Origin of the sequence: Pedobacter sp. ISL-64 (genome assembly GCF_018613605.1) — a bacterium.
GTDB lineage: Bacteria > Bacteroidota > Bacteroidia > Sphingobacteriales > Sphingobacteriaceae > Pedobacter.
This window is the reverse complement of sequence record NZ_JAGGPU010000004.1, coordinates 230,686-288,356: the sequence shown is the minus strand read 5'-3', so window position 1 is coordinate 288,356 and position 57,671 is coordinate 230,686. Positions and strand designations below refer to the sequence as shown.

At 41.2% G+C, this 57,671-nt stretch carries 40 protein-coding genes and 1 pseudogene (1 of these 41 running past the window's edge); 18 read left to right on the top strand and 23 right to left on the bottom strand.

Translation table 11 applies throughout. The annotated features are described in order from the left end of the window. Positions 1 to 42: 42 nt before the first annotated feature. Together J7E57_RS05880 and J7E57_RS05875 are read left to right on the top strand one after the other, a co-directional pair. Positions 43 to 903: a sensor histidine kinase gene (locus J7E57_RS05880; protein ID WP_215126019.1), complete on the top strand. Its 861-nt coding sequence runs from the start codon at positions 43 to 45 to the stop codon at positions 901 to 903. After that, a complete protein-coding gene (locus J7E57_RS05875) occupies positions 900 to 1,637 on the top strand; it encodes a LytR/AlgR family response regulator transcription factor (protein WP_215126018.1) in 738 nt (245 codons plus the stop codon). The genes J7E57_RS05880 and J7E57_RS05875 overlap by 4 nt, the downstream gene beginning before the upstream one ends. Here J7E57_RS05875 and J7E57_RS05870 read toward each other — a convergent pair. Then, the gene (locus J7E57_RS05870) at positions 1,634 to 4,651 is read right to left on the bottom strand and encodes a lantibiotic dehydratase (protein WP_215126017.1); all 3,018 of its coding nucleotides are present in this window, start codon (positions 4,649 to 4,651) and stop codon (positions 1,634 to 1,636) included. The two genes, J7E57_RS05875 and J7E57_RS05870, sit on opposite strands and share 4 nt — an antisense overlap. A gap of 88 nt (positions 4,652 to 4,739) precedes the next feature. On the opposite strand from J7E57_RS05870, the gene J7E57_RS05865 reads away from it, so the two are divergent. After that, on the top strand, positions 4,740 to 5,165 hold the full coding sequence (locus J7E57_RS05865; protein WP_215126016.1) for a MauE/DoxX family redox-associated membrane protein: 426 nt from the start codon (positions 4,740 to 4,742) through the stop codon (positions 5,163 to 5,165). 119 nt (positions 5,166 to 5,284) lie between these two features. After that, positions 5,285 to 5,584, top strand: a complete 300-nt coding sequence (locus J7E57_RS05860) for a hypothetical protein (RefSeq protein WP_215126015.1) — start codon at positions 5,285 to 5,287, stop codon at positions 5,582 to 5,584. A gap of 40 nt (positions 5,585 to 5,624) precedes the next feature. Here the strand turns inward: J7E57_RS05860 and J7E57_RS05855 are convergent, their stop codons facing one another. From J7E57_RS05855 to J7E57_RS05835, 5 genes are all read right to left on the bottom strand, one after another. Continuing rightward, on the bottom strand, positions 5,625 to 6,965 hold the full coding sequence (locus J7E57_RS05855; RefSeq protein ID WP_215126014.1) for a RagB/SusD family nutrient uptake outer membrane protein: 1,341 nt from the start codon (positions 6,963 to 6,965) through the stop codon (positions 5,625 to 5,627). A gap of 12 nt (positions 6,966 to 6,977) precedes the next feature. After that, a complete protein-coding gene (locus J7E57_RS05850; RefSeq protein ID WP_215126013.1) occupies positions 6,978 to 10,163 on the bottom strand; it encodes a SusC/RagA family TonB-linked outer membrane protein in 3,186 nt (1,061 codons plus the stop codon). A gap of 2 nt (positions 10,164 to 10,165) precedes the next feature. Beyond that, a complete protein-coding gene (locus J7E57_RS05845) occupies positions 10,166 to 10,762 on the bottom strand; it encodes a TlpA family protein disulfide reductase (protein ID WP_215126012.1) in 597 nt (198 codons plus the stop codon). Positions 10,763 to 10,891: 129 nt separating this feature from the next. After that, a complete protein-coding gene (locus tag J7E57_RS05840) occupies positions 10,892 to 11,638 on the bottom strand; it encodes a TlpA family protein disulfide reductase (RefSeq protein ID WP_215126011.1) in 747 nt (248 codons plus the stop codon). Positions 11,639 to 11,688: 50 nt separating this feature from the next. Continuing rightward, entirely contained in the window at positions 11,689 to 11,922 is a 234-nt protein-coding gene (locus J7E57_RS05835) for a hypothetical protein (RefSeq protein ID WP_215126010.1), read from the bottom strand. 1,266 nt (positions 11,923 to 13,188) lie between these two features. Here J7E57_RS05835 and J7E57_RS05830 point away from each other — a divergent pair. Then, positions 13,189 to 13,446: a helix-turn-helix domain-containing protein gene (locus J7E57_RS05830; protein ID WP_215126009.1), complete on the top strand. Its 258-nt coding sequence runs from the start codon at positions 13,189 to 13,191 to the stop codon at positions 13,444 to 13,446. A gap of 692 nt (positions 13,447 to 14,138) precedes the next feature. Here J7E57_RS05830 and J7E57_RS27440 read toward each other — a convergent pair. The 5 genes and pseudogenes from J7E57_RS27440 to J7E57_RS05800 all read right to left on the bottom strand — a co-directional run. After that, positions 14,139 to 14,449 (bottom strand): annotated as a pseudogene (locus J7E57_RS27440) (DUF4372 domain-containing protein); the annotation flags it as partial. A 449-nt stretch (positions 14,450 to 14,898) separates the two neighbouring features. Then, complete coding sequence (locus J7E57_RS05815; RefSeq protein WP_215126007.1) at positions 14,899 to 15,390, bottom strand: hypothetical protein; 492 nt, start codon at positions 15,388 to 15,390, stop codon at positions 14,899 to 14,901. 37 nt (positions 15,391 to 15,427) lie between these two features. Beyond that, positions 15,428 to 16,321, bottom strand: coding sequence for an alpha/beta hydrolase (locus J7E57_RS05810; RefSeq protein ID WP_215126006.1), 894 nt, complete (start codon positions 16,319 to 16,321; stop codon positions 15,428 to 15,430). Positions 16,322 to 16,440: 119 nt separating this feature from the next. Further along, a complete protein-coding gene (locus tag J7E57_RS05805; protein ID WP_215126005.1) occupies positions 16,441 to 17,307 on the bottom strand; it encodes a helix-turn-helix domain-containing protein in 867 nt (288 codons plus the stop codon). A gap of 168 nt (positions 17,308 to 17,475) precedes the next feature. Beyond that, positions 17,476 to 17,838: a winged helix-turn-helix transcriptional regulator gene (locus J7E57_RS05800; RefSeq protein WP_215126004.1), complete on the bottom strand. Its 363-nt coding sequence runs from the start codon at positions 17,836 to 17,838 to the stop codon at positions 17,476 to 17,478. Between the two features lie 153 nt (positions 17,839 to 17,991). Between J7E57_RS05800 and J7E57_RS05795 the strand changes: the two genes are divergently transcribed. From J7E57_RS05795 to J7E57_RS05780, 4 genes are all read left to right on the top strand, one after another. Further along, positions 17,992 to 18,714, top strand: coding sequence for an SDR family NAD(P)-dependent oxidoreductase (locus J7E57_RS05795; protein ID WP_215126003.1), 723 nt, complete (start codon positions 17,992 to 17,994; stop codon positions 18,712 to 18,714). A gap of 346 nt (positions 18,715 to 19,060) precedes the next feature. Next, positions 19,061 to 19,993 (top strand): oxidoreductase, encoded by a 933-nt coding sequence (locus J7E57_RS05790; RefSeq protein ID WP_215126002.1) that lies wholly within the window; start codon positions 19,061 to 19,063, stop codon positions 19,991 to 19,993. Next, complete coding sequence (locus tag J7E57_RS05785; RefSeq protein WP_215126001.1) at positions 19,994 to 20,908, top strand: helix-turn-helix domain-containing protein; 915 nt, start codon at positions 19,994 to 19,996, stop codon at positions 20,906 to 20,908. A gap of 209 nt (positions 20,909 to 21,117) precedes the next feature. After that, complete coding sequence (locus tag J7E57_RS05780) at positions 21,118 to 21,477, top strand: DoxX family protein (RefSeq protein ID WP_215126000.1); 360 nt, start codon at positions 21,118 to 21,120, stop codon at positions 21,475 to 21,477. Positions 21,478 to 22,427: 950 nt separating this feature from the next. On the opposite strand, the gene J7E57_RS05775 is transcribed toward J7E57_RS05780, so the two are convergent. From J7E57_RS05775 to J7E57_RS05740, 8 genes are all read right to left on the bottom strand, one after another. After that, a complete protein-coding gene (locus J7E57_RS05775) occupies positions 22,428 to 23,906 on the bottom strand; it encodes a glycoside hydrolase family 30 protein (RefSeq protein WP_215125999.1) in 1,479 nt (492 codons plus the stop codon). A gap of 133 nt (positions 23,907 to 24,039) precedes the next feature. Then, complete coding sequence (locus J7E57_RS05770) at positions 24,040 to 25,179, bottom strand: glycoside hydrolase family 88 protein (protein WP_215126232.1); 1,140 nt, start codon at positions 25,177 to 25,179, stop codon at positions 24,040 to 24,042. 35 nt (positions 25,180 to 25,214) lie between these two features. Beyond that, entirely contained in the window at positions 25,215 to 26,408 is a 1,194-nt protein-coding gene (locus J7E57_RS05765) for an alginate lyase family protein (RefSeq protein WP_251029813.1), read from the bottom strand. Positions 26,409 to 26,411: 3 nt separating this feature from the next. Next, on the bottom strand, positions 26,412 to 28,874 hold the full coding sequence (locus tag J7E57_RS05760; protein WP_215125998.1) for a glycoside hydrolase family 2 TIM barrel-domain containing protein: 2,463 nt from the start codon (positions 28,872 to 28,874) through the stop codon (positions 26,412 to 26,414). 87 nt (positions 28,875 to 28,961) lie between these two features. After that, the gene (locus tag J7E57_RS05755) at positions 28,962 to 29,846 is read right to left on the bottom strand and encodes a polysaccharide lyase (RefSeq protein WP_215125997.1); all 885 of its coding nucleotides are present in this window, start codon (positions 29,844 to 29,846) and stop codon (positions 28,962 to 28,964) included. 222 nt (positions 29,847 to 30,068) lie between these two features. Then, entirely contained in the window at positions 30,069 to 31,943 is a 1,875-nt protein-coding gene (locus J7E57_RS05750; protein WP_215125996.1) for a RagB/SusD family nutrient uptake outer membrane protein, read from the bottom strand. 11 nt (positions 31,944 to 31,954) lie between these two features. After that, positions 31,955 to 35,041, bottom strand: coding sequence for a SusC/RagA family TonB-linked outer membrane protein (locus J7E57_RS05745; protein ID WP_215125995.1), 3,087 nt, complete (start codon positions 35,039 to 35,041; stop codon positions 31,955 to 31,957). A gap of 622 nt (positions 35,042 to 35,663) precedes the next feature. Next, the gene (locus tag J7E57_RS05740) at positions 35,664 to 37,409 is read right to left on the bottom strand and encodes a 7TM diverse intracellular signaling domain-containing protein (protein WP_215125994.1); all 1,746 of its coding nucleotides are present in this window, start codon (positions 37,407 to 37,409) and stop codon (positions 35,664 to 35,666) included. A 524-nt stretch (positions 37,410 to 37,933) separates the two neighbouring features. Here J7E57_RS05740 and J7E57_RS05735 point away from each other — a divergent pair. The 7 genes from J7E57_RS05735 (at position 37,934) to J7E57_RS05705 (ending at position 48,521) form a co-directional block, all read left to right on the top strand. Next, positions 37,934 to 38,497, top strand: a complete 564-nt coding sequence (locus tag J7E57_RS05735) for an RNA polymerase sigma factor (protein ID WP_215125993.1) — start codon at positions 37,934 to 37,936, stop codon at positions 38,495 to 38,497. Positions 38,498 to 38,587: 90 nt separating this feature from the next. Next, complete coding sequence (locus J7E57_RS05730; protein WP_215125992.1) at positions 38,588 to 39,718, top strand: FecR family protein; 1,131 nt, start codon at positions 38,588 to 38,590, stop codon at positions 39,716 to 39,718. 146 nt (positions 39,719 to 39,864) lie between these two features. Further along, the gene (locus tag J7E57_RS05725) at positions 39,865 to 43,299 is read left to right on the top strand and encodes a TonB-dependent receptor (RefSeq protein ID WP_215125991.1); all 3,435 of its coding nucleotides are present in this window, start codon (positions 39,865 to 39,867) and stop codon (positions 43,297 to 43,299) included. Between the two features lie 41 nt (positions 43,300 to 43,340). Then, positions 43,341 to 45,170, top strand: coding sequence for a RagB/SusD family nutrient uptake outer membrane protein (locus J7E57_RS05720; protein WP_215125990.1), 1,830 nt, complete (start codon positions 43,341 to 43,343; stop codon positions 45,168 to 45,170). 32 nt (positions 45,171 to 45,202) lie between these two features. Further along, positions 45,203 to 46,531 carry an IPT/TIG domain-containing protein gene (locus tag J7E57_RS05715; protein ID WP_215125989.1) on the top strand — a complete coding sequence of 443 codons (1,329 nt, stop codon included), beginning with the start codon at positions 45,203 to 45,205 and terminating at the stop codon, positions 46,529 to 46,531. Positions 46,532 to 46,563: 32 nt separating this feature from the next. Beyond that, positions 46,564 to 48,009, top strand: a complete 1,446-nt coding sequence (locus tag J7E57_RS05710; protein WP_215125988.1) for a right-handed parallel beta-helix repeat-containing protein — start codon at positions 46,564 to 46,566, stop codon at positions 48,007 to 48,009. Beyond that, complete coding sequence (locus tag J7E57_RS05705) at positions 47,979 to 48,521, top strand: LacI family DNA-binding transcriptional regulator (protein WP_215125987.1); 543 nt, start codon at positions 47,979 to 47,981, stop codon at positions 48,519 to 48,521. The genes J7E57_RS05710 and J7E57_RS05705 overlap by 31 nt, the downstream gene beginning before the upstream one ends. Here the strand turns inward: J7E57_RS05705 and J7E57_RS05700 are convergent. Next, positions 48,463 to 50,610 carry an alpha-N-acetylglucosaminidase gene (locus J7E57_RS05700; protein ID WP_215125986.1) on the bottom strand — a complete coding sequence of 716 codons (2,148 nt, stop codon included), beginning with the start codon at positions 50,608 to 50,610 and terminating at the stop codon, positions 48,463 to 48,465. The genes J7E57_RS05705 and J7E57_RS05700 overlap by 59 nt on opposite strands. 206 nt (positions 50,611 to 50,816) lie before the next feature. Between J7E57_RS05700 and J7E57_RS05695 the strand changes: the two genes are divergently transcribed. Further along, the gene (locus J7E57_RS05695; protein WP_215125985.1) at positions 50,817 to 53,159 is read left to right on the top strand and encodes a beta-galactosidase; all 2,343 of its coding nucleotides are present in this window, start codon (positions 50,817 to 50,819) and stop codon (positions 53,157 to 53,159) included. Between the two features lie 227 nt (positions 53,160 to 53,386). Continuing rightward, complete coding sequence (locus J7E57_RS05690) at positions 53,387 to 54,265, top strand: AraC family transcriptional regulator (protein WP_215125984.1); 879 nt, start codon at positions 53,387 to 53,389, stop codon at positions 54,263 to 54,265. A gap of 176 nt (positions 54,266 to 54,441) precedes the next feature. On the opposite strand, the gene J7E57_RS05685 is transcribed toward J7E57_RS05690, so the two are convergent. The 3 genes from J7E57_RS05685 to J7E57_RS05675 form a co-directional block, all read right to left on the bottom strand. After that, entirely contained in the window at positions 54,442 to 55,569 is a 1,128-nt protein-coding gene (locus tag J7E57_RS05685; RefSeq protein ID WP_215125983.1) for a glycoside hydrolase family 105 protein, read from the bottom strand. 132 nt (positions 55,570 to 55,701) lie between these two features. Beyond that, a complete protein-coding gene (locus J7E57_RS05680; RefSeq protein WP_215125982.1) occupies positions 55,702 to 57,189 on the bottom strand; it encodes a DUF4955 domain-containing protein in 1,488 nt (495 codons plus the stop codon). A gap of 49 nt (positions 57,190 to 57,238) precedes the next feature. Further along, on the bottom strand, positions 57,239 to 57,671 hold the 3' end of the coding sequence (locus tag J7E57_RS05675) for an alpha-L-fucosidase (RefSeq protein ID WP_215125981.1). It continues 1,007 nt past the right edge of the window; 433 of the gene's 1,440 nt are visible here — the last part of the coding sequence; the start codon falls outside the window, past its right edge; its stop codon occupies positions 57,239 to 57,241.

The following is a 57,671-nucleotide window of genomic DNA, read 5'->3' as shown; positions in this document are numbered from 1 at the left end:
AGATTATTAAACTACACATTTAATGGTCCAAAAAACAGGTATTTGAGTGGGCTTTCGTTATTTGTTAGCACTATTGTGCTTTATCTTATCGTTAAAGGTATCGCGGATCATATTTTGGGTGATCCAAAGCCTGTGCAATATGATTCTAATGTTTTTGTTAAAGCATTTGTTCCAAGGAATATTGCTCGGGCTTTTTATTTTGTTTTACTGGGAACATTTTACTGGTCTGCTAAACACATTGCCTATTTTAAAAGGCAAGCATTGGAATCTGAAAAGCGGCAACTAACTATTGAAAAGGATCATGCAGAGTTAGAAGCTCAGCTTACCAAGTCTCGAAACGCCTACCTTCAACATCAAATCAATCCACACATGCTCTTCAACGCGCTTAATTTCGTGTACAACAGCGCACAAAAATATTCCGATGATGCCGCCAATTGCATTTGGCTACTTTCTGAAATTATGCGTTTTAGTCTTGAGGAAGCAGGTCCCGACGGAAAAATAAATCTGGCAAGAGAAGTTGAGCAGGTTGAAAATCTCGTGGCTATTAACCGGTACCGTTTTAGAGAGCCCTTGTACATCAGTATAGAACTTGGTAATGATTTGAGCCGTTGTAAAATCATTCCGCTAATCTTACTTACCCTAACTGAAAATATATTTAAACATGGGAATTTAACCGATCCCAACTCGCCGGCTTCGCTCAAACTGTTTACGGATGAAACCGGAAATTTAACTTTTTACAGCCGGAACTTAAAAAAATCAAAGAACGGACTTGCGCGTCAGCGAAAGGCACTGGGCCTACAAAACATCCGGCTCCGCATGGATTCATTTTATAAAGGCAATTATAAGCTGGAAATCAACGAACCCGGTGAATTTTACGAACTCACTTTAACCCTTAAATTATGAGCTTAACATGCTTTATCATTGATGATGAATATCATTCCATTGAAGTACTCGATAAGTACGTCAATCAAACGCCGGGCCTCAAACTTATTGGCAGCTCCACAAACCCGCTTCTAGCGCTGGAAGAACTATGCAATATCCCAACGCCAGATATTGTTCTTTTAGATGTTGATATGCCGCAGCTTAACGGCCTTGACGTGGCTGACCTAATTGGTTCAGCAAGCAACATTGTTTTCACAACCTCCTACCGGGAGTATGCACCGGAAGCATTTGAAAAAGATGCAGTAGACTACCTGCTAAAGCCCATCAATTACGCCAGGTTTCTAAAGGCAATTACCAAGGTGCGCTTAAATCTCAGCAGTCAGACCAATCACACCACTGCTAGCCCATTCTTTTTCGTCAAAAGCAACATCAAAGGAAAATTTAACCGGATCACCATCGCAGAGATCCGCTACATAGAAAATATGGGCAACTACATCATCATCCACATGAATGACGAAAAAGTCATCACTTACCTCACTTTAGCGGAAGTCCTTTCAAAGCTGCCTGTTGAGCGTTTTTCCAGGATCCACCAGTCTTATATCGTCAACCACGCCGTTATCCATTCATTGGAATATGCCCAGGTGAGACTAAACGGTGAGGTGACTATTCCAATTGGAGGAACCTACCGCAGCGCTTTCCGTGAAAAAATCCAGCCAGCATTACTCATCAGTAAAAGAGATAAAAGTGATCACTAGACTGAAGACTTTTCGCGGGCTGAAAGTGAAGCGTTATACTTTTGCAGGCAATAATAAACGAGCAATTCCTGCTGCCTCTGCCTAACCGAAAAAGTCCGGTTCAGTTGCATATGCACCAGGTCCGCCAATAGCTCCATTCTTTTATCTTTTGAAAAGCTTCCAGTAAGGCCGTTTAAAACTGACATTTGCTTTAACAGTCGCGAAAGATGCTTTGAGAATCCTTTACTTTCCAACAAGTCCGCTATCAATAATTTATTCTCCCGGTATTTCTCATCCATCGCAACCTTCAGCAATTTATCTGCCCTGAACTCCGCCATAAACTGATTTGTTACCTTCCCAAGGTAATCCAGAGCATCTACAGGAGAAGTAAAAAAGCTGTTGATCATGCGATAAGCAGTCAGCAAGGCCAGTTCAAACTCGTTAAGTTGGAAGGAATTGTTGCCTTTTAAAGTTAACGCAACAACAGCAACATGGCTTCCCGCATAGAAAAGTTCCTCAACATGAGAAATGAGATCTGCCCCATAGCGTTCGATTTCCCTCCGGTAGGTATCTCCCTGGAAATCCCGGATGAGCTTGTCGTGTCCGGATGATTCAATCTTTTTACGCAAAGCTACCAGTATCGCCCCCAGATCATGTTCCTCCGCCTGTATGCGCAGACGCAGGTGATAGCCTTTTTCACTGTAGCGAATGAAAAACCACTTCTTTATCCGCTTTTTCTGCCCTTTAATAAACGGGAAGATCACCTGGCTAAGAATTTCGTCCGAAGCGCGCGGAATGCAGAAAATTTTAAGGTAAAGCCAATTACTCCCCATTAAAAAGTCGCGCTGCTTTTCATCATAAACAGTGGTACTTTCATTTTTTAAAGGTTGATAAACATTATTTTCATGTGCAAGAAAAGCAATCATTTGCCCCGCAAGAGGCTTTTTACCAGACAGGACAGACCGGTCAGGCCATAGATATTCCTGAATGGTTATACGCTTTAAACCATGAATGCACTGCAGAAAAAACCTTGCCTCTGTCATATTTGCCAGGTCAAAAACCAGCTGCTGGTCTGTTGCCCCTATCGTGATGTGCCGGGGCAGGTGGTATTTCTTGCGAAACCCATTCAGGGTTTTAAATGGATCAGTGTTGTCCCCAACGGTTAAAGGCGCTAGGTCTGATTCCTTAAAATTCCATTTCGCCAGGCAGAGGATCACCCTTCCGTAACAGACCCGAGGATAAAAACCCAGGCCCGGGAAAAAGTTTTCCAGGCTAAATGAAAGTCCTGCCTGTACCCCCTGAAATTGCAGGTCACACAACAGCCGGAAAACCGGTGAATGGTTATTTCGAAAGTTATAAGCTGTCGCCAGACGGGGAATTACTCTTTTGTTAAACTTAGACGACTCCAATATCAGCTCATCCCCTTTCAGGGAAAGCATGAGTTCGCTTGGTAGTGCCAGTTTTTCAGCAGGCTGCGAAGGAAATACATTCAGGGGTATTTCGTGTGGATAAATGGGCTTACGACGATTGATATTGTCGACGTGGGAATCAGACTGCTGGGCAATGTCGGCAAAAACAACTTCAGGATTTGAGGCAGTTTCCATTTCGGCAAGCTCGCGGCAAAACTGGTGTACCGGATCACTAAAGCAAGAGAACCTTCCAATCAGCGAAGCTGCAGTTACCCCGCCCGAACTTTCAATAATCAGGTGCTCGCCAGTCGAGCGGTACATGAGCGCCTGCGTCTGGGGCAAAGGCACTACTACCTTTTTATGATTTTCCAGTTCAATCACATCCTCTTCGCTGATCTGCAGAGGGGCCCAGGGATCGCGAAGTGTGTCCCCTATCCAGAGTTTAAAGATAAACTGCTGTGAAACATGCCAACCAAGGGTCCTGTTCTCTTCTTCTGGCACGGGGAAAGGAATATTCTCTAAGATATCCTGATCAGGCATGGATGGTTCCATATCACCATAATGCAGTCCTGCATCGGGATCTAAAGCCAACAGCAAAGGCACCCTTTCCTGATCAAAACGGGAACGGAAATCGCGGATAAAACGTGACAGATCAGCAGGCTGCTCAGCATTTGACAATAACTGCAGTACATGGACAGCTTTGGATAGTTCCTCCTGTTCAGCACTATCAGGTCCACCATTGTTGTTGGGCCTTTCCAGCACTGCATAAAAGGGTTCTTCTATAGTAAGTTTTGAATCAGCTCCAATTCTGGCAATATCCCGGGCCATAGCCGACAGGGATACACCATCCGATAAGGTGGTTTTGGTGTTATCTCTCCAGAAATCCTTCCAGCCCGGTAAGCCGGGAAAGTCCTGAATCAACTCTTGATCAATGACTCCGCCCTGACTGGCAGCGAAAATAGCGCCTGCATCAAGTAAAAAGCCGATGTAATCTCCTGCTTCTGCCGCTGAACATTCACCATGCTGCATCACCCAGCTTATTACTATTTCTTTTGACACCTTTTTTGAAGCTAAAAATGAAAACAGCTTCACATTGAATTTTTCGGCAGCTATCCCCTGGAGAGAAAAGTTAAACTTCCCCCTATCATCCAAAGATGATTTCGTGTAGCGCAAAACGTCATTAAACCTGTACAGCATAGGGTTAACTATCAACATTTCAGGCAGATCACTATCCGCCCTGTTTTTCATTTCCCTTAACATTTCCTGGTCCGGCAACAGGTGAAGTACCGATTCATCCGCCCCGGCGAGCCTCACCTGACCACCGCTCCCCCAGTGGAGCAAAGTAAAGGACGAAAAGCTACCGAATGGTGTAGCCCTGAAGCACATCCTGTTGTAATATTTAGATAGGGTATACTTTTCCTTATCTGTTAACCTATCGAAATCAAATTCCTTTTTTTCAAGTAAGCTATAAAACCCGGCACTCGCCAGAAATACTGCATTCCGGAAAGCCTGTTCCTGAAGTACCTCCGGCAACCGCGACAGATCATAACCGCTGAAGCTATAATAAGGTGCCCTTAAAAATACCTCCGGTAAAAACCGGTAAACTATAGACCTGCTTTCTTTCATCTCTTCCTTGTTTAAAAGGGTATAATACCCATCTCATACTGTTTTAACTTTTCTAATCCCCGTTAATTTGTTTCATAATTCTTCTACCATGAAAGCAATTTTTAAATCAACCGTTCCACCGCTGCTCGTACTGCTATTTACTTATGCCGCATTCAGTAAACTCTTTACTTTTTCAGCATTTGACCAGCAGCTGCACAACCAGTCTTTTCCGGGCTGGCTGGCAGATTTCCTTTTGTATTTCCTGATCCCTGCAGAAATTATTACCGCACTCCTGTTATGTTTCAAAAGGACCGTAGTAGTTGGCCTGCTGTTTTCATCTGTTCTTCTGCTCGCCTTCACCGCCTACATCGCACTGGTGCTGGCAGACTATTTCAACAAGGTACCTTGTAGCTGCGGCGGGGTATTAAAATGGCTCGGATGGAAGTCACACCTCATTTTCAACCTGGTATTCACCGCATTCACGATAACTAGCTTAACTATTTACCTAAAGCAGGAGGTCAGTGGCAAAGAGTAACCAGCATAACCGGATACCGGTCCTATCCAATACAGAAAAAATCAACCGATCGCCAGACCACCCAGCCAGATCGACTTCATTTATCCTCCCTAAGCGGAGATCATTTAAAACTAAATACCATGTCAAAAAAATTTAACTTAGGCCTTGCAGCCCTTGTATTAGGGTTCGGCCTTATCGCCTCACAAAGTGCATTCACTAACAAAAAAACCACTTACTACCACTACAAAACCACCAATGGCCCTGTTTACGAAACGAGCTCATGGGAACCTGCAGGAAGCCCTACTGCGTTCGAATGTAGCGGGGACCCGGAAGTACCTTGCACGATTGGCATCGAAACTTCGCTGTCTACCTACCTTACAGGTAAAGACAACCAGGCCGTACTTGCCTCTCAAGAATTGATTTCTGCCAGAGAGCAGTAACAGTAGTCAATGGTGCAGGTTTAATGCTGCACCATTGCATTTAAGGATTCTGCGGGAGACCCGCTACCTCGATCACCCGTTCGGGGATCGGAAGGGCAAAGCCCGTACTGTTGGCCTTAAGCTGGTACATCACACCTTTGTAGCTCCTGCTAAAAGAAATACCGGCATTCTCCATATTCAATCTTTTCACATCTACCCACCGCAGCCCCCTGAGCAGCAGTTCCTTTCTGCGCTCCAAAAGAATATCAGCCAGCACCGCCTGCGGATCGCTTCCTGCCCTGTCCGTGAAAGTATTTTTTTTATACCGGTTTCGCAGCAAACGGTTTAAGTCAGCCAGCGCTTCTGAAAGCCTGCCGGCCCGGGCCAGGCATTCGCTCCTCATCAGCACTACCTCATTCACCGCCACCCCGCTAAAGAAATTCGAGTTCCCCTCATAGCTTCCCTTAAAGCCGTATGTCCCGTTTTTGTTATCGCCAAAAAAAACAACTTTTCGCAAATCGTTCGCCTCATACAGTGCATAAAGCGCAGGATTGATTTTGCCCCTTGCATTGTTCAGCATCGGAGAAGTAAAGTAACTGTCCTGCAATACCTCAACATTAAATTGGCCAATGGGATAACTTGCTGCTGCATTCAACGTATTATAATCCAGCAAATCAGCCTTTAGCGATAAACAGGAATCAGCATAAAGCTTTGCCAGCTCATATTTGCGCATCGATAAGTAAACCCGCGCGAGCAGGCCAAATGCCGCAGGCTTGGAGGGCCGCATCACATGTACCGCTTTAAGGGGAAGCGCCTGAGCTGCCCTTTGCAGATCGGAGATTACCTGCGCATAACCTTGCCCAACAGTTGCCCGCACCGAGGGCACATTAAAGTCAGACCCCAGCCTGAGTGGTACCCCCAAATCTGACGACGACTGTTCACCATAAGCATTACCCCATATATAAAGTCCCCGCAAATGGTTTTTCGCCCGGATGAAATAAGCCTGCCCGCAGACATTGTCCCATTCGGCAGCATTACCGGCAGTTTTGTTAATTTTAGCGATAGCCTCCAACACCACGTTGGTACGGTTAATTGCCCTGTAATTATAAAACCATTCATTACCATCCTGTAAAAAGATATTGCTGCGCTGCCAGGTGTACATGTTGCGCTCATTTTCAGGCCTTGCACCTAAATCAGCATCGCTCAGGTATACATCGTCCGTGCTGATCTCCGCCGCATTCCCGTCCACATAGTTCAGCACCTGGTACTGATCGAGCAAAGCCTGCAGGTCTGTCAGCGTTTCAGGTATAGCCTGATTCTGGTTGGACTTCTCGTCTAAAAACTTCTTACATGAGCTGCAAAACAAAAGCACCAGCATGCTTAAAAAAATTAACTTTTTCATATTCGCTTAAGCTTATAAAGTTGATCTAAAACCAAATGCAATACTTTTTGCATCCGGTATCCCGTTAAAATCCGGATCAATATGCTCTTTGTTTGCCCGCCAGATAATTCCCAGGTTACTCGCCACCACAAACACCTGAAATTTGGAAAAGCCTGCTTTCTTTCCACCGTACAGCTTAAAGTCATAGCCTAAGTTCACGTACTGCATACGGATATGGTCCCCTTTGAGCACATTGACCTCCGATCCCCAGTAAAACTCATCCCTAAGGTCCGAGTTGGGATAAATAAGGCTCGGCACATTGGTCTGCAGCTCATCGCCCGGTTTTTGCCACCTGCGGGCGTAATCACCCGTCCCCTGCCTGCCTATCATGAGTGAACCGTAATCCAGTGCATTTTTCCTGAAATAGTACCCCAGCTTAAAGCTCATCCTCAAACTGAGTGTAAAACCACCATAAGCGAAACTATTGCCCAATCCACCGGTAAATATGGGCAGCGCGGTACCGTGGTATACCATCTCCTCGAATTTAAGCGAGCTCCCCATCAGCGCATCATAGTTTTTGCTTATCGCCCCGTTCAATATCCCCTGAGGGTCGCCTGTCGCAGGGTCCAGCCCCGCCCATTTAAAGGAAATCATCCCATAAAGCGGATATCCCACAATACCTGTATAGGAAACATTCCCGCTCAGTTTTCCCCTGCCGTTAAAAGTGCTGTTGTAATTCTTAATCACCCTATCCTTATAATAGTTCAGAAAGAAGTCCGACGACCAGCTGAACCTGCCCTTTATATTCCGGCTGCTGAGTTCCAGATCCAGCCCATCCCCAGATATCACGCCTGAATTCTTCACAAGCGTAGCACCCACCCCTGCGGTCAAGTCTATCGGGGTCAGCGCCAAAAGGTCAACAGATTTTTTGCGGTAATATTCCAGGCTCCCTTTTATCCTGTTCCCACGTAAGGCAAAGTCCAGCCCCGCATTGAACATAAAAACCCGTTCCCACTTTAACTCCGGATTGGCATAATTACTAAACAGCGCGTAAGGACTTTGGGTAAATACAGAATTGAATCCCAAATAGGTAATCGTGGTTACCGCAGTAGTCCTTAGGTCAGTGTTTCCGCTTGCCCCAAAAGTTGTCCTGAGTTTCAGGAAAGAAATGAGGCCCCCTCCCCAGAATTTCTCTTTGGAAACTTCCCATGCAAACCCGGAAGAAAACAAGGGGTTCCATTTATCATTGGTATTCAGGCCATACAGATTGGATGCATCCCTGCGCCCGCTCAATGAAAGCGTATAGCGCTCATCAAAGGTATAGGCCAGGTTGGCAAACATCGAAACATAACGGTTCAGCGTTCTTCCCATAGCGTCCCTGTTTGGCACATTTTCGGTATTTCCGGTAACAAAGGTTTTAATGGGGTTCAGGTAATCTACAACTGAAGTGGTTAAAGTAGATTCATTCAGTCCATATATCCGCCTGGTACTGGTCTGTACCCCGGTACTCCTGATCTCCCCGCCGATAATCCCAGAGAGGGAATGCCTGCCCATCACTTTATTGATATCAGCCTGCACCCTTGCATTGTGCGCTGCCAGCAAAGCATAATCCTGATCCCGTATACTGCCCAGTGGGATGTTTCGCTTTAGCGATCCGGAGGCATCGATGGAAGAGAACACATTCACCAGGTTACGCACATAATAACTTTGCGGGTTATTTATCGTGATCACCTGCCCATCCTGCTGTTCAAACTGATAGGTTCCAGCCAGCTTTAACCATCCGGTCAACTGGTAGGCTGCCCGAAGCGATGCCAGAACATCACTCACCTTATTCACCGAGCGGGCGTATTTATAATCCTCCAGCGGATAATACGACCAGTCCAGCAGCTTTCCGTTTCCGGCGGTATTAATATAGCCCGTCCTGTAATCCCTGATTACTGCAAGCGCATTCCCCTGCCCATCAGCCAACTGCGTATATGGTGGAAGGATACCGGTAGCGGAGCTGATCTGCGATGGGTCTGTTTTACCATTTTTACTGTTGGAAAGGGTAAGCATAAGATTTCCTGTTAGCGTTAACCGTGGGCCAAGCTTAAAGTTCTGCTCCGCCTTTACATTATAACGGCTAAAAGGCGCAGCAAGCGAGCTTACATTATGGTCAAAACCTGCCGAAAGCAGCCAGTTCCTTTTCTCCGACCCTGCCCCCAATTGCAGGCTGTACTGCTGGGCAGTAGCGTTCTGAAAGACATAACGGTTAAGCTCCTGCCGCAAATCATAACTCCGCAAAGCATCGATCTGCGAATGGGCATCTGTAGCACTGACAAGCCCGTCACGGGCAGCAATCCGAAGTTCAACTACCTGCGATAACGGCGGGTGCGAATTGTCCATTTCAAAGCTGCTGTAATAGCCTTTATCAAAAAGATAATTCTCTAGGTCTATAAAATCACCGACACTAATCCTACTCTGATAATACTGATCAGGCTTTTCGGCCACTTTCAAGTTGCCCGAAAAGGACACCTTCAGTTTATCATTAAACCTGGCCTTTTTGGTATTGATCACAATCACGCCATTCCCTGCCCTTGCTCCCCATATTGATGCCGCAGCGGCATCACGCAGCACAGTAATGCTTTCCACGTCATTGGGATTGATGTTACCCAGATCCCCTTCATAAGGAAAGTTATCCAGCACAACCAGGGGACTGCGTGGCCCCTGCAGTGTACCAATCCCACGGATGATAATCCCATAGCCTTCACCGCCGTTACTCTTACGGTCTATGCTCAGGCTACTGGTCACCCCTTCCAGCCTCGAGATGATACCCGTACCCACCTGCTCATTCAGCAGCTTACCCGATAACTTAAGAAACGAACCCGTTGCCCGCTCTTTAGGCAGGGTCTGGTAACCTGTACTCACTTCCACTGTTCCCAACTCCTGGTCCTTTCCGTTAAGCACTACCGAAAGTAAACCGGCAAAAGGCAACGACACCACAGTATCCAGCCGGACAAAGTTCATCGCCGAAAACGACAATTTAATCCTGCCCGCCTTTAGTCCCAAGGCAAACGAGCCATCATCTTCCGTCAACACCTGTCCACCGGGAACAGCTTTTACCACTACCCCTGCAATCCCTTTCCCTTTCCCATCCACCACCACTCCTTTCAAAGCATCCTGGGCCTTCACCCCTGAAATAGACAGGAGCAAAACAAAAACTAAAATAATCCTGCCCATAACTAATACTTTGGCTCCCTAAACCCCTTTAGTTTACTCACCGTCTGCACATGCTTACGGTTACGTTCCACCATCATCACCACGTTTTCTGCTGTCAGGAAATCACTTGAAGTGATCCCCTCTACCGCTCCACCGATTATCCAGACATAATGCGGGATAGACCGGTGCGGAAAAGCCTTCAAAAACAGTTCATCCTCCACCACAAAAGGCAGCCTCATCTGAGCTAAAGCCCCGTCCGACCCAGCCTTCGCAATCAGCGAAGCGGCCGTATCGCCGGTCCCCAATGAATTCACCAGTAAAACTTTAAGGTCTGCAGGATACTTTTCCTGCATCTTCTCCAGCAAGGGAAACTTTTTCAGGCAGGAGCCACACCAACTTGCCCAGAAATCAATAATAATCAGCTTATTAAAATCCCCGGAAAGCGAGGTACCCGATAGTTCCCTGCCTTTAAGCACTTTACTCTCTAAAGTAAAAAGCATACGCGGCAGCTTTGCCCCTACATAAAGGGGGGCGATAGAATCCACTTGCTTATCCTGAGCCCATAGCCCAGGATACATACTGCAAAGCAGCAATAAAACACAATAAAATTTTTTTTTCATGATTAGTTGAGTTAACAGGTACAGATCAGTGATCACATCAGCTATCCAGGTTTCCCAAAGCCGAAAACCACCACAAAACAGCTTAGCAATCCCATCCCGATCAAAACCCTTAATTTTTTAATAGATCAGTTAGTTAAAAAATCCGGTATTGGTAAAGGCACGCCCCACCAGCACACCTGATGATTTAGCTTTCCGAAACCGTGTCCCGCTGGCCAGGCCAGAAACCCGCCCTTTGGTAAACAGGCCGTACCGAACCAAGCCTTCAGCAGGAAAATCTGCCGAACTGAACAAAGGCAGCGCCGGATCGATGTTCTTTTTGTTGACGAAAGTACCACCCTCCCCCGCCATGGCCTGCAACAATTTCGCCTCCTGCAGTTCCTCCTCGCCCGTTATTGCCAGCACTTTCCCATCCCTGCCTATCCATACATAATGAGGTATGGTACGGTGCGGAAAAGTTTTATTTAGCAGCGTATCGGCCAAAATAGCGGTAAAGGCTTCCCTATGTTCGTTTTTCCTTTTCTGCAAAAACGTTGCTGCCCTGGCTACAGGTTCATTATTCACCAGGATCACCTGCAGGTCGTTCCGGTATTTCTCTTGCAGCATTTTCATTTGCGGGAAATTGGCAATACAGGGTATGCAATACGTCGCCCAGAAATCCAGGATCAGCAACTTGCCCTTAAAAGCTGAAAGCGGTAGAGACACCAATTCAGAACCTTTCAAACCCGAGATATTCGGTATCAGTACATCCGGCACCCGCTGACCGATCACAATCCCCACACCACCTGCACGGCCAGACACACCTAACAAGTCTTTATCCTGCGCATACACCCCAAAAAAAGGGCATGACAATAACAGGAAGCATATTCTAAGCTTCATTTTGATTGATTTAAACGTAAAAAAAATTAGAACCTGAAGTAAAGGCTATTCTAAATCCCCAACCCTTCAATCCTGCCCTCCTCCATCAGCATCCGCACCGCCTTAACCAACTCGACCAGACCATCAAACACCTCAGCCACTTCCCCTTCACTGCTATCCAGTTCCAGAAAACCCTTTTTATCGCTCAGCGCATAAGCCTGAAACACCGAAAATAAAACCAGCTTTATTTTATTCGCGCCATAACGACCATAAAATGATTCCAGCACCTGTTGAGCTGTTTTCAAAGAACGGTTTCTAGAATTATAATCAGACAAGGTCATGAATTGATGGTTAGAGAAATTGGTAATTGATTAAAAGCAATAGCAAAGTTTGACTACTTTACAGTAACATTTGGCAACCGGATTACAGCAGTGATTGAAAAACCATGCCAACCTACCTATTCTGGACCTTTAATAATATTTTTGATAGGATTTTGGAGCGAAGTTGAAATAAAATCAATGTCAGAATTTATAACCAAGATCACATTGCCATCAATACAACAGAAACAGGTAAAATCATCCGGGCCCGGCTTCACTCCGCCTATATTCCGCAGCACCTGCCCGGACTCATACTTATTTTTATTAACTAGTCCCTGCCTGCTAAGGCCTATAGGCCAAATGCTCCATACCGCCAATGAGCTATACAAAAAAGCCCAACAGAGAAAAAAAAGCGGCAAATAACTCCTATCGGTCTTCATATGCAGGGTTAAAAATTCTAAACTAAAAATTGATCAAAGGCAGTCGTCCAAAGTACCCAATTGTGGAAGAGCCTAAGTGGCAGAAAAACTCCCACCCTGGCCTAAAAATCCAGACGTACAAATCCCATTACGGTGAAACCGTTTATTTTTTCAAACACAAAAAAATCGAGGAAGGATGGGCAAAAAACGCCCCAATAAACCAGGCCCCAAGCTCCAAGCAAACAAAAAATGAGGCAGGCCATCATTATTAAGAACCTATTTTATTTTCGACCATAAAGGCCAACCTGCCCCATCCAAAAAAACTACTCAGGATTCTTTGGCTTCAAGGCATAAAGCCGATCAAACGGACAAGTTAATAGAGACTGGTATAAAAATACTTGAAAATGATGAACAATTAAAATAACATATTGGAGCATACTCACCTCAGTAAGTACCAACCAGTTAATCCAACTTATTTTTTGTCTGCTCATAATCGTATGTTATGAGTCTTGGCGGAGAGAGGAAAAAGTGGGCTTCCCAAACCATAACCTCATAATGTTTCTCACGCCTTACGTTGAAATGGAATTACAGCAGAAGCCCACTCTTATTTTGGAAAGCTAAAGATAGCAATTCCGCTATAAGAAATGGGATAAAATCTGCTGTCCTGCTCCAACGGCGTGAGATTTGAGGTTGCAAGACTCTTAATTTTACCTTACTGGTTTTATTTTTTTATTACGTAAATGTAAACAAAAAAAAGCTTAATGTCAAGTAATTGCATGACGATTTTAAATAAAATATAAAAGACATTGCCAATTATATTTTTATTAGCAATAAAATGATTAGTGAGAAAGAAAAAATAATTCTGAAAAGATTCGGTCAGCATTTAAAATCTTTAAAAGAGAAACAGGAACTTTCTTATCGCGAATTTTACAAGAGAAGCGGGGTTAATACCGGAGATATTATTAAATATGAAAATGGAGAAACCAGTCCAAGTTTTATTACATTATTGAGATTGGCAATAGGTTTAAAAATCCATCCAACAGAACTTCTGGATTTTAATTTTGGAATCGACTTTAGCGCCGGGCTGGAATAACATAGGCTGTTATGATTAAGTGGCAAATCTGAAGATCATAAGTAACTAAAGAAAGAAGCGGCAAATAATGAAATACTGATCATTATATCACTTAAAGTACATTTAAAAAATCTTTACCACAAAATAGGATAGTTTGTGGCCCCATTCCCATTCTTTTTTCATCACTATCCATCATATAGACCAAAAATTTTTGTGGTTAATTATGTATTTCAGTAGTAATATTTAAGGTCATTTTTCTCAAAAAGATCAAGAAGTATTATTTGATTTCATTAATATCCGATAAAAGCTAAACCCAACAATTAAATATTTTTATTCACCTAACAATCATATACTTATGTTATTTTGTTTGTGTTTTACGAGAGCAAGGCGTCAAAAAAATGACATCTGTTCACGCTCTGCTTGATCGATAATCCAATCTTTTTCAGAATTTTCTAGAAATTTCATCAATTGAATGTAGTTGAAGAGCTGGATTTTACAAAAACTAACCAGGTTTGAAAATGCCCAGCTTCTTTTGAGTTTCTTTTTTATCACCGCTATCAGCAAATTAACAATCAACACACAATATATCGGTATTTTTGATGGCATTTTCGTTGTCGCCTAAAAATATCTTAAGGGATAGTTTTGCTTGAGCTAATTGAACAACAACTCAATCTGCCATCTAATCTTGTAGAGCGCGGCTATCAAGTCGGCTCTTAGATCAAATAGATTGGTAATAAACTCAAATTCTCTTTTGTGCCCCCTGTCATAAAATTCCTTTTCTTGTTCGCATCGGATAAAGTACTCCTTTTGAGAATATGCTTTAATTGAAAACCTACTGTTTTTCCAGATAATCCAAGCATTGCACGCGATACTTCCCGAAGGGAATTGCACTTGGCAAACGCACAAAACAGCATGCTAATCAAGTGGTCTTTAGTTTTAAACGCTTTATATATCGATCAGAACCGTTCTTTTTGACTGCCACTTTTATCATATGGCCATCAATTAATGAAATCAGCTGTCCGAAAACAGATTTACTCGAAAAACAGTTACTTTACCTATCGTATTTTGAATTTTGCAAAACTAAAATTACGATTTATTAAGCAGCCATTAATTTCGCTGCTTTTTACCGGACACTAATGATTTTGTTTATAAAAATTCCAGCGTTGAAGGCAAAAGATACCTGATAGGCTGCTTATTTCCTGAAAAAATGGAATACGATGGAGACTGATATCGAACATTTAGTCAATGAAATCGCCGAACACATCTACCTGAAAAACAAAGAATTAGAATCAAAAAAAATCTCTTTTAAAGACTTTGCCCCATAAAGGGTCAGTGGCAGTGCGGAATTCGAACCATTTTGTGGACGAATTGATTGAAATAGGCGGTTTTTCAAAAATTTTGGAGAAATGAGACTACTTATGGATTGAGCTTACTTCGAAAGATAGAATTCCAATGCCACAAGAAAAGTCAATACTATTTACTCTTCATAAGAAGTGATCCATAGTAAATATTCGCACGTTCTTTGGAAAAATAATCTATCAACGACAAAACAGCTCCCAATACGATCAAGGAGATAGCAATAGCGTGAAAATTAATATTCTTTGTGAAATATAGAAGCCCACTTGCAACCAAAAAACATCCCAAACAAATTGCTATTGATAAGGGATACATAAACTGAAAGCCTTCTACCCGCTCTATCTCGGATTTAAGGAAAAGCGATCTATCCTGATTGTAGATTTTTTCAGCCTTCTTAACTTTGACCAGGTTTGAAAAGTTCATTCCTGCCCCAATGGCGAAAAATAAGACACCAGTTACCAAAATCGGAAATAGCAATGCCCTAGCGCCTGGCGTATTACCGTAAAAGTGGAAAAGCATTGCCGAAATCACCAGAACAATTCCGAACCCGAAAATAATCCGCCCTTCAAATATCTCTCCGTTATACCAGATGATGGTTTCCTGCATCATACTTTTAAAAAAATAAGGTTCTAATTTTGCCTGGAAGCTAATTTAAGTGCTCGTTAAAAAAACGGCTCACGTTCCTTACCGCATTATCAATCTGCTTTTCGCTGTCATAATAATCATAGTGGTTTCCATCTGCCCATACCAATTCTTTAGTTCCTTTTAGTTTACTATAAAATTCTTTGGCATTGTCTGGGAACGCAGATTCATCTGAATGTAGCACCATGGCAGGAACTTTTATTTCTGACGCTTGGGCAATGGGGTCAAACGCCAGCATTGTTTTCCATGCCATTACGTTAAATGTGTTTGTATAATTGGGAACATTTCCACGTTCTGTGTTCAGGTAATAATCAAAAGCTCCTTTTACATCCATATAATTCACCGCATTTGTATCGGTTTCGCTATAGGCAGCAATAAGGGTTTCTTCCCCATTTTCTTCAAATTTACGCTTGGCTTCGTCTCCAGCTTCAATTCGTTTTGCAACCCCGTCAGCCAGGAACATCATGTTATATAATTCCGGAGTAGGCAGAAATGCAGCAACTGTTGCAATTGCCTTGATGCGATGATCTGCAACAGCAAGGTAGGCTGTATTTCCAGCTGATGTACATACGCCCACCATACTTACGTCCTTTACATACGGTAAGTCGCTCAAAAAAGAAACTGCAGCTTTTAGATCGCTGGTTTTCTCCAGGTAAGATTCGTACTGGCGGGGCGAACCCTCACTTTCACCATAGTGACTGTAATCAAATGCAAGCACAACAAATCCTTCCTCAGCAAATTTCTCCGCATAGGTGTTTGGCATCTGCTCTTTTACAGAGGTAAATGACCCTTGAACGATCATGGCATTATATTGGCCATCTTCATTAAGGTTCTCTGGAGTGAAAAGGTTACCTACCAGGGTAAGCCCGTCACGTTTAAAGCTAATTTTCTGTTTCATAATTTCGTGGTATTTACTACTACAAAATTAATCTGGTCAACTCAAAATGACGTAGACAGATTACTTTAAATAGGATACATTTTACTGGTATGCTTTTTATTTTTTAACCAAGGAATTATTTATTGATCCCGGTAGGACTTTGGAGAAAGCCCTGTGTGTTTACGAAAAAAACGGGCAAAATAATTGGGATAGTCAAACCCCAGGCCATAGGAAATTTCGCTAATTGAAAGTCTTGTTTTCAGCAGCCTTTCCTTGGCAAGCTCTACAACATAGCCATGAATGTGTTCTATAGGGGATTTCCCGGATAAATGTTTTACCAGGTCACCAAAATAGTTGGGTGATAAAAAAGAGAGCTGTGCAAAATAAGCTACCGACGGAAGCCCGGTCACACCTTTGTCCTGCGAAAAGTAGGCAATCATATTTTGGTTAAAATCTGCAATTACTTTGTTATAAAGGTTGCTACGGCTTTGGAACTGTCTATCGTAAAAGGTCTGGGTATAACTTAAGATCAAAGCAATGTATGACAGGAGAATCTGCTTATTGAACTTGGTCTTTCTGAACTCTTCATATGCCTTTTTATAAAGGTCCCAAAGCAGCACCTCTTCCTCGGGCATAAGAAAAATAGCTTCAAGAGCTGTGCTATAGTGAAAGAAACTATAGTCCTTCACAATTTTCTTCATGAACATTTCGCTAACACATATCACGTAACCTGATGATGGCGGCTCTATATCCCAGCTTTGGGAACTATGAGGGGAATTAACAAACATATAGGAACTGGCCTGGTCTTCCACAGGAATCTGGTACACCAGATCCTTATGAATAGGTGGCTTGAGTGCAAATATGTAAAAATCGATACTTACCAGTTCTGATTTCAATCTGCCGTGTTCCTCCAGCTCAAAACTGACGATGTGGATGTCATCATCTTTTACCCCCGAAAACCCGAGATATTTTAGAAATTGGGGTAAATTGAATAGTTGTTCCGCCATCTGGAAAGTAATAATAATTAAAGGGAATAATTTGAAAAGCTAGCATTCACCTGATTACCAATACAAAAATACCCTTGAATTTTATTTAAAACGTGGACAATTTACTTTAAATCAGATACATTTTACTGTTTACCAGGTGACCGATCAAAAAAATGCGAACGAGAAAACTTAAGATCTAGAAATCGTTGACTCTCTGTGCTTAATGCCCCATTCCAACATTTTATCCAGTACATCTGCAATGGATTTACCTGAATCCGACAATTCATATTCCACCGAAACAGGCGTTGTGTCAAAAACCTTCCGGATTACCATTCCATTCAATTCCAGATCCTTCAGCTCTTTGCTCAGCATTCTTGGCGTTATCTTGGGAATGTTCCGCTGTATCTCGGTAAACCTTCTTTTATCAAAGAGCAACGAGCCTATTATCGGTAATTTCCACTTGCCACTGATCACGTTAAGGGTATCATTTACAGCCAGTACAAAATGAATTGGGCAGGACTTTGCCTCTATTATACTAATTATTTTCTCCATTTCTCAAACGTATTTTCTATCCGCGATATACCAAAGTATACCGCTATACATTAGTATATCACTACCTTTTGTATAGCAAATATAGCTACTTTTGCTTCATCAAAATGATTATTCATCAAAAAAATATAAATCAACAACTTAACAGAAAACATAATGATAAAAACAATTGCAATATTTGGTGCCGGTAGCGGCCTTGGAACCTCGGTCGCTCGCCGCTTCGGCCGTGAGGGATACAGCGTAGCGCTAATCGGTCGCCGTCAGGAACCACTCGATGAACTCGTTGCCGAACTCGCTGGGCAGGGTGTCGATGCCGCGGCCTTCTCAGCAGACCTGACAAATGTTCCCGCAATCCCCGAGTTGGTGAAAGCGATTCAGGCACGTTTTGGACATATTGATGTAATCGAATATGCGCCTATCTCGACGGCTCCATTCATTCCAGCAATGGAGCTAACCACGGCTGAGCTAGACAGCTTGGTAAAGCTATATGTTTTGGCTCCAATTGAAATCATTAACGCCGTTTTGCCCAATATGTTGGCACGTGGTGCGGGAGGAATTCTCATCGGCGCTGGCATGTCAGCAGTGCAAGGCATACCCTATATGAGCGGGTTTGGCCCAGTGATGGCCGCCACCCGTAACTACATTTATTCTCTGCATGGTGAATTGGCCGACAAGGGAGTTTATGCGGGCACGTTGACTATCGGTGCGTCAATCATAGGTAGTATGGGGCATCAGCGTTTGGTATCAGGCGAGTTGAAGGTACAACTGCCACCAGGTTACGTGGTGCCAACGGTCGAGCCCGACGAGCTGGCTGAGCAGTACTGGCAGCTTTTCACGCAACGTGATCGTGCCGAAGCAATCTTTCCCATCCCAAACTGATGCGTGATGGAACCGACAAAGCGCTTTGAGCTGGAAGTCTGCACTGCCGCTTGTTGGTGACCCAGAAACGGTGGCAAAAAGAATGGAATTGCAATTCCAATTGCAATTCCAATTGCAATTCCACATTCAGACGAAGCAATAAAAGAATTATTTGAAGCAGACGTAATTCAATTTCTAACAGAAATAAACTCTAAATTGCAAATTTTTCATAGTGGGCAACCAACCTACCGACAGTAAACTAACAGAAAAACAAGAGCCTTGATTTGGATACATCATCCAGGGATTTGACTACGTAAACCATTATAAGTTGACTGACCTTTGTGCCATCAATTAAAATTAAAAAAAAATGGCAACAACAAATTGGACAGCGGACAACATCCCTTCACAACAAGGAAAAACAATTCTGATCACAGGAGCAAACAGCGGACTTGGATTGGAAGCATCAAAGGTATTGAGTGGTAAAGGTGCTCAAGTAATCATGACCGTTCGCAACCTGCAAAAGGGCAAAGAGGCAGTTGAAACCATCAAAAAAGAAAATCCTGATGCGAAGTTAGACTTAATGTTATTGGACTTATCTGATTTTCAGTCAATCCGAAGATTTTCCGAAGATTTTCATTCAAGGTATTCGCAACTACACGTTTTGATAAACAATGCAGGAGTTATGTCACCGCCTAACCGTGAACTCACAAAGCAAGGTTTTGAAGTTCAATTTGGAGCTAACCATTTGGGACATTTCTTGCTAACAGGGCTTTTGCTTGACATTACCAGGAAAACTCCCAATTCACGTATTGCAGTCCAAAGCAGTTTAGCTCACAAACACAAGCAATATGGCGGTGGCTATATGGTTTTTGAAGACTTGAACTTTGAAAAAAAAACATATAATAAAGACCACGCTTATGGGCAAAGTAAATTGGCCAACTTGCTGTTTGCGTACGAATTGGAAAGAAAACTCAAAGCTCACCATATTTCAACTATTGTAACAGCAGCGCATCCCGGTTACACCAACACAAACCTTCAAAAAAATTTCGGTTTCTTCATTAAGGTAATTATGAATAAACTTGTAGCACAAAAAGTAGAAATGGGAACATTACCAATTTTAAGGGCCGCAACTGAAGAAGGACTTAAAGGTTCGGAATTTTTTGGTCCAACAAAAATGAATGAAATAAAAGGTTTTCCCGAATTGGTAAAATCAAATGACAAATCGTATGACAAGGAAATTGCAAAAAGACTTTGGGAAGTTTCGGAAAAACTAACGGGATTCACATATAAATTTGATTAAATGAAAAGGAAAGAGAATAAACTCATCACAATAAATTCACTTTCGGAGTTACACAAATTATCGGGATTGCCAAAGCCGAAGAATCCCCTTATTGGGTTAATAAATCTGGGGGATATTTCGATTCAAAGCCAGGAACCTTTAAGTCTTGTCCTTAATTTCTATACCATTTCTATAAAGCGTTGCTTTGACAGTAAGTTGAAATACGGCCAAAACTATTACGATTTTGACGAAGGTGTATTGGTTTTTATGGAGCCGGGACAAATAATCTCGTACTATGATTGTAATCAACAGCCGGATGGTTTGTGGCTGATTTTTCATCCCGACCTAATTCGTCATTATCCGTTAGGAAAGAATATTAAAAATTTAGGATTTTTTTCCTATTCAGTGAACGAAGCACTTCATTTAAGTGAATCGGAAGAAGCAATGGTTGAAACGATTCTAAAGAATATTGAAACCGAATACAATCATTCCATAGATCAATACAGTCAGGACGTAATGGTTTCACAACTTGAACTCTTGCTCAATTATTCCAACCGCTTTTACAACAGACAGTTTATTACCCGTAAAACGGCAAGCAACGATTTACTGATTAAAATGGAGGCATTGCTTGACGAATATTTTACAAGCGGTAAAATGCTTGAGTTTGGGCTGCCAACTGTTCAACAGTTTGCTGACAAATTGAATCTGTCATCCAATTACTTGAGCGATCTGCTCAGAACGCTTACAGGACAAAGCACACAGCAGCATATTCAAAATAAACTGATTGAAAAGGCAAAGGAAGCCCTGACTACAACCAATCTTTCAGTAAGTGAAATTGCTTATCAATTAGGTTTTGGGCATCCGCAATCGTTCAGTAAAATGTTTAAAAACAAAATGAATGTTTCACCGCTTGAGTATCGGGCATCTTTTAATTAAACAACCATTGACATATACAATGGCAGGTGCTTTTGAAAGACAGGTGATGTTTTTCCAACAACTTTAGCTAAAAGAAAAAATGAAACCTATGTTTTATATGCTTATTTAAGCGGATTATTCAGCTGTCAAAACCCACTTGTAAACTCGTATAATATTCAAAAACTAATTTTTAAATATTGTCAAAAATTAGCCACCTAAAAATTAAAAAAATGAACAAGAAAAAAATTATTTATTGGTCAACAACAGGAATTATTTCGGCTATGATGTTATTCAGTGCATTTGGATATTTCACTAATGCTGATATGAAAGCCGCATTTGTGCATTTAGGTTTTCCGGATTATTTCAGAATTGAACTTGGGGTTCTAAAAGTATTGGGAGCTTTAACATTAATCCTTCCCATGATTTCAGATAAAGTAAAATCATTCGCTTATTTCGGATTTGCATTGGCATTTGTTTCTGCATTCATAGCTCATATTTCGAGTGGTGATCCAATTGCTGTAGCTATTGCACCTATTGTATTTTTAGCAATTTTAGGCGTATCTTATTATTATCAAGACAAATGGAACTAACTCCTACCTATGAAAAAGGAAACTAATTTTTCAGTTTTGAAAACCGATGAAAAAATAATCTGTCTACTGGCCCCAAAAATCTCTAATTTCAGAAATATTTGGTGAACGGCTTACGGAAAATTGATCTGGGTCATAAATCGATATTGGCTTTATTTAGATGTCCCAATGGAAGATTAAAAATACTTTTAAGCTTTTAGATCTGTCATAGTTTTTTTTCCAGTTAAGCACTAAGAACAAACACTTCTTAGTGCTTTAATTGCTACAAACAAGCTTTAATTTAACGCATTTACACCAATTTTCGCAAATTCCTTACACAAATCAAATGTCGCTTGTGCTTTTCCTAATTGTAACTTTCACAAACATAAATGCAATCTTTTGTAAATCAGACATTAGCGAAAAAAAGAGGGCTGATTGGTTCGATGTTCTCTGAAAAATTCGATTTTTTTATCCTCTAAAACATCGAACCGCTAAACTCACACAGAATTTCAACCGTATCTATTTGATTAACAAAGAATTAGAATAAAAAAAAAGAGGCAAAAGACTATTAAAAATCTCTTGCCCCGTACGGGGTCGGCAACGGTTCAAATTAGCAACAAATTTATTGCAGATTTGAAGAGAATCGCAGAACTAGACACTAAAATGATAGAGTATGAAGAACTAGGTAAGTTGATGAAATTACGAAAAGAAAGAGAAAAGTTAATCCCGAAGGTGGTAGACAAAAAGAAAAAAATCAGAGCGAAACGAAAATCAAGGAAAGTCATACTAAAAAAGTGGATTATAAATATCGCTGAGTAATTTAAATTCCTATTCCATTTATTCCCCCCGATACTAATTTTTTTATTAATGCTTAGCTTTTTTAGCCGAAGCTAACTTCTGTTACATCAAGAAACAATGAATACAAAATAGACATATCACCACTCCGATGTAGAAAAAAGCAATTAGTCCTCCTATTATTCAACTATCAATGTGGCTATGGAATGCGGCAAGCTGGTGGTTGTAGCTGCCTGACCTTTTATCCATAGGCTATACTTGATTTTTTCATCTGACTGATTCATCACAACCACAACAAGTTTTCCATCTGTATTCAAAAAAGAGGTCGTTTGCAGAAGATCACGACTGGATGCTGTGGCAATTCTTCTAGCTCCGGGACGGATGAATTTTGAAAAATGCCCCATGTAATAGTAGGCATTGGTATAGATTAATTTATCCTTCTTAGTATCGGCATGTACTGGGGCAAAACAAAAATTCCCTACATGGTTTGGGCCACCGTTTTCATCTAAAAGAATATTCCAGTCCGTCCACGCTGCAGTTCCGGCATTAAAGTCATTGATCATTGAATAGCCATAGCGCTCGCCTAAAGTCCAATCATCCAACTTATTTACATCATACTTTTCTTTACATCCCTCGGTAAAAATTAGCGTTTTATCCGGATAGGCTTCATATGTCTGCCTTACATTTCCAAACTGCATGTCACTTCCGGTCCACGTTTCATACCAGTGGAAGCCAATACCCCAAACGTATTTCGCAGCATCTTTATCATTTAAAATGGTAGTTGCCCTTTGAAAAATTTGATCGCGGTTATGATCCCAGGCAATCAATTTCTTAGAAGATAGACCTGATTTATGTAGTGTAGGACCTAAGAAGTTTTTTATAAAATCACGCTCCTCTTCTGCAGTATACACACAGGATTCCCATCTCTGTTTAGCCATAGGCTCGTTTTGAACCGAGAGACCCCAAACTGGAATACCCATCGCTTCGTAAGCTTTAATAAACTTTACATAATGATTTGCCCAACTTTGGCGATATTCGGGCAATAAATGTCCTCCTTGAATCAGACTGTTGTTGTCTTTCATCCAGGCAGGTGGTGACCAAGGACTCACGTATAATGATAATTTACCCCCGGCAGCCGCAATTGCCATTTTAATTAAGGGAATTTTAAACTCCTTATCGTGAGCAATGCTAAAAGTTTTTAAATCTTTATCATTATCCTGAACATAAGTATAGCTTCCGCTGGAGAAATCACAGCTCGCAATATTTGTACGGGCCAAGGTGTAACCTATACCTTTATCTTTATCGTAATAGGCAGTAATCAGTTCTTGTTGGTTTTGCCTGGAAAGTTTGGCAATGGTTTCTGCAGAGGCATCAGTCAATGCTCCGCCGATGCCTACCAAAGTTTGATATCTGATGCTGGGATCAACGAAAATTGTTGGTTCTGTTTCAAAGGGCTGTCTATTTTCTGCAAAATTTAATGTTTCAGTTTTGCTGATGCGATAATCAGATTTGCTCGCTGTGGTGTAAACCACAACTTTTTTATTTCCAAGCACATATCCCTGAAGGGATTTACCGGTTGCTCCAACACTTTTTTTGTTCTGTGCCACTGCACCAAATGTGGTCGCGAAAACTAATAGGAGACTTATGTTTTTTTTCATTGTCCTTTAAATTATTATATACTTAATGCATTTCTTGATAACTTAATAATGCATATATTAGGATATCATTTCCTGCCGTATTGCAACCAGAAATAATAAGTACAATACTGCGAAACCCAATAGTTTTCTCATATTACTTACTCCTCAAAAGCGCTTCCAGATAATAATAATCAGCATAATTTATGGGCACATCAATTTCTGATTTTGCCGGAAGATGCCCGGTACTATGCTCGAGAATGAAGCCATAATTATTACCAAATTTACTAGTATATTTTATGTTGAGGCTGGATAAAATTTTATCAGCTGAGGCTTTATATTTTTTGCCTTTTACACTATAATTTGCAAGCTCATAAAGTGCAGAAGCGGTAATTGCTGCAGCGGAAGCATCCCAGGAAACATTTGGAATATCAGGGTCGTTGTAATCCCAATACGGAATACCGTCTGCAGGTGTAATTTCGTTATTCAGTATAAAACCCGCAATTCCATCTGCCTGAGATAAGTATTTATCGTTTTTTGTTTCGCGAAAACATAGCGTGTATCCATATAAAGCCCATGCCTGACCACGGGCCCATGCCGATTCGTTTGCATAACCCTGTGCCGTTATTTTCTGAAGTATATTTCCAGCCTTGAGTGTATCATAATCAACTACGTGATAAGAACTAAAATCTGGTCGGAAGTGATTTTTAATCGTATTATCTGCATGAGACACAGCGATTTTATAAAAGGATGAATCACCCGTCATTTTGGTCGCTTCAAACAGCAATTCAAGATTCATCATATTATCAATAATTACCGGATATTTCCATTTATCACCATTATGATCCCATGATTTTAGCACACCTGCAGTTTTGTTAAATCTGGTAGAAAGCGATTTAGCCGCCTGAATAATAACTCCCTTGTAAGCGGTATCTTTTGTTAAGCGATAGCCATTTCCAAACGGGCAGTAAATCATAAAACCCAAATCGTGAGTACCACGATTGTATTGCTCTTTCTTGATATCTGCAGTATATTTCTTAGCAATATCAAGCCACTTTTTATCTTTTGTGTATTCATAAAAATACCAGAGTTCTGCCGGAAAAAATCCACTTGTCCAATCTCTCGATGCTACCATCTTAAACTGCCCCTTTTCTACGGTTCTTGGAGATACCAGACTGGGTTTAACCAGACGTGCCGAGTCAACATTTTTAACCAAAACATCAGTTTGTTTTGCTGCTGCAGCAAAAGCTTGATTTACGTTAACTTTTTGAGCATTTGCTGAGCCAACTAATAACATACAACATAACGTTATCTTAATTTTTAAATTCATATTTATAACCATATTAAAGGATTGCGAACGGGTAAATTCCTAATGACTTCTTCTACTTGAGGTGCATGGTCTAGTTTTTCCCAGGTGGAATACCATTCATGCTGATTGAACTGAACCGCTCCGAAAATTAAAAAGGGTTGTGCAACAGGCCAGTTTTCCCAATACATTACATCGGTTTTTAAAGGCCATTTATTTTTTTCGGCTATAAAAGGATAAAGATAATCCAGACCTTTGCGGATCGATTTTCCATCTGCTGTTTTAAAATTCCAAAGATCATCATTTGGAATGGACAAAATCTGGCAAACCATCACCATCGCATCGAGGTTAAAAATTGAATATCCATAGGGTTTTGTTCTTACCATTTCTAAAGGAAAACTACCATCTATGCCCATTTGATTGGGCAGTAAGATGGTTTTATAACTAATGCGCAACGAATCGAGCATTGGCTCATCTTTACACAATTTAGCGAAAGATGCCACTTGCATCGCCCAGCACGTGGCATGATTATTTTTAACTGTTTTTTCTTGTATACCTGGTTTGGAGGTATTCAGCCACAGCGTATAACTGGCAAACCATTTTTTAATTCCAATGGAGATAGACTTATCAAATGCCTTTGCGTTTTCCATCACCAAAGCACCTTGAGCAACTTCCATTAAATGAATGGTATCGATAATACCATAATTTCTTCCGGTAAATCTGCCCTTTACTGCTTGAGCAAATAAAAGATTTGGATTCATTAAGGTTTCAGGATTTATAAACCATGCCTGAAAATGTTTAACCGCATGCTTTACATAGCTTCCATTGCCTGTTATTTTATAGGCTGACGCCAATGCACCGATGATTTTACTAAAACGAATCATAGCCTTCCTATGCTCGACAAAATTATCCGGGTTCGTTAATCCATCTCGGTTGATATAAGGTCCATCCGGATTTTTCGGGTCGGGCCAGAAGTAATCTGCTTCCGAAAAAAAATCATGTTTGCCGCCAGCACTTCTCGGCGAAGATGATGCAGTAATAGTAATCGGCTCTTGTTCCATTGCCCATTTTGCCTGATTTAAAATTTGCTTTTTGAGCAAAGCAATAGTTTGTTTCTTAATATCAACAGGCAGCTTTTCCGTATTCAAAATATTAACTGAAAACGCAGTTCCAGCGATATAAAAAATAATAAACATTAAAATAACCAATGCTCTTCTCATAACTTATAATGTTTCAAAAATGGTTGGCATGCCTTCTGATTTCACCGAAGCAACACTTTTGCCTTTATTTAATTTTACTTTGATAATTGCTCTGCCATTGTAAGCCTGCACTTTTCTCGAACCGGACGATGTTCCCAAATCATCAATTAATCTTCCATCACCCGTTAATCCAAAATTTACCCAATTTGTTGCATCCAGACATTGTATTCCAGCTTCATCAAAAAGCTTAACCTCCAAGGTTGCAATATCTGCCTCCTTATTTATTTTGGTTAAGGTCATTTTAGCGGCTTTAGTCCATTTCTCTGTTTGATAGATAAATTTTATCTCATCGCTTACGGTAACCTTACCTTTTTTAGCTACGACTTTAACTGTATTTTCTCCTTTAAGAAACGGAAGGTTCCAACGTAAACCCGCAGCAGGGAAATCCTGGCTGTTTCTTTTCTTTATCCCAAAGCTTTTTCCGTTCAGAAATATTTCTGCTTCCGTACAATTAGCATAAACTTTTACCATTTTTCCCTCTCCCTCATCACCCCATCGTACTGGCCAGCTATGCCCATAAATATGAACCATTGGTTTATCGGTCCAATACGATTGAAAAACATAATAAGCCTCCTTTTTAGTAAAATCTCTTTCTACAACCCCCTTCTGGTTCATGTAAGGTACCGGATTATCAGGACGAACAGGGGTAGAAAAATCTTTGAATGGCCAGTATGCCGAACCACTTAGCCAAGGCATGTTTTCCTGTTCTTTAAGGTGCCAATCAATCAAATTGGTGATGTAGGATTCACTCCAATCGCCATCTTTGGATATTCTTGCGGCACCCCCAAATAATGAAGCATCACCTGCCCGCTCATCAGCGCTTTCACCGGTTTTAATTTTACTTAGGGCTTTATCAGGATTTTCTGAATGTCGCATGGCATGGCTATCGCCTCCCCATTCTACATGTAAAAAGCGCTTAACTTTAGCAAATTCATCTTGAGAAACCTTTTTATAATCAGTATAGGCACCACGGTACCAACCCGCCCAGATGGATGGAGAATATACATCAACTATATCGGCACAAAAATCGCATCGCCGGATTGCGGTATACCTGGATGAATCCAGTTTGTGGGAGAGTCCATTAAGTTCTTTCATAAAGGTTCTGATTTTTTCTTTATTAAATTCAGCAAAATCTCCCGGCCAATCGTTTTCATTTCCCAAGCCCCAGATAATGATGGAAGGATGGTTATAATGCTGCTCAATCATGTTTGTAAGCATCTTTCTGGCCTGTTGTTTATAAGTTTCGCCACCTAAACCACCCCGACACCAAGGGATTTCTTCCCAAACCAAAATGCCCAAACTATCGCAAAGGTTCAACACAATTCTCGATTGCTGATAATGCCCCAGTCGGATAAAATTCACGCCCATATCCTTCATCATTTGCATCTCGGCGCGAATCATTTCCTCGCTCATTGCTGCCGCAACGCCTGCATGGTCTTCGTGCCGATGGGTACCACGCAAGAGCAAACGATTTCCATTTAAACTGAAAGGACCTTTCTCTACAAAATTGATGTTTCTAAAACCTATTTTATCTTCACTCTTATAACTGCCTGTAGATGAAACGAGATCATAAAGCAGGCGATACTGCAAGGGTTTATCTGTCGACCATAATTGCGGCTTATTGATCTGCAAGCTCCATAATTCAGTATCGCCATTTAAATTATTAAGCTTTTTTTCCTGCTGTGCAACAACCTTTCCTCTTGGGTCGATTAATTTAAGATGGATAGTAGCATTTTTTAGGCCCGTAGGATCGTAAAATCTTCCGCTTACATTTAATTTACCCAATTTTCCGTGGGCATCCACTTCAGCTTTAGCAAACATTTTTTCAACAGAGAGTGGCGGAACATAAACCAGGTTTAAATAGCGGTAAATTCCTCCATAAACATTAAAGTCTGATAGATCTGAAGGAATCATTTCCAAATCTCTTGAATTATCCGTACGGATAGAAACAGGCACCTGCCCGTTAAACTGCTTTTGGTAAACTTCCTCTTTTTGAAATGCGGCAACCGCATCTGTAATGTCAACCGTCCATTCATCGTAACCACCCAGGTGAGCTGCAACTTTTATAGTGTAAACATAAACTTCTGTCTTTTGACCAGCACCTTCGAAATGCAAAATGGTTCTACCATTTTGATAAGGATTTTCGATTTTAAGCTTTGTGCGGTACCATGCGGGCCCCTGGTAATAGTTCGCATCAGGATCTACTGCATCTGTAGCATTAACGCAATGCGGTAAATTTACATTTTCCCATAATGGAACAGATTCAGGATTTCCCAACCCGACAGGGCGGACAGCTTCCCAGCCCCCTCCTAAATCCTGTTTAAGAAATTCCCAGCCAGCATATAACCGCATTGATTTTTGTGCAAATGTTATATCGGATGATAGCAAGAAGCTGAGGACAATAAGATATCTGGCTATTTTTTTCATATATAATTAATAAACAAATTATTTTTTTGCTTGCTGCCTTATTGTTTTAAATGATTTTGATGGTGATCCAGCTTCACCATCAAAATGCTATTGAATTTTGTTTACTACTAAATCATCAAAGTAAATGTAACTGGTCTGACTGGAACCCCAGACAGCAACATCCTTTCCACCCCTGAAATTATGGAAGGATAGTCGCTTGATTAGGCGCTGCGCATCGTTTGTCGTCCAGCGAATAGACTGATCTAATACTGTTTCACCATTTATAAGTACCTGTACCCAGCCATTTTTAGTAGATCCGGTATTACTTTTCACATAAAGATGTACCGTATAGGTATTTCCTTTGACAAGGCTTCCGCTTGTTGGATAAGATCTTCCAAAGGTATCTCCACATGGACCAGCCATATCTCTATGATAAACATAAGGTTGAAAATAAACCCTGCTACCATTATTATACCACATTAATCGCAAACTTCCTCCATTTCCATCGGTGGGAATATCACAGCCCGTATTGCCTTCTCCTATAAGAAAGCCAAAGCCTACCTTTCCTCCCCTACTCCAATCGAACTGACTATGAAAACGAACCTTAAACGTTGCCTCGTATGCAGAACCATCAGATAGGTCTGCACCAGCGATAAGTCCGTTGGACACGGAGTTTGGAGCCAAGGTTGCCCTGGCCCATCCACCTGATATGTAGGCACGGTCTTCATTCCAGCCCGTCAGGGCAGCCATGCCGAAATCGCTACTTGCCTCACTGTAAGAATATGAACCATCGGGGTGATTAAAACTGGTATTGATGTTGCTTGGATAAGCTTGAGCGGCAGCCACTGCCATACTTTTATTTACCAAAAGTTTTTCCGCGGGGACAATGTCCTGGCTTGTTTCTGAAGAATCTTTCGAACAGCCTAGAATAGCGCTGAAAAAAATTAACATGGCCACACCAGTTAATTTAGATATTATAATTTTAACACTCATTTTAATTTTGGTTTAGGTTTAAATCTGGTTAGATATTTCTTATTCGTACTCTGCTGTCCTGGACAGCAGAGCACATCGTTTTGCTTTAGTTACTTATTAATTTATATATATGTACTTAAAATGTTTTGATTTCATCCGGGTCAGGAAAAAAGCTGTCCTTGCTTAAGGGACTGCCCATTCTAATCAAAACCATGTATATTCTCACACGGTCTTTATCTTCTATTAAGGTAACTTATCCAATGCGGGTACATTCTGATCATATCCTGCATAGCCTTTATTCTGGTTAATCCTGCCTTCAGTGTTAAACCGTTGCGCACTTGCCGGAACAGGCCATAAAACGTGGTAAGGTGCAATTTTGTAGTTTACACCTTGTAATGTTGGCACCTGATTTTTATAAAAATCATTTTTTTCTATAATCCTGTCGTACATAAAATTATTATCAGAAAAAGTAGCAAGGCTATAACTCTTACCGTTATATGCCGGCTTACCTGTTTGTGCAAAAATATATGCAATACGAGTAAGTTCTGTTTTGCGAGGCTCTTCCCAAAACAATTCACGAGCACGCTCATCCAAAATGGTTCCTATTGTTATTTGTGCGGCATTTGTTAACAACGTTGCATTAGCTCGGCTTCTCACTACGTTTAAGTCAGCCATAGCCAATCCAAGTTCACCTTTCCAATAATATGCTTCTGCCCTAAGTAGATAGGTTTCTGCCAAACGGAATACGTACCAATCGGTATTTGTTCCGCGGGGTGGTGTCCAGTATGGGTCATTTGCTAACGCGTTGGTCGAATTGATGAAAACTTTATAATGTGGCCATCCAAACCAGTGACGAATGGTATCAAGTGCACCATTTGTAAAACGTTGTTTGATATTTGCATCCGAATACATTTGCAGAGGCTGACCATATAAGGCTCTATCCGCAGCATTTGTTGAGGTTTTCAATGCCGGGTTATTGTACACTAAATCTGTCATATCCATCCACATGCCTTTTGCATGTCGGTAATCGGTATTATCGGTCCAGATGTATTTTGTGCTGTAAGGCGTACCGCGGTATCGGCCAATTCCTCTACCGTACATTCTGGTCAGTGGAATTTCTGCGGTAACCAAATCCACAATTGCAGTCGCTCCTGATGGTGTTTTTACGTTTGCAAAATGCCAGGCGGGAACGGTATTTCTCATCAGTTGCGAACCCAAGGCTGTAAAACCAGCAAAAGCTTCTCTATCAATCACTAAAAACAATGCTTCTCTATTGGTAGTGAGCGATTTATTATCCATTCGGTGCAAATCCCAGATTACATTTTTTGTCAAATCAGAAGCGGTGCTTCCAAAGCGCGTGGTCATCATACCATATTTCCCACCAGAAATTACATTAGAAGCTGAAGCAATTGCATCATCAAATCTACCAAGTGCCAGATTTACTTTAGTTAGCAAGTGGCTAACAGCACCTTTGGTTACATCCCCCTTATTACCTCCATCGGTAACCCATGTTTGGGCAAATTCAAGATCTGTTTTCATTTTGCCCAGGATTACTTCTCTTTTTGTGGAATAAAAATCTGCTTTTGGAAATTCCAAATCATTTAAAAGCAATGGTACATCGCCGAACTGATGAACAAGTCTGTAGTAATAATAAGCCCGGTAAAAATATGCTGATCCTAAAATCAGATTTTTTTCAGCTTCAGACGTATATGTTGGTTTATCAATGTTTGAAATGATTGTGTTAGCTTGCCGTACCGCAACAAATTCATTATCCCAGTACCAGCCTATTTTGTTGAAGTCATCGCTGTTAAGATTGGCATCCGGAGTGATCCTGGAAATTAAATCCTGAGCGGGTGTGTTTTTATCGGTTGTTCCATCCACAGCAACATCTGAAAAAATCGATTCCGTTAGTAGTGGAGCAGAATCGCCAAAAAACTCTCTTCGCGTAGCCAATCCAAGACCATTAAGTGCGGCTTTCATAGCGGTAAGGTTGTTTAGATTTTCTGGTGCATAAGCGGAGAGTTGTTCTGAATCCAGATATGCTTTTTTACATCCAGCAAAGCCCAGTAATGCAGCGAAAGCAAATAGGATGGATATATTTTGATTTATTTTTTTCATTTTCATTTAAGTTATAAATTAACATTAAGACCTAAAGTATAGTATCTTGGCGTAGGACCATTATTTTGCGGATCCCAAAATGTCCATGTTGGTGCATAGTAGCCTGCATTATTTACATTGGCATAAATTTTAGCGCTTTTTAAACGAAACTTAGTAAGCAAATTTGATGGTACCGAATAAGATACTGCTACGGTGTTTAGGCGTATGAAAGAATTATCCCAATACACATTGTAGCTTGTACCGCTGGAACCAGAATTTAGTCTGGCATAATCATTTATTGGGTTTGCGGGAGTCCAATATGGTAAAATATACGATGATGAGCGGGCAAATCCTACGCTACCAGGTTGGTTTTTTGCTGAATTATATTGTTTAAGCTGCCCCCAGTTGGCAAGCAATTGAAATGAAAAATCAAAATTTTTGAAAATATTGAATTCATTTCTCATGGCGAAGAAATAGCGTGGTGTACGGTAACCTAAAAACTTTTTGTCATTATCAGAATAGGCATAATCTCCATCAACATCTTCCAACTTAAAATCGCCGGGCTTAATGGCTGCCTTTGTAAATTTTGCCGCTTCGGCCAATTCACTTTGCTGCCAAACGCCCTGAATATTATAATCCCATATTATGTCGATATCTTTACCAATAAACCATCCATTTCCAGGGTCGTCTGTTGGCAAGGCAAGGGCAACAATTTTATTTCTGTTGAAGGAAAAATTGAAATTGGTGTTCCATTTAACAGGACCATTCACAAGATTTTTACTATTCAGGTTTAGTTCTCCTCCACGATTATTGATACGGGCAAGGTTTGAATAAACATTAGAATAGCCGCTAACATTCGGCAATGTCTGTCTAACTAATAAATCACTCGTTTTCTTGTTATAGGCATCAATAGAACCGCTAATGCGATCGTTAAAAATTGAAAAATCAAAACCGGCATTCATCGCGGTAGTTTCTTCCCACTTTAAGTCTGAATTGGCCATTTTCGCCCCAATCTGAACGGTGTTCACATCTGAGGCAGCACCACTACCATTTACAGTTTGGTATTTACCACTCGTTAACTGAGCAAGTGCAGCATATGGATCAACAGTTCCGTTATCAGGGTTACGTAAATCACGGTTACCATTAATACCATACGACAGACGAAGCTTCCCGTAGCTTAACCACTTCTGATTTTTCATGAACGCTTCATCTGTAAATACCCATGCTAATGCTGCTGCCGGGAATGTAGCGCGTTTGAAGTTTACGCCAAAAACGGAATAACCATCTCTACGAACCGAAAGGGTTAATATATAACGGCTCAACAAACTATAATTTATTCTTGCCATCAATGCATCTCCTGTATATACTTTATCTTCACTATTTGTTACAGGTTTGATACCGCTCGAAAGATTATGATAACTTAGCACGTCACTGGGAACGAAGCCTTCATTTGAAGCTTGTGTCCACCAGGTCTGGTATTTTTCAGCATTTGCCAATAGTGTTACATCCAGGTTGTGAATGTTGGAGAAGGTTTTGTTCCATTTAAGTAAATTATCCACCTGCCAGTTGTATCGGGTTTCATTAGCTCGTGTTGCAGATCCTCCGGGAGTTACTACATCCGGGTTTCTGGAAGATCGATAATCAAAAGTTCTATAGAAATCCAGACCTGGGCTAAAATTCAGTTGATAGGTGATTCCGAAAGGCAATTTTACACGTCCATAAACGCTTGCAAAAATTGTATTCTGCTTATTCATGCGTTCATTGTATGTCATGCTTAAAAAAGGGTTTCTTGCATTTAAACCGCTATCATCTGTTGGAATGCGCCTCAATTGCCCGTTTGGAAGGTATTTATCTCCATAAGGTGACAAGTTTAATATCTGAGCCCAATCTGCCTCGGTTGATCCATCCCCTGTTCTGGCTTCATCTCTATCGGCGAATTGGACGTTCATACCCAGGGTTAACCATTTGGCTGCTTCGCCTTCAAGATTTATCCTTCCTCTGATTGCGGTATAGTCACCACCTTCTATAACATTCTGGTTTTTCTGATAGTTTAAAGACATGTAGTAGGAAATTTCTTGCTTCTTACCGCTTAAAGAAAGGGTATGATCCTGACGGAAACCAGTTCTAAAGATATCATCATACCAGTTAATTGTTTTTCCGGCCAGATAATTTGCCTTCTCATTTGCAACAAGGCCAAGTCTGTTGAGCCATAAATCAACCGGATCGCCGGTTTGCCCATTCAACCATTGGGTGAGATCAACGCCTTGAGGAAGATTTCTAGGATCGGTATACAAGTATTCTGGGGTTGTGGCGCCGCTCCGCAACACATCTCCTCTCCATGCCAAAAATGCTTCATCCTGGTAAGGCCGCATGTTTTTAGCAACCTGGGCAAGACCAACATTGGTATTAAAAGTAATGGTTGGAGAATCACCTCTGCCCTTTTTTGTCGTTATCGCAATAACACCTGTTGCAGCTTTAGCTCCGTAAACCGCAAGAGAACTTGCGTCTTTTAAAACGTCTATTCCGTCGATATCATTTGGATTAATATCAGCGAGCTGCCCATTGTAAATTACCCCGTCTAATACGATAAGTGGTGAGGTTCCTGCACTTAAGGTTGACTTCCCCCTTACAAGTAAGTCACCACCACCTTTAGCACTTGAACTCAGTCCAACCGAGAGGCCCGGAATATTACCTTTTAGTACATCTGCTATACTTTGTGGATTTTCATTTTCAAGCTGGGTTGCTTTTACGCTGGAAATGGCGCCGGTAGCATCACGTTTTGTTGTGGTACCATAGCCTATTACGACAACATCTGTTAGGCTTTTAGATTCTTCAGTCAAGGTAACAGAAATGCTTGTTCTCTGGCCAACTGAAATCTCTTGCGTGGTGAATCCCACAGCAGAAAAAACAAGCGTTGCATTAGGCAGAACTGATATTAAAAAGCTTCCGTCAGCTCCGGAGGATACAGCAGTTTGAGCATTCTTCACTTTCACCGAAATGCCTGGCAGGGCTACCCCGGCTTTGTCTTTAATGGTTCCCTTCACAGCTATGCTTTGTCCAAAACACAGCGTAAATACAAAGCAAACCAATGCAATTAGTAAGGTAATGGTTTTTCTCATTTTATATTTGGTTTAGAATAATTGGATGATACAAACCTATTCTAAATATTTCATTTTCCAAACAAAAAAAATACATAACTACCTATTAAATAGACAGTTATATTAATTCACAATACGATATAGCAACAATGATATTACTTCATAAAAGCACCCCATCGTTTCCATTTCAAGTATGCTTATTTTTGATTAATACGGCTGAGCAACATCCTTTATTCGTTATTTTTTTCAGGATAATGAATGCTATACGGTTTTTGGAAAGCTGATGCTGTATCAATCGCGCTGATCAATAAGCATAACTGGCACATTTAATTTATTTGACTATAAATTAGAATTTATATACCGCATAAGGAGTGAGGTTGAAATTGTGGCAAAAAATATATTATCGGGTATCGTATTTAGGTGATAGAGATAAATGAGCACATTTTTCAGACCGCTTAGGCTAAGTAAACTTATTTCATTTTAAGCAAAATGTTAAAGCTGTCATTTATATCAATGGGTTTTTAGATATGCAATACAGTCTTTAATACGGAATGGAAAAGAAGTAATTTTCAGATTCGAATGTGTCAACTAAAACACCATTAGAAGTTGGATGGTATACTGCTTGCTATAGCAATCAATATGATTACACAATTGCTGGATCCAAAAGCAGCTTTCCCCAATCCCCATCTGAATTTTTCTTAAGCAAAGCTTTTTTATCAAGCAAAAGCTTTTGCATTTTCGAATTATAGGTCCAGCAGGTGCTTTGGCGAATGTTTAAAATCTCGGATAACTTATAGGAAGAGATGGTACCCTTAGAAGTATAGATCAGAATAAACATATACAATGCCTTGTTTATGGGTATTTTTGAATTTTGCAGGATGGTATGGGCAATTGCTGATTCATCATAACCGCACTTGGTACATCTTCTGCTGAATGAGGTCTGACCTGGGGAGTGTTGCGTGTTTTGACACCTCCTGCAGGCATATCCATGACTCCATTTCAGTTCGGAAAGGTATCTAAAACAACTATCCTTATCTGGATATATTCTGCTGAATTCCTCAAAATCCAATCCCTTTTGCATAACTCTTGCGCGAGTAACTTTCTCTATATTAAGATGAAGTTCAGAAATATCTTTTTTCAGCAAATGGTTCATCACTAAGATCTCTGCATTTTGTCTTTCGATGGTTATAGTCTTTTGCTGAATCTCCTGTGTACGTTCATCGACAAGCACCTGCAGTTGTTCATTTAGGGTTTGGTGTAAGTCATCATTTATTCTAAGCTGTTCAATAATCCTTTTTTGTACACTGCTTTTTTTCTTTCGGAGTGTACGTATCGCATTTCCTATCGCGAAGGAAACCAATATCATTTCAATAATAAAGCAGATACTCAGACTGTAATAGCTAAGGGTGCCATAAGGAATCCACTTCAAAAGCAGTAAGATCTTGAGCAGAAAACCTGCAACCAGAAATCCATAACCAAAAACTAAAAAGCTCGCCGGCCTATAGCCAGATAAGAGTACAGAAATTCCGGCGCTGAAAGCAACCAGCAGAGGAATAAATTCAATGATCTTGAAATTAAATAATGGGGTATAAATCAGGCAAGCGATAAAGAAGATGCCTCTTAAAAGAATGGTAATTAACACCAACTTATAAAACAATGGTGATTTTGACTTGAGATATAAGAAATTACTAGTAAATAATAAACCGAAAATGCTGCTCAAAAAAAGCGAAACGCCAAATCCATAAACATTGATATGAGGATTTGTAGGCCAGAGATATTGGAAGGCTATACCATCATTACACATTTCATACATACCGATACTCAAGTTATACAGCACATAAAACAAATACTGTTTACCCTTTACAGCAAAGTACATCAAAAGGTTATACAGGCAAAATACCGCTATCATCCCATAAAAAAGTCCAAATAACAAATATTCTCCCAGAGCATAGCTGACAAACCATCTCAGATCTCGCAAGACAATAATCGTGCTTACTGAATGTGGTGATTTGATCCGGAGATAATAAGTGAAGATCTGATCAGCATGGTTATTTAAATCATATACGAAATTTTTATGGTCGTATCCTCTATTAGAAAAATCATAATTAGTCCCATAATAATTTGCCTTGTAGTTACCCAATCCATCAGGTGCATATAATGTCAACTCGCTTATTGACTGATCAAAAAACTCAAGTATCCATTGTTTTGAGCTCTCCTGATTATGCCTGATTTTAAACCGATACCAATAAGCTGATCCTGGATTATCATTTTTAGGAATCCTAAGTGTATTTGAACGGAATTTATGCTGAAATTTTCTACTTATTATCTGTCTAATATTCAATGTAGCTTTAGGATCTTCCAAAACATCAATCTGACCAAACGAAAGCATTGTATGTGGTGAATTATCCTGAATTTGTATAGTTTGCTGCGCCTGAGTCGTTTGAGCGAAGCAAATTAATAATGTGAACAACGCGGGTATCCGTATAATTCTACTGTAAATGGTACTACTAAAGAAATTAATTACACGATACAAGCGGGCGGACGACATCTGTTACATTAAATTTAGTTAGAATAGTCCTAAAGTATCAAAACATTATTTCAAGTCCAAACTTTCTGCTTGAATTAACAGCCTATAGTGGTTTGTAAATATTAGAATAGCTATGGGGATTTATAGGTAGATTTCAAACAAAGAGTTAGAAGCAAAAAAATGGGACGAAAATCTTCTGAAAAGACCTCGTCCCACCTGGGTGGCACTTGGTATTGTTGTCGACCGAATTTCGGTCTCAAATGACTGCAATTGCAGATTTATCCTTTAAAATTGAAGAATCAAAAATTATTTCTCTACAAAGCCAGATAAAATTATAGTTTTTGACGATATTCATTATTTATGTATGTTAGTGCACCCCAAACAGAATGCCCTATAAACACTATAATGATCAGGAACTAACAGCCTTACTTAAGTCAGGCGATCAGCAAGCCTATGCTGAAATTTATCACCGTTACCACGCTTCCCTTTACATCCATGCATTTAAACGACTTCAGTTAAGGGAAGAATGCAGGGATTTGGTTCATGAACTCTTTACCACCTTATGGATAAAACGTGAAGAAATTACTTTTAAATCTACCCTTTCCGGATATCTTTATACTTCAGTTAGAAACAAAATATTTGACTTACTGGCAAAGCAGAAGTTAAAGAAGACATACATTCAATCTATTCAAGATTTTGCAGAAAATGGTTTGGTTACTACCGATTATCTTGTGAGACAAAACCAGCTAAAGGCCATTATAGATCAGGAAATTGCCAACCTTCCTCCCCGCACGCGTCAAATATTCGAACTGAGCAGGAAAAACTTTTTAAGTCATCAAGAAATCGCCAAAGTGTTAGACCTGTCCGAACAAACAGTAAAAACTACGATAAACAATGCATTAAGGGTATTGCGTACCAGGCTGGGATCTATGTTGTTCCTCTCACTCTGATTTTTTTTTTAAAACACCTTTACCCCCTAGGCTATTCTGCTTCGTCTTTAACCTCTGAATGCGGAAGGTACGCTCCTTCGCCGTCTAAGAATGATGCAAAAAGAGGAAATTAACGAGCTTTTACAAAAGAAACAGGAAGGTAACTGCACACCTGAAGAAATCAACTTTTTAGAGAGTTGGTACGCCCAATGGAATAAAGAACTCCCCCTGGGTTTAACCGAAGAGGAACTACTCGAAGACCTGTTCATTATTAAAAAGATGACCAGTACCCTACCAGCCGAAAGAAAGTTCAGTATGTTAAGTCAAAAACTTTTAATTGCAGCATCACTGCTGGTCATGGTAAGTGTCGGGCTTTATTTTTACCTGCACAGCCAACGCACGGATTATAATCTGGCGCTTCACGACATTCAGCCTGGTAGTAACAAAGCCACTGTAACGCTGGCAAATGGCCAAAAATTTGATTTAAAAAATTTAACAGGCGGCGTAGTGGTTGATAAATCCGGACTGGAATATAACGATGGAACGGATATAAACGGAATTGGCTCAACGGAGGTAGCGGCGCAGCAACTGGTACTAGCGACTCCCAAGGGCGGTCAGTACCAAATCACCCTTGCTGATGGATCCAAAGTGTGGTTAAATGCCGCATCCTCCTTGAAATTCCTTTCCAGCTTTGCCGGCCAGAAAGAACGCAGGGTAGAATTAACCGGAGAAGCTTATTTCCAGGTTAAGCATGATGCCAAACAACCCTTCCGTGTAGTAAGTGCAGGCCAGGTTGCTGAAGATCTTGGAACATCTTTTAACATCAATTGCTATGCTGATGAACCACTAAGCAAAACAACCCTGGTAGAAGGTAGTATGCAAATTCAAAGTTTAAAAGATGCTCAGCATTTAAAAACTGTCGTGTTAAAACCTAGTCAACAGGTCTCTATTGATGCTGACGGTACGATAACCTCACGTTTGGTGAATACAGAAGAAACATTAGGCTGGAAAAACGACAACTTCATCTTCGACGGAGAGGATCTGAATTCGGCCATGCGCAAGATTGCAAGATGGTACAATGTGGATGTTATTTACGAACCAGGTTTAAAAATAGCTTCAACACCTGTTCTGGAGGGATTAGTATCGAGAAAAAGTAAATTGTCGGAAGTGCTGAAATGGATAGAAACTGTTGGTGGTGTCCGTTTCAAAATAGAAGGAAGGAGAGTAACAGTGATGAAATAATTACTTCACGACCATGCCAAATCACCAGGGGTGCTGGACACACCCCCGATAATTACTGGCATCCAGTTAATAAAAATTACTAACCAAAACCTGCAGTTGCCCACAATTTGACCTGGGCGGCCACTGCACAAACCAAATATAACAAAATGTATAGATTTTATGCCAGCAAATCGGGTATAACAGACCGTTATATCCGTAAAATATGGATGATTATGCGCCTAACCACCATCATACTCCTTTTCACGCTAATGCAGGTAAGTGCAACAAGCTTCAGCCAACGCATTACCCTTAATGAACGCCGGATATCATTAAAGAGTGCATTAGAAAAGATCCATAATCAAAGTGGATATAATTTTCTATTCGACAGAAAAGTCCTCAACGGAATTAATCCCATCACCATTTCTATTGAGAATGAGGAACTGGAAGCCGCAGTAAAAAAAATCCTCAATAACCTACCCCTGGTTTATGTTATCGATGGAAAAACCATCCTGATCAAAGCAAAAGAAAGTTCACTTCTGGACCAGGCCGTTGACAAATTGAGCAGCATTTTCAGCAGTCAGGAAATACGGGGTAAAGTAACCGATTTAAAAGGAAACCCTATTCCGGGGGCAACCGTATTGATTAAAGGAACTAAAAAAGCAACCTCTACAGATTCGTATGGGAATTTTAAAATCCAGGCGGATAAAAATGAAACGCTGGTTATTCAGATCGTAGGCTTCATCACCAAAGAAATACTCTTGGGCGAACAGACTGAGATCAATATCAACCTAACAGAAGAAGACAAAGCCCTGGAAGATGTAGTGGTAGTTGGTTATGGAAAACAAAAGAAGGTTACCATTACTGGTGCAGTTAGCACAATCAATATGTCGGATATGCAGACCCCTAACCGTTCACTTTCCAACTCTTTGGCTGGTAAAGTAGCGGGGGTTATTTCTATGCAGCGAAGCGGTGAGCCAGGATATGACAATGCCTCTTTTACTATCCGGGGGATAGGAACTTTTACAGGCAATACGGAACCACTAATTATTATTGACGGCGTACAACGGGACGATGTAAACAGCTCTTTCGGAGGATCTTACAACAATATTGATCCGGAGGATATACAAAGTATTTCCTTACTTAAAGATGCCTCTGCCACTGCAGTTTACGGTGCCAGGGGAGCCAATGGTGTCCTTATTATCAATACCAAACGAGGCACTGCCGGGAAGCCGTTGATTTCAATAAAAACCGAAGCCTCTATGTCTGGCCTTACTAAAACACCACAAATGCTGGATGGTGTTTCATGGATGAGGCTCTACAATGAAGCCAATATCAACGATGGCAATCAACCTGTATATTCAGAAGAAATTATCCAGAAAACCGCAAGTGGTCTGGATCCGTACCTCTACCCTAATGTAAACTGGATCAAATCAACCTATAAAAACTGGGCTCCAGGTTTTAATACCAATTTAAACGTAAGCGGAGGCTCTCAAAGCGTGAGGTACTATGTTTCAGCCTCTTTTTATAACCAGGATGGCAGTTATAAAGTGACCAAGCAAAATGGTTACAATCCGAATTTAAATTTTAAAAGGTATGATTTCAGGACCAACCTCGATATCGACCTGAGCCCCACAACTTTATTATCCATGAATTTGGACGCGATGTTGGTGAGCAGCAGATACCCGGGTTTATCGGCAAGTAAAATCTGGTATAATGCCTATTTAACTCCGCCTATTGCTTTCCCTATCCAATACCCAGATGGATCATGGGCTGGCCCGTTTAACAATGGAGGAAGCAATCCACTCAATGAAATTCAAAATTCGGGTTATGCAACAGAATTCCGTCCCACTATACAATCCATTTTTTCCATCAATCAGAAATTAGACCGTTTTACACCTGGGTTAAGTGCAATGGCCAGGTTCTCATTTGATTCGTATAGTGAAAACGACAATAGGCGAACGGGAAGGAACAACCTTTTCCTGGCCAGTTCAAGAGATGCTGATGGCAACCTGATCCTTAACCAATCAAGGGTTGGAGAACAGTTTCTGGGTTACTCACAATCTTCAAGTGCAGAGAAAAAGATGTACCTGGAAACCAATATTACTTACGACCGCAGGTTTGGCCAACATCATGTTGGTGGTTTATTTTTATACAATATGCGTACCAGGGTCGTTAGCTCGGCAGGAGATGTAATTTCTTCTATCCCTTACAAAAACCAGGGTATGGCTTTCAGGGTAACTTATGATTATGCAGACCGTTATCTGCTCGAATTTGATGCAGGGTACACCGGTTCAGAAAACTTTGAACCAGGTAAAAGGTTTGGATTTTTCCCTTCTCTTTCAGGGGGTTGGGTGATTTCGAACGAACCCTTTTTCAAAAACCTATCAGCTACTGTGAACCTGCTGAAAGTTCGAGGTTCTCATGGAATTGTAGGGAATGATCAGATCGGATTTAGAAACGGACTGAAAAGATTCCCTTATCTGAGCCAATATGGTTCGGGAAGTTCAATAGGTTTAGGCTTTAATGGAACCATATTTAATGGAGTGACTGAAAGTGTATTTGGCGTAGAAAACCTGACCTGGGAAAAGTCTACGAAAGACAATTTTGGTACTGAAATCGGCTTGTTCAATAAACTTAATATCACCGTAGACTTATACAAAGAAAGAAGAAAAAACATTCTGATTGCCAGAAGCTCACTCTCGGGCATTCTGGGCGTAACCGGAACAGTATTCGCCAATTTAGGGGAGATGAATAATCAGGGCGTAGATGGCAATGTGGAATACAATGAGAAGATTGGAAACGTATCACTTCGTCTTTATGGAAATTTCACCTATAACAACAATAAGATCGTTGAACGGGATGAACCTAAACAACTGTATGCCTATCAACAGGCAACCGGTCAAAAATTGGGCGACAACCTCATGTATATTGCAGAAGGTCTGTTCACTTCCCCCCAACAGATTGCGGCCAGTGCGAGCCAGTTTGGTGCAAATTTAAAGCCGGGAGACATCAAATACAAAGATGTGAACAATGACGGGGTAATTAACAGCTTCGACAGGGTGTATACAGGTAAATCTGACGTTCCAACCATTCTTTACGGATCAGGATTTACAGTAGGTTATAAAGGTATCGATCTTTCTCTTTTCTTCCAGGGTATTTCGGGCGTTTCTTTTATGGCCAATGGCTCGGCTGTTACAGGCGAAGGAGCAACTGGTGCAGGTGTTGTACCTTTTACCGGTATGGGGCAATATCCTTCGGGCATGTTGGCGAACCTGGAAAACAGGTGGACTGTTGAAAACCCAAGACAGGATGCATATTATCCCAGACTGGGAATTTCCAATCAGAACAGCAATAATTATCAGCCAAGCACCTGGTGGTCTAAAGATGGGAGCTTCGTCCGCTTAAAACAAGCCACCTTAGGTTATCGGTTTTCAGATGCTTTACTTGCAAGGGCCTCGATTAAGTCGGTCTACCTGTATCTCACGGGGCAGAACTTACTTACTTTCTCCAAATTTAAATTATGGGACCCGGAACTTGGCGCCAATGCTGCAGGATACCCACCCTTAAGAACATTTGCACTGGGACTGAAAGCATCACTTTAAAAAAGACGTATCGATCAATTATAGCATTAAAAAATATTCTGATGAAAAGAAAATATTTAATCATTATAGCAGCAGGGACATTATTCTTAACAAGTATTTTATCCGCATGCAAACACCTGGACGAAAAGCCAGATAACCTCCTCACCTCAGATATCCTTTGGAGCAACCGGGCAAATGCAGAGTCTTACCTCTACAACATTTACGGTGCAGTGCTCGAAATCGACTTTGCGCATATTGGCATTAGCGATGAAGCATCTGTTTCTATCCCGGGTACAAATGTAAGACAGATGGTTGCAGGAAACTGGAGCCCGGTAAATGCCTATTATGACCATTGGGATCATTATTATACGGGCATCCGATCAACTTTTATTTTTGAGGCCAATGTTGGAAGAGTACCTGAGTCACAGCTGAGTTCGGCTTTAAAAACTCAATATAAAGCAGAGTCAAAGTTCTTAAGGGGCTGGTTTTATTGGCAATTACTTAAACAGTATGGGCCGGTGGTAAGGTTAACAACCGCGCTCGCACTTGATGAAGATTTTAATAAATATCCCAGAAATACTTTTGATGAATGCAAAGACTATGTAAACCAGTTAATGGATGAAGCTGCCGTTGATCTGCCTGTTAGCTGGGCTTCCTCCAGCAATTATGGCCGCCCATCAAAAGGCTCATGCCTGGCGGTTAAATCGCAACTTGCACTCTGGGCCGCCAGTCCATTATGGAACGGAAACCCGGCGCTAAGTTCGCTAAAAAATCAGGATGGAAAAGCACTCGCGCCTACCGCTTATGATCCAAGTAAGTGGAAAATTGCCGCAGATGCTGCGAAAGCCGTGATGAACCTTAACGCATATAAATTATTCACGAACCTGGATAACGGTGGTACCAGGTTTGATCCATATTTTTCTGTACGCGATCTTTTCCTGGCCAATTGGAACAGCGAGATCCTGTTCTCCAGAAATTCATGGAACTATTGGGGATACACCAAAGCATCCTCACCCAATCCGGGGGGAATCAATGTTTATAATGCCACTCAAAATGTAGTTGACGCCTTCTATATGAACAACGGCCGCGCCATTGATGATCCATTATCTCAATATAACGAAACTGGTTTTGCAGAAAATAACAGTGATCAGAGCTGGGGACATAAAAAAGGCCAATGGAATATGTATGCCAACAGGGAGGCCCGTTTTTATGCGTACATCCAATACAATGGCCGCCCGGTATTGCCTGCGCCTACTGTTGATGATAAAAATTATTATTCTTCAGCTGGCAATGTTGACGGTACCGGTCGTATAGAATTTTATTATTCGGGTAAAGCTGGTGCCAAAGCCACAGGAATTACCAATAACATCACCGGTTACAATTTTCTAAAAAACATCAGCCCTGCTGATAACATCAGGCAGGATGCTACCAATTACAGGCCCTTCATCATTATGCGTTATGCGGAGATTCTACTCAATTATGCCGAAGCTTTAAACGAGTATGATCCTTCCAATCCCGAAATTGCCCAAACCCTAAACCTGGTCAGGACCAGAGCAGGCCTACCGGGAATTGAAACTGTATATCCCAATGCGGTTGGAAACAAGGAACTCATGAGAAAGTACATCCTTAAAGAAAGACAGGTAGAATTATGCTTCGAAGGCGACCGATATTATACCCTCATCAGAAGACTGCTACTCGGCGCTCCCGAAAATCAAAATATCTACACCATGAATGTGAATGAAGACGACGGGGGACTTGGATTTGGTTTTACCTCCTTTTACAAACGTACCTTATTTCAAAAAAGGGCCTGGGAGAATAAAATGTACCTCTTCCCTATTTCTCAATATCAGCTCGACCGTGACAGGGCCCTGGTTCAAAATCCAGGTTGGTAAGTAAAGCATTAATGTATTTAAGAAAGAATTAAATGAAAAAATTCATCCATAACATAGCAGAACGTTCGCACTTGTTAAGTTGCACAATCTGTATTTTGCTCCTTGTTACAAGCTGCAAAAAAAATAAAACCGATGGCTTTGATCCGTCTTCACCTATTGCTATCTCAGATTTTATTCCCAAAAAAGGCGGCGGCGGCACAGAAATACTCATTACCGGAACTAATTTTACTGCTGACGTCTCTAAAATCTCTGTTGTTTTAAACGACTTGCCCCTCAAAGTAATTGGAGCCAGCGCCACACAGATTATGGTGGTGGTGCCAAAAAAATCAAAATCTGGCCTGATAAAAGTGAAGATAGAAAATAAGGAAATTTTAAGTCAGGCCATTTTTAATTATGAATACACAAGAACTGTAACCACCCTTGCCGGTTCTGGTAACGCAGGATTTGCCAACGGTAAGGGAACAGATGCCTCATTTAACTTTTCCGGTCAAAATTGGTATAGAAGTTCAGGCATTGTGGTAGACGATCAACTCAATGTTTATGTAGCTGACCCAGGTAACCATTGTATTCGCAAAATCGATCCTGAAGGAAATGTGAGTACCCTGGCGGGCAATCCGGCGCTTGCAGGTTATGCAGATGGCAAAGGCACCGCTGCAAATTTCTCTTTGCCGTACGACCTCGCCATTGATGGCAGTGGAAACATCTATTGTGTAGATCCCGGCAACTGGGACATCAGGATGATCAGCCCGGATGGACAGGCTAAAACATGGGGTTTTGGTAGTCAGGCGCCGTGGAGCGTTGCTTTTGACAAAAGTAGCGGTAAGCTTTTCTATGCAAGCTGTTCCAGCCCCGGAAGCGTTTATCAGATCGACGCGCAAGGCAGCACCAAAGAAATCATCTCCGGCCTCAATTATCCTGCGGGGATTAAATTTGATCATTCTGGTAATTTATTCGTATCTGCGCATGGCGATCAGGTGATCAGAAAGTTCAATGCGGGTACCTGGCAAGGAAGCATTATTGCGGGCCAACAGGATAAAATAGGTTATTTAAATGGCGACCCTAAATCGGCGCAATTTGCTTACCCATGGGGCATTGCTGTAGATGGCAGCGATAATATTTATGTCGCCGGCAACGGAACCGGTGGGGGAAGCACCACTAATCCTGATCAAAGTATCCGCTTGGTACAAGCTAATACTTATCAGGTGAGCACCTTTGCGGGAAGTGGTGTAGCCGGATATACTGACGGTTTTGGACAGCAAGCATCTTTCAGTGCACCTGGTGGCGTTGCAGTAGACAAAAACGGGACTGTTTATGTACTGGACAAAAACAACAACAGGATCAGAAAAATCGTTTCAGAATAATTTAATTAACGAGGTAATTTCAAAATAAGCATATGAAATTTTATTGTTTCCTGGGCCTATTTTTATTAGCACAGACGCTGGTCTGTGCTAATAAAACCTTTGCGGCTGCATTGCAAACCAAAAAGAAGCCCCATAAATATTACGTATCCGTTAATGGCTCAGATAGCAATATCGGGACAATTAACGCGCCCTTCCAAACCATTAATGCGGCATTAAATCAAGCTGCGCCCGGCGATCAGGTAGTGGTGAGGGCTGGTACTTACCAACAACAAGTGAAATTTCCCAGATCAGGCAGGCCAGGCAAAATTATCAGCCTTCAAAGTTATCCTAAAGAAAAACCAGTTATCGATGGCAGCAAAATTTCGGTTACGGGATGGCAAGCTTTAGTTACGATCAATAACGTGAGTTGGGTCACTATCGATGGTTTTGACATTTGTAACCTGCATAGTTCCATGGTCAATACAGATCCTCAAGGCATCGCGATTTATGGCAGTGGCCAGCATATCACGATTAAAAATTGCAATATTTATAACATCAAAAACAACACTACACTTGCTCAGGGCAGAAGCGGACATGCCATACTCGCCATCGGGAATGGCAGCATACCCATCTCAAACCTATCTATTACCAGTTGTACCGTTCATGATACCCAAACCGGAACAAGTGAAAATGTAACCCTTGCCGGAAATATAGAGGGCTTCACGTTCAGCAACAATAAAATATATGATACCGAGAACATTGGCGTTATTGTAGCCGGTGGCGATGGCCTTAACCCTAGTGGCGCTATAGCCACAAACTATGCCCGCAACGGGATCATCAGCAATAATATTTTTCACCATAACACGATGACCAAAACCCCTGAAACTTGGGGAGCCGATCGATATGGCGCAATCTCCATTTATGTATGTGGTGGGGCCAATACCCTAATCGAAAGAAATATTGTTTATGAAAGCGACAGAGGAATCGGTCTGGTTAGCGAAAGTAATATCTATCCCACAAGGACAACTACCGTAAGGAACAACCTGGTTTACAACTGTTACCGCGCCGGCATTTACATGGGTGATTATTTAAATTACACCATCTCCGGGACCAAGAACTGCAGTATATTGAACAATACTTTATTTCAGAACAACCGCGTGTTGGGGGCATTCGGGGAAATAGAGGGCGAAATCAGACTGACTGAACACTGCGATAGCAACGTGATCAAATACAACCGTGTTTATGCCGGCCCTCGGGATCTCCTTGTCCATAAATACACCACAACCGGAAGTCATAATCTCATTGACCATAACAACTATTTTAGCACCAGACAGCCGCAATGGATGTGGAGCAGCACCAATGGCAATCCAATCACTGATTTCGAGGCCTGGAAAAAATCCAGCGGTCAGGATACGAATTCAACCTTAAAAATCGTCAACTCAAAGTTTTACGCTAACCGCCTAAAGAAATGGAAAAGATCCCTACCATCAAAGATATAGCCAGACGCCTGAAGATTAACCCTTCAACGGTATCGAGAGCCCTTAAAGGCCACCCAAGTATTGGCCTTGTAACTACAATGAGGGTAAATAAAATTGCGGAAGAGCTAAATTATCACCCCAATCAAAATGCTATATTCCTGAAACAGGGAAAAACCTTTACCGTGGGCGTTGTGCTTCCGGATATTGCAGATCCTTTTTACTGTTCCATTCTGAGTAAAATGGAACGTTATTCGCACAAAAAAAATTACAATGTTATTTTTGGCCAGTCATTCAAGAACCCTGATCAGGAAAGAAAAATCCTGGAAAACATGATGAACCTGCGGGTAGATGGTATTCTGATTGCCCTCAGCAAGCCTAAAGTTCCTTCGAAACAGATCGATCAGTTAAAAAGGTACAATATTCCTGTTGTGATTTTAGACAGCAGGAATATGGTTAGCGATCAGCCTCATCAGTTTATTGAGCGGCTGTTTTCGATCTTAGAATTTCAGCAACAACCTGATATAAAGGCTTAGTTACATCATCCTTTTTGATTTCTAAATTTTGCTCTACCCATGCACGCTCCCACCAAAAAAAGTCGGGAGCCTGCATGTTTTTACCCTGAAGCTGGTTTTGCAAATATTTGAGATACATCTCCCACCTCACCAGGTAATAACCCTTCATTAATCCTCCCCATTCCTTATACGCATAATCACGTAGGTTATCTTCGGCCGGATTATTCTCTCCCCAATAAGTAATCAGCATCATCGCATTATGGATATTCAGCTTTTTCTCTTCGCTTGTTTTCCCCAGGTTTAATGCCTGAACTTTGTAAGTATTTAACTGATAATACGGATGGGCAGATAAAAGGTCGTCTGTTAAACGGATCATATCCAGAAACTGAGCAGAAACTTTAGTAAACTGCTCGGTATTTTTTTCATTATAAGCCTTCGCCATGGCCTGAAAAACCTGTTCTCCATCATTGGCCAATACCTGCCTTAAGATATTGATCAGATCGATCTGGTAGGTGTCGGAATGTTTAAATTCTGGTGCTGCTTTTGCGAATTCCAGGGCTGCCTCCTTAAATTTCACCAGGTTGTAGGTTCTTAGCCTGGTACCCCAGCGGGAAACAGCTTTGGCATCAAGCGCTGGCCGCACACAAAATATAGATTCACTTGCACCTTCCTGGTAACCTGGAATGCTTTGATAAATAGTTTCGAGGAAACCCTGCCAGGCTTGATCAATATGAGGATTTGATTTTCCATAACGATATTTGGTATAACCACTTAGCCAGTTTTTAACCTCAACATGGTCGTTTCGCCAGCCTAACTCTAACATCAGGTCATATACAGGAGGGTTATTATTCAGCCCTTCAGGCATAATTCCTACACCTTTTAGCACCTCATTGTAAGGGCCTTTTCTAATCCTGTCTACCTCGTCTGCAAAGCGCTGCAGTTTTCCGTACAAACCTGGTCTTTCGCCAAAATTATTCACTACACTCCAGATAAAAGGCGTAGAATCGTAACCTTTTCTCTTCTCCCAATTATTGGTGAATTCGCCAAACAACTCCTGTACCAGCACATGTGGCTTATCTAGCCCATCGAGCATTTGCTGCTTAGGATTATCCTGCCAGCCTTGTAGCACCCAGATCGATCCAGGGAAGCTCTTCTGCATTTCCTGTTGAATGGATCTACCTGCTACTTTTAGATCTATGCCTGTTGTAATTCCACCTTCGTGGAAAGGATCTCCTGCAAAAAAACGGATGTCTTTTCCGTATGCTTTCTGAACTTCCTTGTAATATATTCCTGCTATTCTGGAAAAGTCAGGGCTGTTAGGAACCAAAATATCCGGCCGCTTAAATGCACCCCAGGTTTTTTGGTCGATGATCTGTGCTTTACTTTTATCTTTCAAAGAGCCCGGAACCATACCATAAAAACCTTGTAATACCGGTGCTATTCCCAGTTCTTTCATTCTAGCCATCATTTTCTGCTGCAGCGCTTTACGGCCATCTATCTCACTTTGAGGCATTGGGCCTCCCCACCCTTGAATGTTTCCCATAAGCCACCATGCGGTGTATGCTGGTCCCACTAAAAAATCGTTAATCTCTTGACCAGTGTATCCAATCTGCTTCAACGTTTTTTGCCATACTGCTTCCATGCCGTTTACAGTAAGCATCAGGTTAACACCATTTAAAGCCATCCAATCGAGCTCATGTTCCCAGTCTTTCCAATCATAAAAGCTCATGGTATAATTATAGGTACAATAGTTTAAGGCATAACGGTATTTTGCGGGGGCCTCAACGCGTACACTTTTCTTTACCTGGGGTATTGGGTATACCGCCGAAAGGTTATCGCCCATGTGTGACATGGAACGGTTACAATAGTATTTTAAATACCAGTTCAATCCAACAGCTGCTGCATTGGAACCAGATGCACTAATGACTAGTTTATTGCCAGTACTGTTTAACTCAAACACGTCCTTCTGATCGATTTTTAACTGCTTAAAAACCACCTGGTCTGCTAACCATGGTGTTCTTCGCTTAATTAACTCCTGAACAGACCTGAACGGCTGGGCCAAAAGATTTAACGGGATTAAAAACAAAAGTAAACAGGTAAATTTTCGCATAGAATTATTCGGTTTTTTATTTCAAAAAGACCGAAACTAATTAAAATAAATTGTAAAAAGCTGTGCGGAATATGGCCTGAACAGGCCTAAAAATTACACAATCGATTGTTTTATATACCGCAATCGAATGCGTAATTTTTACTTATTTTATTTATTCTTTTTTTGATTAGCATTGTGTTAAATGTTTGTTTAAACATCACCAAATCATGAAAAAGCAGCTAGTCGGTTTATTTTTTTTTATGCTATCGGCATTCTGTTTCCAATCGGTTTTAGCCCAACAGGAAACATCGGCACCTTTTAAGATCAGTACAGCATCTTTTATCCTTAACGGTAAGCCTTATGTGATCCGTTGTGGCGAACTGCATTTTGCCAGGATCCCGAAAGCTTACTGGAGGCAGCGTTTAAAAATGGTGAAGGCCGTTGGCTTGAATACTGTTTGTGCTTATTTGTTCTGGAACTTCCACGAAACTACACCAGGCAAATTCAATTGGGAAGGCCAGGCGGATGCAGCAGAATTCTGTAAAATAGCACAACAGGAAGGATTGTATGTAATTTTACGCCCAGGCCCCTACTCCTGTGCCGAATGGGAGTTTGGCGGTTTTCCGTGGTGGCTGTTGCAAAAGAAAGACATTAAACTACGCACACAGGATCCCTACTACCTGGAGCGTAGCCGTTTATATCTGCAAGAAGTTGGACGTGTATTAAGCCCCTTGCAAATTACCCACGGTGGCCCTATCCTGATGGTGCAGGTAGAAAACGAATATGGGAGTTATGGAAGCGATAAAGATTACCTGTTAAAACTTAGGGAATACTTGAAAGAAGCTAAATTCGACGTTCCGTTTTTTACCTGCGACGGGGTGGTTCAGCTAAAAAATGATGTACAGAAAGATCTTTTTGCCGTGGTAAACTTCGGAAGCAATCCTGAAGCGGGTTTTAAAGCTTTGCGCGAGGTTCAGCCTGAAGGACCTTTAATGTGTGGTGAATATTACCCCGGATGGTTCGATTCATGGGGCAATGCGCACCATACCGGTTCGTCAGACCGCATGGTGAAAGAACTGGAATATATGCTCCAACAGAGGGCTTCATTCAGTATCTATATGATCCATGGCGGAACTTCGTTCGGCTTATGGGCAGGAGCCAATTGCCAGCCATATGTACCAGAAACTTCCAGTTACGATTACGACGCACCCATTAGCGAAAACGGATCGGCTAATGCTAAATTCTATGCCTTACGGGATATGCTTAAAAAGTATCTGCAACCAGGAGAAGTTTTGCCAGAATTACCTCCGGCAATACCAGTACAGAAGATTGCGCCATTTAATCTAACGGAGGTTGCCCCTATTTTTGCACAACTGGGCAAACCCATATTAGCTGATACGACCTTAAATATGGAAGATCTGGGCCAGGGATATGGAATGGTGGCTTACGAGACCACCCTGCCTGCCGGAGCGAAAAGCACGCTCGACCTGGGCGAAGTTCATGATTATGCGGAAGTATACCTGGATCAGAAATTGATTGGCGTATTGAACAGAATGAAAAATGAGCGCAGTATCGATCTACCAGCATTTGCAAAGAGTAGCAAGCTTCGGATACTGGTAGAGGCCATGGGCCGCGTAAATTTTGGCGAATATATGCACGACCGCAAAGGTTTATTGGGCGAAGTTTATCAAATCACTCATACTTCAAAAGTTAAGTTAAAAGGATGGAAACATTATTCAATTCCCTTAGGTGAGGGAAATCCTCCATTTAAATTTCAGCCGATTGGAACAGCAGGAAAACTAAACGAACCGGCTTTTTATAAGGGCAGTTTTAAGACTAAAAACAAAAATGATTTTTACCTGGATATGCGCTGGTTCAAAAAAGGTATAGTTTGGATTAATGGCCACTGCCTTGGCCGCTACTGGAATATTGGTCCTACTCAAACCATGTATGTTCCGGGAGTATGGTTAAATGTAGGAAAAAACGAGGTGGTGGTGCTCGATCTCCATCGCCCGGTTGCAGCACGCCTGCAGGGATTAGAAAAACCGATTCTCGACAGCCTTACTGAGGTGAAAGCCATTAGCAGCAACCACCGCAAAGCCCGGCAGCAATTTGGAAATAACGCAGACCAATTGGTTTATAGTGGAACAATGCAAAATTCTGCTTCGTGGCAAACCTTTAATTTTCCTTTAAAAAATGGTAGATATATTGCCCTTGAGGCACTAAACAACTTTGCAGACGATGCTTTTACAGCCCTCGCGGAGTTGGAAGTTTTAGACGAAAATGGCAGGCAAATTCCAAGGAACCTATGGAAAGTGCTATATGTAGATAGTGAGGAGCTGAAAAGCCAGGATGGCAAATCGGAAAATGTATTTGATCTTCAATATACCAGTATCTGGCATAGCCAATGGAAAGATAACAGTCCAAAACATCCACATCAGGTTGTAATTGATTTGGGCGCACAAACGGCCATTAGCGGCATTAAGGTATTGCCGCGCCAGGACATGGAAACAGGCAGGATTAAGGATTTCAGACTATACCTGAGTAGCAAAATGTTTAATGGACTTTAGTTTATAATTTCTATTCTTTTTTTGCAATTAGTCATTATTAACAAGCCTAAAAAATTGTTACTGTAATACCCGGAGGGGTTAATTAATGCCATGATAATATCTCGTGTAAAAATAATATCGCATAACAGGAAAATATTACCCAATCACTCAACAATATTGGCACAAGCATTAAACGACATCTAATTTTGTAGTATATTTAAGAGACTAACCATAAATATAAATCAGATATGAAACCGCAATTACTAAAAGTTTCAACAGCGCCTACACAATCTTTTAGTGTAAGAAGAGACCTGATTCCGCACATGAACAACAAATGGCACTATCATCCGGAAATTGAGCTCATCCATCTCAAAAAAGGCGTTGGAACGCAATTTATCGGCGACAACATTAAAAGTTTTAGATCAGGAGATATTGTGCTGGTAGGCCCTCATCTGGCTCATTACTGGAGATTTGACGATAGTTATTTCGAAGATCAGTCGAAAGCACGTGCCGATGTGCGCGTAGCACATTTCAGCGAGAACTTTTGGGGAGACCAGTTCCTGAACCTACCGGAAAATAAGGCTATTAAATCATTGCTCGAAAGCAGCAGAAGGGGCCTGCAGGTGAACGGCAAAATTAAGGCAAAAGTTGCAGACCTGCTGGAAAAAATGCTGGTATCAGAGGGCTCAGCCCGTATCATATTACTAATGGAAGCGCTCAACCTAATCGCCAACTGCAACCATACGGTTAAACTTTCATCTATTGGTTTTAAGCAGGATTACGACGAAACCGCGAACATCAAGATCAATGCGATATACAATTTCACCCTTGAAAATTTCAGGAGAAAAATACACCTGGAAGAAATTGCAAATGTAGCTGTAATCAGTCCAAATTCATTCTGCAGGTACTTTAAATCTAAAACAGGCAAAACATACTCACGGTTTCTCACCGAAATAAAGGTTGGCCATGCCTGCAGACTATTAATTGAGAACAAACTCAACATTAAACAGTTGTGCTATGAAAGTGGATTTAACAACATGGCCAGTTTTCATAAATATTTCAAAATCACAACAGGAAAAAGTCCATTAAGTTATCAGCGTGAATTTATTTCTCAACACACCAATTAACTAACTTGCCATCATCACGATCTACAGATCTCGGGTATTTTCTTCGGGTAAATGGTGCCTACCCGCATCCCGAAGAAAATTTATGTATTTAGCAATAACTCATTCAGAAGGCACCTGCGTAAGCGACGGTATATTGAATTCAAAAAAATAAACATTTATGGTGCAGGATTAAACTACTAATCTATCAAAGCTGCAGCAGTCCACAGAATAGGTGCCTGCCCATGCATATCGCCAACTATTCTTTTACGGTCGAGGTAGTATTGTTTATCGTTTTTCTTATTGGTGCCTTCGCACACATCCTTTACATCGGCATTTTCGTCCAGGTGAGATACGAGCGCTAGCCAGGCTTTTCTTGCCGCGGGAGCATATTTTTCTTTCTCTAGCCAACCTTTTTTCACACCTACCACCAAGGCATAAGCAAACATTCCTGTTGATGAGCTCTCCTCCCATGATGAAGGCTCGTCTATCAATTGCCTCCACATGCCTGATGGCGCCTGGTAGGCCAACAAAGACCTCATCATGGTCTTATAACCCTTCATAATTCGTGGGCGATCGGGATTGTTTGCCGGCAGGGAGCTTAATATTTCGGCCATGCCCGCCGCCATCCATCCATTGCCCCGCCCCCAAAAGAAAGGAACATCCGGTGCATGATAAAATAAGCCATTTGGTTTCTGAAGTGAATCCAGGTACAATGCCATTTCCTTAGCTGCCCTATTGATATATTTTTCATCCTTCGTAGCCCGGTAAGCCTGGGTCTGCAGGGCAGTAATCATAAACATATCATCTATCCACATCCGTGTATGCCAGGTGTAACCATTTTTAAAGGCTGCTAACTGGACCGGGCTAACTTTTACGGCAGAATCTGGCATAGCCCATTGTTTATCAGCAATGGTTTGCCCCATTTCTTTATATTTTTTATCGCCTGTTTGTATAAAAAGCTGAAGTGGTACGGATCCAAAAACCGCATAATCCACATTGGTTACCGGTGGGATCATACCAGCTTCCTGGGCGAACATCGGTTCGAACCTTTTGATCAGCTCATTTTTCAGGTTACTGTTAGCCGATGCCTTGGCGAACTTTAGTGCACCGTACCAGGCACAGCTTTCTGCATATGTAATTACCCTGGGTGGAGTTGGTTTGTTAAAATTGGTATGCGGAGTGGCCACAAACCTGGCAGCCACTTTTGTGCCTATTTCTTCAGGTGATACTCCTTTAGGCCATTTTTTTAAATCAGCAGATTGAGAAAAACCTATAAAAGGAAAGCCAATTAGCAAGCCTAAGATTATGGTAATATTTTTTTTCATTGTGTATATATTTCAAATCAGTTAAAGCCAGAAAAGCATACAATGGTTTACTTTTTACCAAATTAACTATCCAGCAGCAACCTTTGCTTTAGCTATTTTTTCTTATGGCTCATTATAAATAACTTAAACCCGTTACTCGGCAATATTCTTTCCTGTTAATCGCAATTGAAGTTGCGCGTCGAACAAAGATCGGGGCAATACTTCATGTCCTTGCGATTCATTGATTCCCACATTTTCAAAAGTAACTTTCTGATTAGATTGAAAGCCCACCAAAAAAGGTAGTGCAATCGAATAATTCCGCCTTCTAACCAAATCCCAAAAATTATAGTGCTGCTCCTTCGCAGACTGATGCCTAAAATTCCATAACACCAAATATTTAGCATGATGGGGATGACCAGGCTCAGGCCCTCCCAGGTTGTAAAAAACCCCGCCCTGAATATCATCATACAAAGTTGCAAAAGGTTGTCCAGAATGGATATCGATATTTTGGTCTGTACCCAAAGTACATTGTGTAATTACTGTATTTACAGCACTATAACCTGTTCCTGCACCATGATGTTGCGCATCATTGAAATTGCAATTTTTAATTAAAACGCCGTAACCGGTACGGGCATGAACAGAAGCGTGACCTTTCTTACCTGTAAAATTTACGTTCAGTACACTAACCTGATAGCCTGAACGGATGAATAAGCCTTCATTCCAATCTTGGAACTCGCAGTTCCGTACCCAGCTATTTTTCACATACTCCATACCTACCGCTTCATAAGCATAATCGTGTATCGCATTTTTGTGGTGAACAAACTCTTCAGGGTAAGTTTTCCAGTTACTGGTAAATCTGATATCTTCTATACCGCATTCTTCAATCGAATTATAATTTAAAAGTTCAAAAGGAGCACTCTTTACTAAAATAAGGTCAAAATGTATAGGATTTTTAAATTTCACCCTGTTCCCTTCAATTTTTTCAATAGTATGAATCTCATTAATCAACATTCCACCATCTTTGCCAAACAACCTTGTCCACTGCTGTTTTAGTACCAGTGGTGAGAAGTACAATCTTGTGAATTCTTCGCTCCTGTGCTTTAAAACAACATCCATTCCTATTTTTAGCCGGGCACTATTTTTCACTTCTACCCAAAAGCTTTCACGTTCGGCATTTTTGGTAATTGCTGTTAATCTATTTTGAGCATTCCCAACAGGTTTAAATAAAATTTGCCTGCCATTAATTCTCATTTTATCCTGATAAATTTCTGTCCCGCCTAATCCGCTATCACTTCCTTTTAGAATAATATTACTTTTAGAAATTCTGATCTGCTTGGTACTATCATTATCTTTCGCCAATAAAAATTTACCTGCCGGGAAGAAAACCACGCCACCACCCGCATTTTTTTCAGCAGCATCTATCGTTTTTTGAATCGCATCGTCATCATACTGATTATCATTGGGTTTAGCACCAAAATCGAGTACATTAAATACTTTTTTACCAGAAAGAGGTGGGATTTCTTTTTCAGAAAAATGATAGCCGGCATACGAAAAATCGGGTAAACTTGGTGTTTTGCCTTGTGCTTTGGCAGTTATAAAATCTTGCCAAAGTGGTGTTACTTTTTGCGCTGTTGCAGGCATAAAACATATAACAGATAAAATTAAGCAGCTTAAAATCCTCATCATATCATTAATCTATTGATCCGGTTTTCATTTTCTCTTTACCTAATTCGCCAAACCAGGTTTGCATTTTGCCTTTCACCTCAACCTTAATTACACTTGCTACTTCATTTGGAGTCGATATTGGAAGTTTAAAGATCATTTCATCGGCTGCTTTTGTCCAGCTTACTTTATTGTTGTTGTTTAATAACTGCGCAGAAACCACCTCATTTTTTAGACCTTTCACTACCAATTCGCCATTTTCTGGCCAGTCAAAAACAGAAAAATATAAGGTAGTATTTCCATTTTTAAGGTCTTTTCGGGTTATCCTGCCCCAGGCTTGATCCGGAATAGGGCTTGCCTGAGTTGCGTATATGGCTTCGCTGTAAATTTTCATCCAGCCACCTAAATCTTTTAAACGTTCTACACTTGCTTCCGGAAAAGAGCCATCGGGTTTTGGACCA

Coding starts and splice junctions, on each gene's coding strand:
- J7E57_RS05750 (WP_215125996.1), bottom strand. CDS start 31,943: ATGAAAAAAATAAATCAAAATATATCCATCCTATTTGCTTTCGCTGCA.
- J7E57_RS05815 (WP_215126007.1), bottom strand. CDS start 15,390: ATGATGCAGGAAACCATCATCTGGTATAACGGAGAGATATTTGAAGGG.
- J7E57_RS05690 (WP_215125984.1), top strand. CDS start 53,387: ATGAAACCGCAATTACTAAAAGTTTCAACAGCGCCTACACAATCTTTT.
- J7E57_RS05800 (WP_215126004.1), bottom strand. CDS start 17,838: ATGGAGAAAATAATTAGTATAATAGAGGCAAAGTCCTGCCCAATTCAT.
- J7E57_RS05830 (WP_215126009.1), top strand. CDS start 13,189: ATGATTAGTGAGAAAGAAAAAATAATTCTGAAAAGATTCGGTCAGCAT.
- J7E57_RS05765 (WP_251029813.1), bottom strand. CDS start 26,408: ATGAGAAGAGCATTGGTTATTTTAATGTTTATTATTTTTTATATCGCT.
- J7E57_RS05705 (WP_215125987.1), top strand. CDS start 47,979: ATGGAAAAGATCCCTACCATCAAAGATATAGCCAGACGCCTGAAGATT.
- J7E57_RS05720 (WP_215125990.1), top strand. CDS start 43,341: ATGAAAAGAAAATATTTAATCATTATAGCAGCAGGGACATTATTCTTA.
- J7E57_RS05735 (WP_215125993.1), top strand. CDS start 37,934: ATGCCCTATAAACACTATAATGATCAGGAACTAACAGCCTTACTTAAG.
- J7E57_RS05680 (WP_215125982.1), bottom strand. CDS start 57,189: ATGCCTGCAACAGCGCAAAAAGTAACACCACTTTGGCAAGATTTTATA.
- J7E57_RS05805 (WP_215126005.1), bottom strand. CDS start 17,307: ATGGCGGAACAACTATTCAATTTACCCCAATTTCTAAAATATCTCGGG.
- J7E57_RS05710 (WP_215125988.1), top strand. CDS start 46,564: ATGAAATTTTATTGTTTCCTGGGCCTATTTTTATTAGCACAGACGCTG.
- J7E57_RS05865 (WP_215126016.1), top strand. CDS start 4,740: ATGAAAGCAATTTTTAAATCAACCGTTCCACCGCTGCTCGTACTGCTA.
- J7E57_RS05770 (WP_215126232.1), bottom strand. CDS start 25,179: ATGTTATTAGTTGGCTCAGCAAATGCTCAAAAAGTTAACGTAAATCAA.
- J7E57_RS05775 (WP_215125999.1), bottom strand. CDS start 23,906: ATGAAAAAAAACATAAGTCTCCTATTAGTTTTCGCGACCACATTTGGT.
- J7E57_RS05845 (WP_215126012.1), bottom strand. CDS start 10,762: ATGAAAAAAAAATTTTATTGTGTTTTATTGCTGCTTTGCAGTATGTAT.
- J7E57_RS05715 (WP_215125989.1), top strand. CDS start 45,203: ATGAAAAAATTCATCCATAACATAGCAGAACGTTCGCACTTGTTAAGT.
- J7E57_RS05740 (WP_215125994.1), bottom strand. CDS start 37,409: ATGCTTTCGTTTGGTCAGATTGATGTTTTGGAAGATCCTAAAGCTACA.
- J7E57_RS05685 (WP_215125983.1), bottom strand. CDS start 55,569: ATGAAAAAAAATATTACCATAATCTTAGGCTTGCTAATTGGCTTTCCT.
- J7E57_RS05875 (WP_215126018.1), top strand. CDS start 900: ATGAGCTTAACATGCTTTATCATTGATGATGAATATCATTCCATTGAA.
- J7E57_RS05785 (WP_215126001.1), top strand. CDS start 19,994: ATGAAAAGGAAAGAGAATAAACTCATCACAATAAATTCACTTTCGGAG.
- J7E57_RS05855 (WP_215126014.1), bottom strand. CDS start 6,965: ATGAAAAAGTTAATTTTTTTAAGCATGCTGGTGCTTTTGTTTTGCAGC.
- J7E57_RS05780 (WP_215126000.1), top strand. CDS start 21,118: ATGAACAAGAAAAAAATTATTTATTGGTCAACAACAGGAATTATTTCG.
- J7E57_RS05790 (WP_215126002.1), top strand. CDS start 19,061: ATGGCAACAACAAATTGGACAGCGGACAACATCCCTTCACAACAAGGA.
- J7E57_RS05725 (WP_215125991.1), top strand. CDS start 39,865: ATGTATAGATTTTATGCCAGCAAATCGGGTATAACAGACCGTTATATC.
- J7E57_RS05730 (WP_215125992.1), top strand. CDS start 38,588: ATGATGCAAAAAGAGGAAATTAACGAGCTTTTACAAAAGAAACAGGAA.
- J7E57_RS05795 (WP_215126003.1), top strand. CDS start 17,992: ATGATAAAAACAATTGCAATATTTGGTGCCGGTAGCGGCCTTGGAACC.
- J7E57_RS05695 (WP_215125985.1), top strand. CDS start 50,817: ATGAAAAAGCAGCTAGTCGGTTTATTTTTTTTTATGCTATCGGCATTC.
- J7E57_RS05700 (WP_215125986.1), bottom strand. CDS start 50,610: ATGCGAAAATTTACCTGTTTACTTTTGTTTTTAATCCCGTTAAATCTT.
- J7E57_RS05840 (WP_215126011.1), bottom strand. CDS start 11,638: ATGAAGCTTAGAATATGCTTCCTGTTATTGTCATGCCCTTTTTTTGGG.
- J7E57_RS05870 (WP_215126017.1), bottom strand. CDS start 4,651: ATGAAAGAAAGCAGGTCTATAGTTTACCGGTTTTTACCGGAGGTATTT.
- J7E57_RS05745 (WP_215125995.1), bottom strand. CDS start 35,041: ATGAGAAAAACCATTACCTTACTAATTGCATTGGTTTGCTTTGTATTT.
- J7E57_RS05860 (WP_215126015.1), top strand. CDS start 5,285: ATGTCAAAAAAATTTAACTTAGGCCTTGCAGCCCTTGTATTAGGGTTC.
- J7E57_RS05810 (WP_215126006.1), bottom strand. CDS start 16,321: ATGAAACAGAAAATTAGCTTTAAACGTGACGGGCTTACCCTGGTAGGT.
- J7E57_RS05755 (WP_215125997.1), bottom strand. CDS start 29,846: ATGAGTGTTAAAATTATAATATCTAAATTAACTGGTGTGGCCATGTTA.
- J7E57_RS05850 (WP_215126013.1), bottom strand. CDS start 10,163: ATGGGCAGGATTATTTTAGTTTTTGTTTTGCTCCTGTCTATTTCAGGG.
- J7E57_RS05760 (WP_215125998.1), bottom strand. CDS start 28,874: ATGAAAAAAATAGCCAGATATCTTATTGTCCTCAGCTTCTTGCTATCA.